Here is a 57,671-nt window from a genome sequence, read left to right on the forward strand (position 1 = left end):
ATCATGACCGGACTCCGCATTCACGGCATCCCGCAGCAAATGAGCCTTCAAGTACGCCCACTCGAACAGATAAATACCCATGGAAGCCAGATTGCTCTTCGGAGCCTTCGGTTTCTCGGCAAATTCGGAGATCTTGAAATCTTCATCCACGTTCATCACGCCGAAGCGGCTCGCTTCATCCCAAGGAACCTCCATAACCGATATCGTTGCCTTCGCAGACTTGGAGATGTGATAATCCAGCATTTTGCGGTAGTCCATGTGGTAGATATGGTCTCCTGACAGAATAAGTACATGCTCCGGGTTCTGACTGTCAATATATTCAATATTTTTATAAATAGCATCGGCGGTGCCTGTATAGCTGTCTCTGCCTTCAATCCCTGAAGGGAGCAGCCTTACACCCCGGTCACTGCGGCTGTGCAGCCCCCAGGGCTCGCCTTCACCGATATGCTGATGCAAGGACTCTGCTTCGTACTGAGTCAGTACTCCGATAGTATCAATCTTGGAATTCACACAGTTGCTGAGGGGAAAATCAATAATTCTGTACTGTCCGCCGAAAGGGACTGCTGGCTTAGCCATGCTGGAAGTCAACGGGGCCAATCTGCGGCCTTCTCCGCCTGCAAGAAGCATAGCGATACATTCTTTCTTACTCATGTGTTATCCCTCCCATTTTTTTGTCAATGCTTGTAATATACACGCAGAACAAGCGCTTGAAACGACATAGGTGAATTATATTGCTGCATATCTGCAAAAATTACATGTTTATTTTCAATATTCAGAAATTGCCCGGACTTCTCTCAAAATCATTTTCAAAATCTATATATTCGGGTAATGTAATAGGTGCATCATATATCCTAAGGTGGTGATGATTTGGCCGATTTACCAAAAACAGAAAACCTCCCGTCCGCTGAAGATATTTATCTGTTCCATGAGGGCACGAATTATCGCAGCTATACGATGCTTGGCGCGCACATTGCCGTCCAAGAAGGGCAGGCCGGCGTTCGCTTTACCGTGTGGGCTCCTCATGCGGCATATGTAGGACTGGCGGGAGATCATAACAGCTGGGATGGAACATCTGATCTTGATACGTTATATAAGATACCCGATTCAGGATTTTGGAGTCGTTTTTTTCCGGGAATGGAGCCGGGAACTTTTTACAAATACAGGATTACAGGAGCAGATGGTACAAGCTTCCTCAAAGCAGACCCATATGCCTTCCACGCGGAAGTTCGCCCGGCAACAGCATCCGTTGTAGCGAATCTGGACGGCTACAAATGGGGGGATGCTGCTTGGAGGCGGAAGAGCAAAGGTCCGTATCAGGCACCCATGAATATTTATGAAATGCATCTGGGCACCTGGCGGCAAAAGGAAGACGGCGAACTCTATACTTATCGGGAGATCAGCAGTCTGCTGATTCCTTACCTGAGCGAAATGAGCTATACCCATGTGGAGTTTATGCCGCTCGCTGAACATCCTTATGATCTGTCCTGGGGCTACCAGGGAACCGGTTATTTTGCGGCTACCAGCCGCTTCGGAGAGCCGCAGGATCTGATGTATCTGATCGATCAGTTGCATCAGGCCGGCATCGGGGTCATTCTGGACTGGGTTCCTGCCCATTTTGCCAAGGATGCTCATGGCCTGCGCCTGTTCGACGGTTCGCCGCTGTATGAGTATGCTGATCCGATGCTGGCGGAGAAGCCTGGCTGGGGCACCTTGTCCTTCGATTTCAGCAAGCCGGAAATCTCATCCTTCCTGATCTCCAATGCCTTGTTCTGGTTCGAGAAGTATCATATTGACGGCATGCGCGTGGACGCGGTTACGAGTATGCTGCGGCTTGATTTCGAAAAGGAACCCCATCAGTACCGGACGAATGAGCATGGCGGGCTGGAGAATCTGGAGGCCATCCGGTTCATTCAGCAGCTCAACCAGACGATCTTCCAGTATTATCCGAAGGCGCTCATGATGGCGGAAGAATCCAGTGCCTGGCCGGGTGTAACCTCTCCGGTGCATGAAGGGGGCCTGGGCTTCAACTACAAATGGAATATGGGCTGGATGAATGACACCTTGGGCTACATAGAACGGGATTTCGATTCGCGCCCTTATCATCATAATTTGTTGACCTTCCCGATATGCTATGCGTATGCCGAGAACTATACACTGCCGCTGTCGCATGACGAAGTGGTGCACGGCAAGAAGTCGCTGCTGGACAAAATGCCGGGGTCCTATGAGCAGAAATTCGCCGGTCTGCGCCAGCTTCTCGGATATCAAATCAGCCATCCGGGCAAGAAGCTGCTGTTCATGGGCGGAGAGTTCGGGCAATTCATTGAATGGAAGGATCAGGATCAGCTCGACTGGCTGCTGCTGGATTATGAGAGCCACCGGCGGATGCAGGCCTATACAGCTGCGCTGAATAAGCTATACCTTGCCGAAAAAGCACTGTGGGAGCTCGATCATGACATGACAGGCTACCAGTGGATCGATGCCGATGACAGCGGGCAGAGTGTCGTATCTTATATCCGCAGAGGCAAACGTCCGGTGGATACACTGCTGATTATCATCAACTTCCAGCCGGTGGAGCGCCACCATTACCGCATCGGCGTACCGCGCCCTGGCATATATGAGGAATTATTCAGCTCAGAGAGCAACGAATACGGCGGATCGGGCTTCCATAATGAGCCGCTGAAGAGCACCAAGACCGAGTGGCATAATCAGGTGAACAGTATAGAATTGACCCTGCCGCCACTTAGCTTCTTGGTGCTTAAGAAGTCAGGCCGCAAGACCGTTTAAGGGCAGGAAGTGTCCGAATAAGCCACTATATAAGGGGGAGATGGAATGAAAGTATTATTTGCCGCGGCGGAAGCCCATCCATTTATCAAAACAGGCGGACTGGCCGATGTCATCGGCGCTTTGCCAAAGGCCCTCAAGGCGGCCGGGGTCGATGTCCGGGTAATTTTGCCCAAATACAAAGGAATTCCTGAGAAGTATTCCGCTCAGATGGAGCATGTCGCTACTCTGGAGGTCCCGATTGGCTGGCGCAATCAGTATTGCGGGATCGAAAAGGTGGTATTTGAAGGGATTCCCGTCTATTTCATCGACAATGAGTACTACTTCGGCCGTGACGGAATCTATGGCTATATGGATGACGGCGAGCGGTTCGCGTACTTCAACCGGGCGGTGCTGGAATGCCTGCCGGCCATTAGCTTCCAGCCGGATGTAATCCATTGCCATGACTGGCATGCTGCGGTTGTACCGCTGCTGCTGCAGGCACATTACCGGCATAATCCGTTCTACAGTGAGATGCGTACGGTATTCACCATACATAATCTCCTGTATCAGGGAGTCTTCCCGTATACCGTGCTGGGTGAGCTGCTGGGTCTGGACGACAGTTATTTCCTGGGCGTGGAGTATTACGGGAATGTGAATTATATGAAGGGCGGGATTGTCTACAGTGACCATGTCACCACCGTCAGCCCGACTTATGCCGATGAGATCCGGACCCCGTACTACGGCTATGGTCTCGATGGTCTCCTGACTGCGCGCTCTGACGCGCTCAGCGGCATTGTGAACGGAATTGATACCAAGAGCTATAATCCGTCCAGTGATACGGCAATCTTCACCAAGTACCGCTCTAACCTGGCCAAAAAAGCCGAGAACAAGCTGGGACTCCAGCAGGAGCTTGGATTGCCGGTGGCCCCTTACATTCCAATGGTAGCTATGGTTACGCGTCTGGTGGATTCCAAGGGACTGGATCTGCTGACCCGTGTGCTGGATGAGCTGCTGTACTACGATGACATTCAGTTCGTGCTGCTGGGGACGGGGGATGAAGTCTACGAACGCTGGTTCCGCGAGGCCCAGTGGCGTTATCCGACCAAGCTGTCGTCACAGATTACCTTCAGTGATGCCTTGTCCCGCAAAATCTACGCCGCCAGCGACATCTTCCTGATGCCGTCCAAATTCGAGCCTTGCGGCATCAGCCAGCTCCTCGCGCTGCGTTACGGCAGCATTCCGGTGGTCCGTGAGACAGGCGGACTGAACGATACCGTGCAGGCGTACAACGAATATACCGGAGAGGGCAACGGCTTCACCTTCAAGGATTACAACGCCCATGATATGATGCATACGCTCCGCCGCGCCGTATCGTTCTACCACAAGCCCGAGCACTGGAAAAAAGTAGCCAAAAACGCATTCTCCGGCGACTACAGCTGGAACGTATCCGCTCAGCAGTATATTGATATTTATAACAAGATTACTGTAGCTTCGGAGGAATAGTATTATTGATTTTGCTTTAAAAAAAGGCACTCACCCGATCAGCTTGAACAGGGGAGTGCCTTTTGTGTTTATGTGTAAGCTCAAGCTCAGGTATAAGGATAAGTATGAGGAATTTTTGATTGGAATTCTTTTAGACTCACAATCTGGTTCCTGGGATTAAATTCAATTAAGGAGACTCCATCAAACGCATCGGTCACTGCATCATACTCACACTTAAAGTACCATTCAACCACAGCCATATGGCCTTGATGGATGAATTGCTTGATCGTCCAGTTCAATACCGTACCATGCGTATTCCAGTCCTCGAACCACAATAACAGGGTGTCAAATCCCCTATACTGAGGGCCGTAGCTTTCGGTGTAGACGATGTTCGGATCGAAGATGGTGCTTAATATAGAGTTATCCTTGTTGATCCATGAATCGAAATATTGTCTGATCCGCTGCTCACGTTCAATCATTAGATCCCACCTCCACAATATGCCGGAACAGAATCCGGTACTCGTACGGCTCCAGTGCCACATTCATCATCCCGCGTTCCGGGGCTACTGCTTCGGCGGTCAGCGCATCCAGCCAGTCACTGGTCTCCATCGGGTGGCTGAGCGTGCGGGGCTGCGGTGAATTGTTCATCCAGACCGTGAAATGGATCAGCTCATCTGCGCGCTCATAGACGATGCACGGGTCATGCTCGCAGGCCTGAAGAATCCGGAAGCGGCCTTCACGAAGCGCCTTATGCTCCTTGCGCAAACTAATCATCATCCGGTAAAAGTCATACAGCTCGCGGTCCTGCTTGCCCTGATCCCATTCCATACATTTGCGGCAATCCGGGTCCTCGTAGCCCGTCAGGCCAATCTCATCGCCGTAATAGATGCAGGGGGTGCCCATGAAGGTGAACAGGAAGACGACCGTCAGCTTCAGCTTCCGTTTGTCTTCACCAAGCACGGTGAGCAGGCGGGGGGTGTCATGGCTGCCAAGCAGATTGAAGACCACCTCGTTCGTCTGCTGCGGATAACGCATGAGCAGGCCGCCGATCCGGTGACCGAAGGTGATGCCGTCCATCCCGCCGTTGAAGAATTCCAGCACCGTCCCCGAGAAGGGATAGTTCATCACCGAATCGAACTGGTCGCCGAGCAGCCAGGTTAAGGAGTCGCTCCACACCTCGCCGACGATGTAGGCATCCGGGTTCGCCGCTTTGACCACCTTGCGGAAATCGCGCCAGAAGTGATGGTCCACCTCGTTGGCCACATCCAGCCGCCAGCCGTCCACCTTGATCTCCTTGATCCAGTATTCGGCCACCTCCAGCAGATAAGATTTTACTTCATGATTGGCGGTGTTGAACTTCGGCATATTGCCATAGAAGCCGAACGTGTCATAGGTGGGAATACCGTCCACAATCTCAGCCGGAAAAGAGTTCACATGGAACCAGTCCCGGTAGACGGAATACTCCCCTTTGGCCAGCACATCCTGGAAGGGCGGGAACTGGTCGCTGCAATGGTTGAACACCGCGTCAAGCATGACGCGCAGGCCCCGTCTGTGGCATTCCTCGACGACCTGCTTCAGCAGCTCATTATCGCCGAAATGCGGGTCAACTCTCCGGTAATCCACAATGTCATATTTATGGTTGGAAGGGGAGACGAACAGCGGCGTGAAGTAGAGGGCGTTGACGCCCAGCTCCTGCAGATCATCCAGATGGTCCAGCACGCCCTGAAGGTCGCCGCCGAAGAAATTATTCAGCTCGGGCTTGCCGCCCCAAGGCTGCGTGCCTTCCGGATTAATCAGGGGATTGCCATTCGCGAAACGCTCGGTCATGATCTGGTAGAATACGGCATCCTTTGCCCAAGGAGGAACCCGGAACAAGTCGATCCCGTGGATATAGGGGAATTCGTAGAAGTGATTCGGCGGCGGAGGACACTCAGAGCGAATACCGTTATCGAGCAGATAGACCGTCTCCATACCCTTACTTACGCGAAAAGTATAGCTAAGCCGCTTATATTTGGGCCGGACCGCCGCTTCCCAGTAGTCGAATTTGTCATCGGAGGCGGCCTTCTCCATAATAATGTCATAAGAGGTATGCTGCCAATCATACTTGTCGCCGGTGAGGGCGACTACGTAGTCCACATCATCACGTTTGGTGCGCACACGCAGATGAATCGTTTCAGCATCATAGGCATAAGCCCATTTGTCACGGGGAACATGGTACATCGCTTCAAGCAGCATAGTAGCACCTCCTGTAAGTTGGGTGGAAGCTGTAATGATTCGTGCGGCATTTGGAGATAATCTATAGTAGATAGTATTATATACCACCTTCATAGGATGTGCATTTTTTTGTCGCCGTAACAGGTTTTTGTCACAAAATCGTCTTTGCATATTCATGCGAAGTGATTTATAATAAGTCGGTCCATGGGACGGATAGAATAGAGAACATAAATAGAACAGGGAGACGAGACAAATGAACAAATGGGGTAAACTTTCTATGGGGCTGCTGCTGGCAGCAGGACTCTTGGCCGGATGCGGCTCCAATAATGATAAGAACAACACCGCAGCAAGCGGAAATGGCGGAGCAGCAAGCACAGAGGCTCCTGCCAAGAAGCTGATTATGGGTACAAGCGCAGACTTTCCTCCATATGAATTCCACAAGATGGTTGAAGGTACGGATACGATTGTTGGTTTCGATATCGAGATTGCCAAGGAGATCGCCGCTGATTTGGGCCAGGAGCTGGAGGTTAAGGATCTTCCGTTTGACTCTTTGCTGAATGAGCTGGCAAGCGGCCGGATCGATATGGTGATCTCGGGACTTAGCCCGACACCGGAACGCGCTGAAGCTGTAGGTCTTTCGGACATCTACTATAAGGCAGAGCAGGCTGTCGTAGTGCGTGAAGCCGACAAGGACAAATTCGCTACCATGGACGCACTGAAGGGCGCCAAGATCGGAATTCAGACCGGTTCCATCCAGGAGGGGATCGCCAAGGGTATCGAAGGCGCACAGCTGACCTCCCTCAGCAAAATCTCCGAAATCGTCCTGCAGCTGCAGTCGAACCGGGTGGATGCTTCCATCATGGAAGGACCTGTTGCCAAGTCCTTTGTGAAGAACGTCAAGGGCCTCGTGATCACGGACGCCAAGCCGGAGGTTGAAGATGACGGCTATGTCATCGGTGTGAAGAAGGGCAACACCGAGCTGCTCGATCAAGTGAATAAGACACTCGGACGGCTGAACTCCGAAGGCAAGATTGATGAATTCGTAGCGGCAGCAAGCGAGCTTGCTGAGAGCAAATAACACGCGAAGCCGCATATACGGTTAGCGGAGATCAAGATAGGCCCGCAGCTGGCTGCGGGATCATGCTCTACTATGCAGAAAATGGCGGTGATCCGCCGTTTTCTATTTTTTTGAGAAGAGGAGGGTTTGAGGCAATGAATATATTCGATATGGCTTATGAGTACCGCAATTTATTCTTATCCGGTCTGCAGTACACACTGCTGCTTGCGGTGCTGGGGGTATTCTTCGGTTTCGTACTAGGCATCCTGGTTTCGCTCCTGCGGATGTCCAAATGGAGAATTCTGCGCTTTATTGCCACCGCATGGGTGGAATTCTTACGCGGGACGCCGATGCTGGTGCAATTGTTTCTGATTCACTACGGCCTGCCGGAGTTTGGTATTTCGCTGTCCCCGATTCAGTCGGGTGCGATCACACTTACAATTAACAGCTCGGCATATCTGGCTGAGATTTTCCGTGCCGGAATTCAAGGGGTGGACCGCGGCCAGATGGAGGCGGCTCGTTCACTCGGAATGAAGCAGGGTATGACCATGCGTTACATCATTTTGCCGCAGGCATTGAAGAACGTATTGCCTGCCATCGGCAACGAATTCATTACAATTATTAAGGAGTCCTCTATCGTATCGATGATTGGTGTAGCGGATCTGCTGTTCCAAGCCAGAACAATAACCACCATTACTTATGAAGGACTTAGTCCGCTGCTTGTGATTGCGGTTATGTATTTCGTACTAACATTCACACTATCCAAGCTGCTGGGTATATTGGAACGGAGGCTGAACACGGATGATCGAGGTTAAGAACCTGCGGAAGAGCTTTGGAAAGCTGGAGATCCTGAAGGGCATTGATCTGAATATTCACAAGGGTGAGGTCGTTGTTGTCATCGGTCCCAGCGGATCGGGTAAAAGCACCTTCCTGCGCTGCCTGAACCTGCTGGAGCAGCCCACAGGCGGGGAGATCAGCTTCAAGGGTCAATCCATTACCGCGAAGCGGCATGACATCAACGTGACCCGCGAGAAAATGGGGATGGTGTTCCAGCAATTCAACCTGTTCCCGCACAAATCCGTGCTGCAGAACATTATGCTCGCTCCGCTCAAGGTGAAGAAGCAGCAGGCTGCTGAGGCCGAGAAGTACGCGATGGAGCTCCTGCGGACTGTAGGCCTTGAAGACAAGCGCGATGCTTATCCGGCGCAGCTCTCCGGCGGACAGAAGCAGCGGATCGCAATCGCCCGGGCGCTGGCTATGCAGCCGCATGTCATGCTGTTCGACGAGCCAACCTCGGCGCTGGACCCGGAGATGGTTGGTGAAGTGCTGGAGGTTATGAAGCAGTTGGCGGTGAACGGCATGACCATGGTGATTGTGACGCACGAGATGGGCTTCGCCCGTGAAGTAGGGGACCGGATCCTGTTCATGGACGGCGGAGTGATTGTGGAGCAGGGGACACCGGCAGAGGTGTTCGGTCATCCCAAGCATGCCCGCACGCGCGATTTTCTCAGCAAGGTATTATAGAAGGCTGGTTAAATAACCCCACCATATGGGGTTATTTTATTTTGGCGGAGTGCACAATGGGTGATATAGTATACAAATGATCAATCTACTTGAAAAGGAGTACATACAGATGAGAGATGATCTTTGCCGGATCGGCATTATTGATATTGGTTCCAACTCTATACGACTTGTAATTTATGACACGACGCAGGCAGGCGGCTACAAAATCATCAAGGAATGTAAGTACTCTGCCCGTTTGAGCGAGAAGATTACGAAGGAGGGCAGGCTGGAGAAGAAGGATATGGATACGATCATACCTGTTCTTCAGCAGTTCAAGGAGATTTGTGATGATTTTGAAGTAGAGAGAATCCGCGCAGGCGCCACCGCCGCCATTAGGAATGCAGCGAACTCAGCGGAGATCATCAGCTATCTCTCAGAGACTTCGTCGATTCCGATTGAGGTGGTCAGCGGATATCAGGAGGCGTATTTCGGCTTCCTTGGGGTGATTAATGCTTTTGACGTCCAGGATGGCTTCGTGATTGATATCGGCGGGGGCAGTACCGAGGTTACCTTATTCCGCGGACGGCGTTACCAGCAGAGTATCTCGTTCCCGTTCGGTGCGGTCAACACCAATCAGATGTTCAGCCAGGGTGGCAACTGGAATGCGGATCAGCTCCGCAAGCTGCAATTATACGTAACCGGCAGGCTGGTGGAGCATGACTGGCTATCGACGGGCACAGGACTTCCGCTATACGGGCTGGGAGGAACGCTTCGCTCACTGGCTAAGCTCGATCAGAGGAACCGCGATTATTCGCTGCCTAATTCCCATGGTTACGCGCTGGAGCACGAGACGATCGAACGGTTCATGGAGGTTCTGCCTGCTACTTCGTTTGAGAAGCGCAAGGACCTGGACGGGCTGTCCAAAAGCCGGGCGGATATCATCGTGTCCGGGCTGATTATTTTCCATACCGTCTATCATTACATTGGTGCCAGCCGGGCGCTGATCAGCGGCGAAGGCCTGCGTGAGGGCATGCTGCATGATCTGCTGGAGCCGGAGCAGCCGGTGCGTGACAGCGCGCTGGAGTACAGTCTGGATACGATTATCCGCTTCGATATCCGTACCTCCAAGCGGCATCTCGACCATATCAACAAGCTGGCGCTGAGCCTGCTGGAGGCCTTTGAGCGGGAAGGGGACCGGGAGGAGCAGGAGATGCTGGTCTATGTGGCGATTATGCTGCACCGGACAGGCTCCAACATTAACTATTATCAATCCAAGCGGCACACTCACTACTGGCTGATGAATTCACCCATCCGGGGACTGACGCACCGCCAGCTGATTCTGAGCGCGTACATCGCTTCCTACAGCACAAAAAGCCGGAAGCAGAAGCTGTCCCTGATGCATAAGGACATTTTGCTGCCTTCCGACGAGGAATGGATTCATAAGCTGGGTACATTAGTGCAGTTAAGCATTGCGCTGGACAGCACCGAGATCGGCATTGTCAGCGGGCTGAAGTCCCGTCTGCATAATCATACGCTGGATCTGGAGCTTCAGGGCGGACAAGTGCTTATCGGCCTGGAGGACATTGAGAATGCACTCAAAGCCTTCAGGAATGCTTGGTCGGTGAAGGTAAAGCTCGGCTTCCCTTCCAGCGGGTAACATCCATAGCGGCGAACTGGCTCCGGAGCGGGGCCTTTTTGTCGTCGATCCGTTCATAATATCCGTTGGGCTGAAGGAAGCTGGATTTGACATTGTCCATCAGCGACAGCTCCAGAATCTTGACAATCTGACCGCGGATACTGCTATCCTTCACCGGACACATCAGCTCGATCCGCCGGGTCAGGTTACGTGTCATCCAGTCGGCACTGGACAGGTAGACCTCGGGATCGCCGCCATTCTCGAAGTAATAGATGCGTGAATGCTCCAGGAAGCGGTCCACAATGCTGCGTACCGTAATGCGCTCACTGAGGCCTTCAATTCCCGGACGCAGACAGCAGACTCCCCGGACGATCAGGTCGATAGACACTCCCGCCTGGGCAGCGCTGTACAGATAATCAATAACCTCCTGGTTCGACAGAGAGTTCATCTTGGCGATAATCCGTGCAGGCCGGCCTGCGGCGGCATGCTCCGCCTCACGCAGAATCAGCTTCTGGAGCGACAGGCTCATGTTGGTCGGCGCTACGATGAAGGAGTTCCAATTGTAATTGGCAGAGTAGCCCGTCATTTGATTGAACAGCTCTGACGCATCCAGGCCAATCTCATGATTGGCGGTGAACAGGCTAAGGTCGGTATAGGCCTTGGCCGTGCTGTCATTGTAGTTGCCTGTCCCCACGTGGACATAGCGGCGCAGCTCTGAGCCTTCCTGGCGGACGATCAGCGTGACCTTGGCATGGGTTTTGAGACCCACTAGGCCGTAGACCACGTGACAGCCGGATTGCTCCAACTTGCGTGCCCAGGCAATATTGCGTTCTTCATCGAAACGGGCCTTCAGTTCCACCACAACGGTAACCTGTTTGCCTGACTCGGCAGCGTTGGCCAGCGCCGCAATCAGCGGAGACTTGCCGCTGACCCGGTACAGCGTCATCTTGATCGCCATGACCTGCTCATCCTCGGAAGCCTGGGTAATGAAATCCGCCATGGCATCGAAGGATTCATACGGATGATAGACCAGCACATCACGGGTGCTCAGCACCTCGAAGAAATCCTCATTCTCCTCGAATTCTGCCGGATACATCGGCTCGACAGGCGGGTTGAGCAGATAGCTGAAGCCCTTCAGACTGCCGGTGAAGCTGCGCAGGAAGCCGAGATCAAGCGGACCTTCAATTTCGAAGAGGAAGTCCTCCAGCTCAAATTCAGCCTGAAGCTGCTCCAGTGCATAGGGATGGATGCCTTTCTGAACCTCCAGACGGGCAGGCACACCACGGCGGCGTTTGCGGAGCTCCTTCTCAATCTCCTCCAGCAGATCCTCCGCACCTTCTTCATCTATCGTCAGGTCGGAGTTACGGGTCAGGCGGAATTCGCTGACAGCTACCGGATCATAACCGCTGAATAAGGTCTGAATATGATGGCGGATCACATCTTCAATGAATACGAATTGCCGTTTTTTGCTGTTCGAGCGGTGAGGCAAGGGAATGCAGCGCGGCAGATTGGACGGAATCTGCAGAATGGCGAAGTAAGGCTCATCCTCCTGGCTGTCCTTGCGTGTCAGCACGACAGCCAGATAGATGAATTGGCTGTGAACCAGCGGGAACGGACGGCTCTGGTCCACGGCCATCGGAGTCAGCACAGGGAAAATAATATCACGGTAGTATTCCTCAACCGACAGCTCCTGTGCCGGTGTCAAGTCTTCATAATCAACGAACACAATGCCCTCTTTGTGCAGGCTGCGTGAAATATCCTTAAAGGTGCGGTACTGGTCGGCGACGATCTTGGTCACCCGTTTGCTGAGGCGTTTATAGAGGCCGGAGGGCGTGTAGCCGGTAAAATCTTTTTTGGTATATCCCGCCCGGATCTGATCCTGGATGCCCGCTACCCGGACACTGATGAACTCATCCAGGTTACTGGACACAATGGCCAGGAATTTGGCCCGCTCAATCAGCGGGTTCTCCGGGTCCTGTGCCTCGCCGAGCACCCGGCGGTTGAACTCGATCCAACTGAGGTCACGGTTAAGATAGGCTGTTGCAGGACTGATATTGTTGATTTTTTTCTCATCTGTATTCACGTTCATGGACCCTCCAAGTTGCTTCAATGTCTAGTTAAGATATCGTATTCTTTCATTCTACTATTTGCTTAAGCGAGAAATGTTAAAACTGTGTAAAATTTTTGCGAATATTCAGGAAACATGGCATAATTCTGCAGAGTCTCTTCATAATGATTAAGAATATGTAATATTTGCATCCTTGATAACGCTTTATTAGGGCTAATTATTTCCAATATCCACAAAAACATAGCCAATGGTTACAAAGTTGTGATATATTCATTACTGTTAGTTTACAAACCGCGCGTCACCATTGAAGGAGGCAATTCATGAAACTCAAGATCAGAGCCATCACCGCCCTGGCGGCCGTACTGGGACTCGGCACCTTGCTTCACGCAGCTCCCGTTCAAGCCGACAGCGTACATATCGCTGGAGAGACTACAACCTATTATACTCTATCCAATCATTATGGCATAAGCGTAGAAGAGCTTATGAATGCGAACCCGCAGATTTCAGCGCTAAATATCTATCCCGGGCTGAAATTCACCATCCCGGGTGATGTTCAAGCCAAGACTGTGGCTGCAGCCAATACTGCAGCAGCTTCAGTAGAAGCTGTGGATGCTGCAGAAGTTCAAGCCTTGAGTGTGCAGCCGGCAACCAACACTGTTCAAGCCTGGGGCAAAGAATTCAATTATGCCAAAGTGCTGCAGGTCAAGGCTTCCGCCTATTCCTCAGCAGCCAGCGAGAATGGCAAGTGGGGCGCAGTCGATTATTTCGGCAATACGCTGAAGCTCGGAACCATCGCCGTTGACCCGAGCGTGATTCCGCTGGGAACGAAGGTGCTCGTAACCGGGTATACCCATCCGGGCCTTCCGAAGCAAGCCTTCGTAGCTACAGCCACGGATATGGGGAGCGCGATCAAGGGCAACCGGATCGATATCTTTATTCCGGGCAGCCAGAGCTTTGTAGCCGATTTCGGTTATCAGTATGTACATTTATATATTATTGAATAAACCGAAAATGATAAGTTGCACCACTGCAAGCATAACAGTTATTAATGAAAAGGAAACAAAACCAGGCAGCTTCGCCGGTTTTGTTTCCTTTTTTGTTACCCTGCTTATCAAGCGGTTATTTGCTTTTGCTGACCTGGAGCATCTGGGGAACGGTTACGAAGCTGTATCCGCGCTGGCGCAGATTGCTGATAATCTCGGGCAAGGCCTGCAATGTTCCCTGAAGATTACTGCCCCTGCCGCCGCCCCCGTGCTGTAGGATGATGGCCCCTCTGCCGGCCCGGGAGAGGATGTTATGCTTGACCTGATTTTTGGACAGCCCTCTCCAGTCGAGCGAGTCGACGTTCCAGTTCACCAGCTTATAGCCATGCGCTTTCGCCCATTTAAGCTGCGGCTCGTTGATATCGCCATACGGCGGGCGGATCAGCTTTGGCTTGTATCCGGCCAACAGCTGCAGAATATTCTCCGTCCGGATAATCTGGATGCGGAAGGCATTCATACTCAGCTTGCTGAACTGGGGGTGATTATAGGAGTGATTGCCGATAGCATGGCCTTCGCGGATCATCCGGGCTACCAGGGCGGGATGCTTCTCCGCACGGCTGCCGACCACGAAGAATGTAGCTTTGACTTTATATTTGCGCAGCACATCCAGGAGCTGCGGGGTGAAGCGCGGATCAGGCACATCATCGAAGGTGAGAGCGATCATTTTGCGGCGGGGACCCTGGGTCTTGAGGGTCTCCGGGTATTTGCGCAGCAGCTGGCTGAGGGAGAGGCCTTTGCTTTTTTTATGGCGCCTTACTGAAGACTGGGAGGCCGCTGATCCCGCCGGTACCGCCGTTTGCTCTTCAATAGAAGCTTGTGGCCGGCAAGATGGCAGGATCTCTTGTGCTGGCACTGGCGCAGGACTATCAGCCGCTGTAGCAGAGACAGACATAAGCTCCGCAGCCGGTGCAGGAGCAGACAGGGCCAGGGCAATGACGGTTATGAGCAGCACAATGCGGCGGAATATTACCAGTTTCATCGGAATGATGCCTCCTCCAACCACGGGTCCGGTTATTTTAGAATATAAGGGTTGTTATTTCCAAGCAGCCGTGAAATTATGCCGTACAGGCAGCAGAGCATTCAAAGATTTATCACATCCGCAAATCGTTGTATACTGAAATGGATCATAGATACGGGAAGGATGGAGACAAGAATGACCGATTTGTTCACACCTTATGAACTGAAGGCTCTGACCCTGAAGAACCGCGTGGTCATGCCTCCAATGTGCCAGTATGCGGTTGAGAAGCAGGACGGTATTCCGACGGATTGGCATCATGTGCATTATGTCAGCCGGGCTGTCGGCGGGAGCGGCTTCATTATTGTAGAGATGAGCGGAGTTCACCCCGATGGACGGATCACGAACCGGGACACCGGGATCTGGGAGGACGGGCAGATTCCGGCGTTCAAGCGGCTGACGGATGCCGTTCATGCCCATGGTGCTAAGGTTGCCATCCAGCTAGGACATGCCGGCCGCAAGGCCGTCGATGCCGCTCCGCCGGTTGCACCTTCGGCAATCCCGTTTGATGATACCTATGCTATGCCCAAGGCGCTTAGCCGTGAAGAGATTGCGGAGCTGATTATCGCCTTCCGGGAAGCGGCGCGGCGCGCGGTTGAAGCGGGATTCGATACCGTTGAGCTGCATGGAGCCCATGGATACCTCATTCACCAGTTCCTTTCCCCGCTATCCAATGTCCGGGATGATGAGTATGGCCAAGACCCCATCCTGTTCGGTGAACAGGTGGTAGAGGCGGTGCGTGAGGTGCTGCCGGCTGAGATGCCGCTAATCATGCGGGTGTCCGCCAAGGAATACGTCGAGGGCGGTTATGATGAAGCTTATGCGCTGGAATTCTGCCGCCGCTACAAGGATGCAGGCGTAGACCTGTTCCATGTATCCTCGGGCGGGGAGGGGCCGATTGGCTCGAATGGCGGCCCGAATGCCGGGCCGGCTTATCAGGTGGGCCTTGCTGAATACATACGCAGCGGATTACAGGTCCCTGTTATCGCTGTAGGGCGTCTGGAGTCATATGCGGAAGCGCAGGCGGTGATTACGGAGGCGAAGGCAGAGCTGGTAGCTATAGGCAGAGGTATGCTCAGCGATCCTTACTGGGTACTTCATGCTGCTGAGGCGCTGGGTGGAATTGATCCGTCCGAGCTGCCCGCACCTTATGTGCGCGGAATCTGGAACAATAAATAGAGGGTATCATTTGTGAATAATGTCACAGATTTTAAGTTCCTTCTCAGGCATGGTTAATAAGATTAAATTTGAAGGAGCTTGATAACGTGGCGACGGTAATTAGTAATGAGCGGCTGGCTGAAGGAGTGTACCACCTGGTAGTTGAAGGAGGAAACAGCGGGGAGATGGGTCAGTTCTACATGCTGCGGGCATGGGGAGCCTATCCGCTGCTGTCCAGACCGCTTAGCATACATCAGGTGAATGATAACGGTGTTGAATTCTTATATCACGTAGTGGGTGAAGGAACAGAGATCCTTGCCGGACTGAATCCGGGCGATCCGCTGGAGCTGGAGGGACCGTTCGGCACAGGCTTCCCGCAGGTGGAAGGCAGGGTAGCTTTAGTGGGCGGGGGGATCGGAATTGCTCCGCTTTATTATTGTGCGCAGAAGCTTCCAAAGAGCGATATCTATCTCGGCTTCAGCCGCGAGCCGTTCCGTACAGAAGCCTTCCGTCCTCTCGCTGCTGAGCTGACCGTCGATGTAGGCGGACTGATTCTGGACAGCGTGGATTTCTCGGCGTATGACCATATCTTCGTCTGCGGCCCGCATCCGATGCTGAAGGCTGCACAGCTCAAGGGCAGCACTCTAGATCCTGCGGGTAAGCGCCCTGACGTCTATCTGTCACTGGAGAACCGGATGGCCTGCGGAATCGGCGCTTGTCTGGTCTGCAGCGTCTCCTGCAAGGACGGGCAACGCAAAGCCTGCGCAGACGGTCCTGTCTTCCTGGCTGAGGAGGTATTATTCCATGATTAATACAACTGCAACGATTGCCGGTGTGTCCTTCAAGAACCCGATTGTAATGGCTTCGGGTACCTTCGGCTTCGGCCGTGAGTATGGCCGGTTATATGATGTGTCCCTGCTGGGCGGAATCTCCGGCAAGGGGCTTACGCTTCATGCCAAAGCCGGTAATCCCGGAATCCGCGTCTATGAGACCCCTTCCGGGATGCTGAACAGCGTAGGGCTTGAGAATCCGGGAGTAGAGGCCTTTCTGGCCAAAGAGCTGCCGTATTGGGAGACACTGGATACCGCACGTATCGTGAATCTGGGCGGTAACACGCTGGCGGATTACGTGCTGGGTGCTGAGCTGATCCAGCGGGATGCGGATGCCCGTCTTCTGGCCGGAAAGCCGGCCGTGGATATGATTGAGCTGAATATCTCCTGCCCGAACGTGAAGGAGGGCGGAATTGCTTTTGGCGTGAAGACTCCGGCAGCGCAGGAAGTGGTTCGTGCGGTACGGGCGGCTACAAGTCTGCCGCTGGCCGTGAAGCTGTCGCCCAATGCCGAGGATATTGCGGAGATGGCTGTGATGTGTGAAGCAGAGGGGGCGGACGCCGTCTCTCTGATCAACACGATCTCCGGGATGAAGATCGACGTCCGCCGCCGCAGCAGTGTGTTCAATAACCTCTATGCGGGACTATCCGGACCAGCGATTAAGCCGGTGGCTCTGCGTATGGTGCATCAGGTAGCCCGCCGGGTAACCATTCCGGTAATCGGCATGGGCGGCATCACTTCAGCCACGGATATTATTGAATTTATTATGGCGGGAGCGACTGTAATACAGGTTGGAACCTACAATTTCATGAATTTGCGGGCGGGCAGCACACTTGTAGAAGAATTGCAGCAGTTTATGAAGGAAGAGAATATTTCCTCACTGGATGAGATCCGTGGTATTGTATAGGCAGCAAGCCGGTTTGCAATGATCTTTTTGCCGCAGAATGAGAGATCTCTACAGCCTATGGTTAATATAAAGGGAGGGGAGTTCTGCTTGACAACGAATCTGGTGCATCCTGACGATATTGTGCTGTCCGAGACCGAGGTGGGCCGTGATCTGCTGCTGCTGATTACCGGGGGAGTGCGCCATATCGGTGCAGCAAGCACGGCGTACATGGACGGAGAATTCGCACGGGTGATGACCTCTGCCGTTCCCCATCATAAGGAGCATACGATCAGTGAAGCCATTGCGCTGAAGGCTGCTGCCGCATTGAACCGGACAGTCACGGTTGTGATGGGCATTCACTATGACGATCTGAGCAAAGAGGGCATCCTTGCGGTCGTAAATATTGTGAATGATAAGGTGGAGCAATATTTAGTACAGAAGGCCGGAACAAATTTTTGAAACGATCCCCTTCTCCCTGCGTAAAAGATACCATTGAACAACTAACTTTTATTTTGGAGGAATGAACGATGTCTATATTTAAAAGATTGCGTGATCTGACCATGTCCAATGTGAATGCGATTATCGATAAAGCTGAAGATCCGGTTAAAATGACCGACCAGTACATTCGTGACATGACGGAGGATCTGGAGGATGCTGAGAAAGCGGTAGCTGCCCAGATCGCTATTGAGAAGAAATTCAAACAGTTGTACGAAGAGCAGGAAGCGCTGGTGAACAAGCGCAATCAGCAAGCACATGCAGCCGCTCAAGCCGGTAACGCCGATCTGGCCCGCCGTGCTCTTGAAGAGAAGAAATCGGCAGAAGCCAAGCTTGTAGAGTACAAGGCCAGCTTCGACCAGAACAAGGCTTCCGCCGACAACCTGCGCGGCAAGCTTGATGAAATGCGCAAACAGCTTACCCAGATGAAGAACAAGCGGGAGACACTCGTTGCCCGTTACAACGCTGCGAAGGCACAGACCGAAATTAACAAAGCGATGAGCGGCTTCAGCTCCGACTCTGCTTCTGCCGGACTCAAACGGATGGAAGACAAGATGCTGCAGGCCGAAGCACAGGCAGAAGCCAGCAACGAGATGAGCTCGGGCAACAAGTCGCTCGATGATGAGTTCGAGAAGCTGGGCAAAGACCAGGCGGTTGAAGATGAGCTGGCTGCGCTGATGAAGCAATACGAGAAACAATAACATATTGGCATAAGCCGGACTTTAGGCAATTGTCCACAGGCGAAGGGGAGACAGAACCAGCGGTTTCTCCTTCGCTTTATGTTTGTCTTACCTGTTGTGAAATATGAACAAGCGGGGGCTGGAGTAATGGATTTCGATACCCTGGTGTCCATGGTAGTATGGACGGTCAGCGGCGCAGTACTGCTGTGTGTGCTGATGCTCGTGGATTCGCTGTTTACCCGTTATAATGATATGGAAGAGCTGAAGGCAGGGAATATGGCCGTGACTACCCGGCTGGTGTTGAAGCTGCTGTCACAAGGCTATATTTTATCGGCATCCATTGCTGCGGCGAACCGGCTCGGGACCGCCCTGATCGTCTCGATTGTCTCTTTTATCCTGTTATTCGTGCTGGAGAAGACGGTAGAGCAGCTGCTCAGCCGGTGGGGGAACCTTGAACTGGATCATGGCACTCAGCTTGGCAAGGTCGGCTATGGCCTGATGGCAGGATCGCTGCATGTGACGGGAGCATTGATTATAGCGGCCTTTATTCGCGGATAAGAAGAAGGATTAGCGTACCAATCTGTAGGAGGATGATGGCTTTGGGTCTTTGGAAAAGAATCGGCAATCTGTTCTCGAAGCCGGAGGCGCCTAAAGCGCCCGCAAGCATGCTGACCCTGTCTCCCGGAGATATCTGTGAGGTCTCCCTGGTCACTTATGAAGTGACAGGCCGGACGAAGACAAGCGGCCGTAATGCAGTTGTACTGACGCTGCGTGACGGGAGCCGGATCGCTTATCTGTATATAGAAGAGCGGGAAGAGCTGCAATACAGATTGTATCACCCGATAGACGGGCGTCTGGACAGTCCCTCCGAGGTTCCGGCTACCCTTGAGCTGGATGACCGGACCTTTTATCTGGAGGAAGAATATGAAGGATATGCCGCCGTTACCGGGCAGACACCTTATATGAACGGCGGGGAGCAGCATGTCTGGCAATACCAGGCGGATGATTCGCGGCTGCTGCGCGTGGAATGGCAGAATGGACGGTTCATGCTCTATGAGGGTGAAAGTGTCCTTTCGGCTGATGTAAGAGTGATCCGCGCATCTTAAGCTGAACTGAAGCAGGGCTGCGGCTGCGCTGCTGACATCGGAATAGAATCGGAATGGAATAAGGGATGCATGCGCTTGTTACAGGCCTGTGCATCCCTTTTGCCATGCCTTCATGTTAGAATAGGGCGTAATTGGTTTAATGAGCAGCAATCTACCGGAGAAGCAGAAGGAGTGAATTCAACAGTGACTAACCGAGAGAATCATAACAAGGAATATAACAAGGATTCTAACAACGAATACAGTAATGATTATAGTAATGATAAATTTCAGCGGTCAGCGCTTCAGGTTGCAGAAGCTCAAAGCAGGCTGAAGCCGTATGCTGCGCTGCTTGCGCCGGAAGCTGTACCCCTGCATCTCAGCAGCGGGCGTTATCTGGCTGAGCCGGTTGCTGCACCACATCCCTTTCCGGCATTTGACCGCTCCAGTATGGACGGCTTCGCCGTGATTGCGGCAGATACTTTGGCGGCAGGAGAGCCTGACACGGTGTGGCTTGAAGTCGTCGATGTCATACCCTGCGGCGCAATAGCCTCCAGAGAGATTACGGCTGGCACTGCTGCGCGCATAATGACGGGAGCGCAGATTCCAGACGGCGCAGATACAGTGATTATGATGGAAGCCACGGAGAGCCGGATGGAAGCTGGAGTCACTTATGTCGGTATCCGCAAGCCGCAAGAGCGGGGGCAGCATATTACCCCTTGCGGGCTGGAGCTTAGTACAGGTGATCCAGTGCTTCCTGAAGGGACTCTAATCGGCGCTGGCGAAATTGCTGTTCTGGCAGCGCTTGGAGTGCCGGAGGTTCCTGTACGCCGCAGGCCCAAGGTGGCGGTCTTCGCTACCGGAACTGAGCTGCTGGAGGTGGACGAGCCGTTAGTCCCGGGCAAAATCCGCAACAGCAACTCCCCCATGCTGGAGGCGCTAATCCGGGAAGCGGGCGGGGAGCCCGTGATGCTTGGTGCGATTATCGATGATCTGGAGCTGGCCCGGAGTAAGGTGCAGATGGCACTGGAGAGCTATGATCTGGTGATTACTACCGGAGGCGTATCCGTAGGGGATTATGATATTATGGGGGATCTGGTCCGTGAGCAGAGCGGAGAGATGCTGTTCAATAAAATAGCCATGCGCCCCGGCAGTGTCACTACAGCTGCTGTTCGCGGCGGGAGCATCCTGCTTGCCTTATCCGGCAATCCGGGCGCCTGCTTCGTAGGATTCCAACTGTTTGCCCGTCCGGTCATCGGGCTGATGCAGGGTGCAGTACAGCCTTATCTGCCGGAGTGGACAGCGATGCTGGGTGAAGATTATAAGCGGGCCAACAGCTTCACCCGCTATGTCCGCGCCCGTCTGGAGATCCGCGAAGCAGTTCTCTATGTTTATCCAGCCGCCGTGGACGAGTCATCCGTCACAGTTACGATCAAAGACAGCGATTGCCTGATCGTCATCCCGCCGGACAGCGGACAATTATCCGCTGGTGACAAAGTAACTGTGCTGAAGCTGCCGGGTGAGATTCGAGGGGAGCAGCACGGCAAGGCTTAGTATTTCTAGTAGCGACCGGCCGGCAAACCAGTCAAATGAATAACCAACTAAATACTTATTATTAAATTTCAACATATGAAAAATACACAATAGAAGAAGCAACAACAAAACAACAATAACAGTTAACAAAAATCAACGATTAGAAGATCAAAGGATAACCTGATAACGGGATAGCAGGACCTCGGGATAGCTCAATAACTCATAGAAAATTAACCGACCATATTTGTTGAATTCCAAAAATTCATCATATGAAAAATTCACAATAGTAAGTTCAAAACCTAACCCCAAAACACTGACCAGCAGCCAACAAGCAGGACCATCCAATTGCACGGCAGCATCCAACGCCGTAACCGCAAAACCCGGTCATAAAGGTAAAAAACAAAACCCTCCCGTTCTCTAATTGGGGTCAGTTCCTAGACAGAAACGGGAGGGTTTGTAGGGTTCGTAAGTGGTCAACTTGATCTAGCCTATATGTGTTAACGTTCAACTTCAATGATTACTGGGCCGTTAAAATCAGCGGTCCATCTGCGGTGATGGCAATGGTGTGCTCATACTGCGCGGACAGCTTGCCGTCAGCCGTTCTCGCTGTCCATTCATCATCGTCAATGGTGATGTGGTACGTGCCTTCGTTGATCATGGGCTCAATCGTAAATACCATGCCTTCTTTGAGACGGATGCCTTTGCCGGCGGTGCCGATGTGCACGTAGCTCGGCTCCTCATGCAGGCTTCGTCCGATGCCGTGCGCCAGCAGATCGCGCACGACCGAATAACCGTGTGCTTCGGCATGCTGTTGTATGGCCGATGTGATGTCACCCAGCCGTCCTCCCGGAACAGCCCGGGCAATCCCCAGATCCAGGCACTCCTTCGTTACCTGCATTAATCTCTGTGCCTCCGGCCCGATCTCACCGACAGCGTAGCTCACGCACGAATCTCCGAACCAACCCCCGTATTGCGCCACAATGTCCAGCTTCAGCAAGTCGCCTTCCTTCACGACCCGTCTGCTGGATGGAATCCCATGGGCAACCACATCATTAATGGATATGCAGGTCTCGGCAGGGAATCCGTTGTAGCCTTTGGTGAACTGCTTGCCGCCTAGCTTGGTGATATGTTTTGCCACAAAGTCATTAATTTCAAGCGTAGTGATTCCGGGTACAATCCGCTTGGACACCTCACGGTAGCAGTCGGCCACAATTTGGCTGGCTTGCTTCATCTCTTCAATTTCTCTGGGGGATTTAAGAATAATCATGCTGTGTGTATCCGCTCCTTCATCCTTTAATAGTTTCAATCTTTTATAGTTTAAGAACCCTGACGATCTCCGGTGCCTCTTCATTCAGCTGTCCCCGCCGGAGGGACAAAGCAGCACAGCCAACCAGAGCGGCTAACAGCATCTCTGTATATTGTAATCCAGACGGCGCATCGACTACTGTCCCTCCAGGAGAAAGTGATTCCTCCGTAAGTCCAGTGCCAAGCATCATGGACAGCGGGGTCAGCACCTCCCGCCGGAACTCGGCAGTGAGCGGGGAAGAGCGGGCTTCAGGCAGGGAAGGGAATCCCTCACCAGCCTGCTTACACAGCAGATAGATAGCGTGATCCTCCGCCCATAGCTGCAATAGCCGCACCCCGGCGGCAGAACCCTCCAGCGGGCTCTTTAGCGGTAGCCCGGGCTCTGCCATAGGCGGGAACTTCAGCCATTCCCCGGCCCGGTCGAGCGCATCCCATAACAAGTCGTGAAGCAAATCACCCTTATTGCTGTAATAATGATAGACCGTACCATAACCGAGACCGGCCTCCGCAGCCACATCCCGGATTTCTAATAAAGGCCCTTTATTCAAAAATACGTCCGCAGCTGCTTTTCGGATCTGCACCAGCCGCCGCAGCCGGATATCTTCGTTCTGTTCCTTCGTGCGGGGAGTCATCTTATCCGTTCACCTCATTTATTTTAGACCTGCTGTCATGTCAATATAAAACATCGGCAGGCAAATGGCAAGGGAAAATCGTTGAACCAACCAGCTGGACGACACAAAAAAACCGGATAGAACATCATCCGGTTTCTTCTCCTCAAGCCCAGTGCTCCGGATGCCTTAAGGATTCCGGCAGCTTGGTGGACGGGCTGCCTTGCGCAGCTTGCAGCTGCGCCTGGGTCAGGAAGAGGCTGCCCCGCAGATCGGCTCCGCGCAGATTCGTGTCGCGGAAGTCCGCGCCAATCAGATCGGCGAACCGCAGGTCAGCGCCGCTGAGATCCGCAGCGATCAGATACGCGCCCCGTAAGCTGAGGCAGCGGAGGTCGGCCCCGCGCAGCTTGGCCCCGATCAGATCGGCCCCGCGCCCATAGTTCTTCTGGCGCTTCGGGGCCGGAGAGAGCTGCTTGCGGGCAGCGGTGCGCGTAAGCTCGCTGGCACGCAGCAGCAGCTCGTTGACTTCAGCGCGGTGCAGGGGCACTTCGAGCTGAAGCAGCTTGTCCGGGCTGAGCAGAGTGAGGGCCTGCGTCTGCTCCAGCATTTTGATAAGCGAATCGTGCAGGGTCTCGGCCCCGCGCAGTGTGAGTGCCTCGTGCAGATACCATAGCAGCTCATGCAGTTGGCGCATTACAGGAAGAACCTCGAACATCTGTCCCGCAGTCTCTGGAGCCTGACGCCAGTCGCGTCCGCCATAGGTCAGATTGGAGATTTTCTGCCCGGCCCCGAAGCAGTCGTATACTGTACAGCCCCGGAAGCCGCGTTCTCGTAGCTCAGTATGAATGCCGCAGAGGAAGTCTTCCCGCAGATTGGGACAGGGCTGTCCGGCAGGCTTGTCTATGGCGAAGTCTGAGGATGTAGAGAAATGAAGCGCTGCGCAGCATAGCCCGAAGCAGTTCAGGCAATCCGATTGCAGCTCCGGCAGTCCGGGATTCGTAGGGAATTCAGTAGATGAATGATTGTCTAACAAACGTATTCCTCCAAAAAATAAATGAGATTAACATAGCGGTCAGGCAGCTTACTGCGGCGGTTCATTGTTCATACGGCGTTCGATCGCCTCGGACATCGTTTTATCTGTGAGATGAGCATAGATCTCGGTAGTCTCCGTAGAAGCATGGCCCAATTGTTCCTTCGTCCGGTAGATGTCATTCTGCAGGTAATAATCGGTGGCAAAAGAGTGCCGCAGCTTATGCACCGTCAGATAAGGCTTGCCGAACCGTTTGGCGTATTTGATGATCATCTCCTGGATGGCCCGTTTGGTCATCCGTTTGCCTTCTTTGCTGCCGTTGGGCAGGGCAATGAAGAGCGCTTTTTCCCGTTTCGGCGTCTTGTACCTGCTCTGGCGGAGGCTTAGATACAAGCTGAGATCATCCTTCGACTGTTCCCGGAAATAGACCGGGGTCTTGAAGGTCTCGTCGTTATGACCCTTGCGGAAGACATAGAGCAGCTTATTGTTGACATCCAGATCATCCACGTTGAGATTGACCACCTCGGAGACGCGGAGGCCGGAATTGAGGATCAGACTGGCAATACAGGCATCCCGTTCACGGTTATGCTGCCAAGAATAATAAGCCTGCTTATTGGCTTCCACAGCTGTGCCATATCCTTCATAGATGTAGCCAACGAACTCCAGCAGCTCCTCGTCCTCCAGAATTTTACCTTTGAGCTTGGCGGCGGTGTCCTTCGGTTTGTGAATGCGTTTGATCTCAACCTTCGCCATAATGTTACGCTTCAGCAGCGGGTAGAAGTTCTCATCCTCGGCAATCTGGCTCAGATAATGGAACAGCGAGCGCAGCGCAGACAGCTTACGGGATACGGTCACCCGCGAATTGGCATTCTCAGCCCGGGTGGTCAAGTGCAGACGGTAGCCGACAATGCTGTCCATATGCAGCGTCTCCAGCTCAAGCAGGGTGATGTCAGCATTGCTGGCCGCAACAGAGAGACCTTCACCCCGCAGCCAGCCGAAAAAGGATTCATAGTCCCGGATATACTCCAGCAGCGTGGAGGGGGACAAATCCGGCCGTTTATAGTCGATAAACTGCTGGACAAACCAGGGCATCTGCGGCAGCCGCTGATCCAGGTTTGCCCGGTCGGTCGCTTTTTGAATACTGATGAGCTTCACCTTCTTTATAGTTTCCCCAAGGGGGAGGGCTGTCCTTCTATATTACCATGTTTCTGGCAAACCTTGCTCCTGATGAGACAAAGTTATATGATGGGTAGTAAACAAAAACGGTTGAGGTGAACCTGAATGGAACTTGGAATCGAGCTGGTTCCTAAAGAGCAGAAGCAGATTATCAGCAGATTAATGCAGTTCTACTTGTATGACTTTACCCGCTATCTGGAGCTGCAGGTCGACCGTGAAGGGTTGTTCCCGTCCTATCCGGGACTTGAGGCTTACTGGAACAGCGGTAAAAATAAATTTGTCTACCTGTTCACCGTAGACGGCAATGTCGCAGGCTTTGCCCTGATCGACCGTCTGCTGCGCGACCCGGAGGGCGAGTTCTATATGACGGAGTTTTTTGTAATGCAGCGCTACCGGCGCAGCGGGGTAGGAACCTGGGCCGCACACCGGCTGTTCGATATGTTCCCCGGCAACTGGAAGGTGTCACAGATTCGTGCCAACACTCCAGCACGGGATTTCTGGCACCGGGTCATCGGAGCTTACACCGGCGGTGATTTCCAGGAGCGGTTCAACTCCCGCCAAGGCAATCCGAGTCAATACTTCAGTACATTAAATTCTAATAGGATAAAAAAATAAATCTGTTCCCTCTGCCTGTACTTGCCGGCGTTCACCGCAACTATTGCCTGTTTCCAGCGTCTGGTAACTGAGGTGATTAGATTGTCCAAGCGAATGAGCTTATGGGGAGCGGGCTGTATAGCGGTTACAATAGCAATCAGCACAGGCTGCAGCAATGGGGCGGATCAGGGCTCTTCGGGTGCAGAGCGTACGGATCAGCCGTCAGCAACGCCCGCGGCCGCTACGGCTACAATAGCTGCTCTTGCGACCGCGGTTCCTACTCCGGCTGCAACAGCTGCGCCTGCTGTTAAATCCGTGTCGCTGATTCCCGAAGTACGGGACTATTCAGGGAGCGGCAGGGGCTACGAGCTGGATGGCGTCAATGTTCAAGCGGATTACTCCGCAGACCAGACTTTACCGCTCGGGGTGTTTTTGCCGGAGACGATGATCCGTTTTGAACAGGACGGAAGAACGGCATGGGGGACTGCGGACAAGTATAATTATATTACGTTGATTAAGCTAAGCTCTGAGAATGGTACAAAAGGCGGGAAGTTCGAACCCGGTACAGACCCGGGACTGCTGAAGTTCAAGGAATATGAAGGGAGCAGGGTGGAGGGGGACCGGAGGGTTGAGGCATTTATTTTCTCAGCCTATAAGGATACTTACCGGGCCGAGATCCATATTCAGGACGAACAACGGGATGCGCTGCTTCCACTCTTCATATCCATGCTGAGTGGTATGGAGTACATGGAGAAGCAACCGCCGATTAAGCCGGGAGTCTTCTTCAAGGTCCCTGATGTAGGCTCCAGTCCGGGCAACAAGCAAGCGCTCCAGGAGACACTGGACTGTATTGCAGCCTGGGCCGCCGGAGACAAAGAGAAGTTCGCTGCCACGATGTATTCACCGCTGCTTAATGACAACTTACAGTACTTGCTGGATCATAAGAATGTTTACCGTTTCCATAAACTGACCGTAGTCGGAATTCCTGTCGAGGGAGCCAAACGGGCGGCCTTCTATGTGGAGTTTACGCAGATGACCTCTGAGGGCTATATTACTGAGGGTAATTACGAGATTTCATTGCTGCCGAATAAGCAGGGGGAGTGGAAGATTGCCAATATTGATTAGGCGGAGCATCTGCCGAAGCTCGAAAGCTTGAGACACCTGCGGGGTTTCAGGCTTTTTTGCCGTAATGTATAAATGATCACAACCTTTCCAAGTACCGGCGTCTATAATCTAAGTTGAACGATGTTCAATAACATTACAGTGTTCAATCCAGCGGAACAGCAACACTCTGACAGAAGGAGTCTAACGATCATGGGCAAAGCAGAGAGACAAGAGCAGGAGCGCGAAGCGATGCGTAATCTGATTCTCACTACGGCTGGCGAGCTGCTAGCAGAGAAGGGGATCAGGCAGCTGTCGATCCGCAAAATCGCGGAACGGATGGAGTATTCGGCCGGCATTATTTATCACTATTTTCAAGGAAAAGAGGAGATTGTGGAACAGCTTCTTCAGCGGGGCTACCGGGAGCTAATGGGCGGACTGATTGCCGGATCGGAGGCCTCGCCGGATGAAGAATCTCCAGAAGAGCGCTTAAGACGCACGCTGAGACAGTTCATTAAGGTCACAACCGTTGAAGGCTCACAGTACCGGAGTATGATGCTGAATGATTCGCCGTCCGTGCTTAGCCACACCGGAGTTTTGCATCAGGGAGCAGCCCTGGAACGCAGCGGGATCGCGGGTCTCTGTGATACGCTCCGTCAATTCAGCGGGATGGCCTCCTGTGAGCAGAGGGAGCTTGAACTCACCGCCCAAATCATCTGGAGCGCAGCCTTCGGGCTGATAATGAGACTGATGGTGGAGGGGAATCTGCCTGAGGGGCAGAAGGAGGCTCTGATTAACCGGCACATAGAAGCCATGGTGCATATTGCACAAGGATCGGAGGATTAAGATGAGACATAGACGAGCCATTACCTTTTTAACGTGGATGGTGATCATGCTCGGTGTTGTTGCGTCAGGCATCGGGCTATTTTCAGGGGAAGGATCTGAGAATGAGGGGAGCCATCCCATCTTCACCTCCATCCGGGGAGAACAGATTGAATTGTACGGAAGCGGAATCTACAAGAATGATTCTTTGTCCGCAGCAGCACAGGCGATTGCTCAAGATGGCGTTACCTTAGTGGTCGGCATTCCATTGCTGCTGATTTCCTTGCTTTTGAGTCTCAGCAGACGAATCAGAGGGCGGCTGCTGCTTGCCGGGACACTCGGATATTTCACATATACGTACGCATCCTACTCTTTCCTGGCGATGTATAATCCTCTGTTTCTGGTCTATGTCATGTTGTTTTCGGCGGGGTTGTATGCGTTTATATTAGTTTTTCGCTCGCTGGAGCGGGACGGGATATCCTTCAACTCGAAGCTTCCGGCCCGAAGCATCGGCTTTATTCTCCTGATGATTGCCTTCCTGATTATCATGTTATGGCTCGGCCGGATTGCAGGCGCCTGGCAGGAGGGGAGCACGCCTGAAGGGCTGGAGCATTACACTACGCTAGTAATTCAAGCCCTGGATTTAGGCATTTTGCTTCCGCTTATGGTGGTTACAGGGGCAATGCTCATCCGCAGACAGCCATACGGTAATCTTCTTGCTTCGGTTGTTCTGGTAAAAGCCGCAACCCTGCTGACCTCCATCTCCTCCATGATAATTGGGATGCTGAGGGCAGGGGTTCATGTCTCCATGGTAGAGTTAATCCTGTTCCCGATCTTCAATCTGGCAGTCATCTGGTGTCTCATTCTTGTACTTCGCAACGCACAGGAAACCGCACCACCTGCAAGCCCATTACCTATAGAATAGAGGCGGACTTAAATGAGCAATCGGATCTTGATCGTGTATGCAAGCAAATACGGATGTACGGAAAAAGCCGCATTACTGCTGCAAGCCAGGCTTGACGGGGGAGAGGTAGTGAATCTGCGGTATGCCAAGGTGCCGGACTTGAAGGCTTATGACACAGTAATTCTAGGCGGCTCCATCTACTATGGCAGAATCCGGAAGGAGATGGCTGCATTCACAGCCCAGCACAAGCAGGAGCTTTTAACCAAACGGCTGGGATTGTTCATCTGTGCAGGAATGACAGGGGAGAAGGGGGAGCAGGAGCTTAAGCAGGCTTATCCCGAGATTATCTACAACAAGGCGCTTGCCAGGGAAGTGATGGGGGATGAGATCTACCCGGAGCGGATATCTGCGCTGGATAAGTGGGTTATACGTATGGTTAAAGGCAAGGAGCACAAGACAGGAGGCGGGCTGTCCATGGATAAGCTGGAACGCTTCGCGCATACGATGTCAGCAGGCGAGTAAGGTTGAGGGGAAATGAGGATTGGCGAAGATGAAGGGAAGCGGCAGGGTTTTGAAGCGATAAAGCGTGGAATCTAAATAACATCAAAGAAACATAATTATTATTATGTTAACTTATAATCGAACACATAACACCTAACATCTTCATTACTCCTAATAACAATATTTCAACATATGAAAAATTCACAATAATAAGAACAACAATATCATCTAATCACTACACACCATCTCAAACTTCAACTGGACTTAACTACTAACACAGGGAAAAAGAGATCCAACCCCTACCAAAACTAGCCTTCGCTGTCAACCTGACCGGGCAGGATACGTATGGAAACACGTGGAAAAATGTATCTTGTTTTACCCTTATCCGATGGATTTCCTAAAGCAATTGGAAAAACAGCAACTACTGGAGGCGATTTCGCGTATTTGCCGAGAATGTCTCTAAAGAAGTGCCATTTTTCCATCTGTTACCACATCAGGGGCGATTCGTTCATCAGCAAGTGTACAAAATCCAACTGTTACTGCTCACTAAACTTCGCGTTGTACTGGGCATGCTCGATAGTCTGCGCTAGTCTGTATTAGCCAGCCTCTGACCGTTAAGGTCAGAATTAGGCTGTACTCTATGTAAGCATATCCGTCAGCTTAGAAGCCATGTCTGCTGACTTCAGTGCAGATTGCAGCGACAGGCCGGAGTCCGTCCCGTCCCGGAGAGACAATAGGGCATGGCGCAGGCTTTTCTCATAAGGATTGTTCGGGATTACCGGGATCGCCGTCTTGCCCTCAGAAGTATAGCTGGTTAGGCTGGCTTCAACCTCTCCGTTCGCAGCATTGGTCTCTTGGAATACCAGCTTGCCGCGCTCGAAATAAGCTTCGTAACCAACCGTGAACGGGTACACTTCCGGCATCTGTGAAGAGACGGTTATGTGCGCGCTAACACCAGTGTTAGTGAAAGAAGCATGAACCAGCGCCTGACCGTCCACACCTCCAGAGGTCCCACAGACGGAAGAGGGTACAGGGGTGTCCAGCAGCCACGCGATAGCATCCAGATCATGAATCATCAGATTGGCAGCGATCGCGGACAAGCCCAGATCCCCCCACACCGGGGCGGTCTCCCTGCGGAAGCTGACATGCAGCAGTTGGCCGTAGGTGGATTCACGGGCGGACTGTTCCAGGTATTCATAGGCATAATCGAATTTGATGAATTGATTGACGAGGATTCTGCGGCCATACCGCTGTTCGGCGTCCAGCAGCTCCCGCCCTTCTTCCGGCTCCAGAACAACCGGCGTCTCGCAAAAAACATGTTTGCCCCGTCTCATCGCCTCTACCGCATAGGTCTTATGTAGTGCAGACGGCAGGCAGATATCCACTACGTCAATCGAGGGATCAGACAGAATGTCCTCAGCATTCATCGTAATCTCTACCCCCAGCTCTTCCTTCAGCTTCAGCAGCTTGTCCTCATCTCTCCCGAAGACCACGATCCTGTTCACGAACTCCATTTGCTTCAGCAGAGAGGCGTGATACGCCCCGAATCCAGTTCCCAATAGGCCAATATTCATTTGCAGCAGCTCCTTGATTTTGATACATTCATCTTAACGCAGTATTGTTGACAACAGAGTGGCAAGAATAGATGACGAATAAGAAGGTTTGGGGGAGAAGCATGCGGCTGCACCGATTGATTGCTATACTTTTACTGCTTGAATCCCGGGGCCGGATGAAGGCGAACGAGCTGTCCATCGCCCTCGAAACGTCCGTCCGCTCCATTTACAGAGATATCGATGTGTTGGCGGAGTCTGGAATCCCGCTGGTCACCACCACCGGGCCGAACGGCGGGATTTCGCTCATGGAAGGCTATACGGTGAATCTGCGGAGACTGCATGGGGAAGAGGTGGTACAGCTCTTTTTGACCGGGATGGGAATGCCGGCGGGCGGTTCAGGAGAGACCAGTCTGCTGCTCAAAAATGCGCTCCTGAAGCTGGAAGCAAGCTTGCCTGCTCCGTATCAAGAGGATATTCGTACCGCGCAGCGCCGGTTTCTGTTCGATGATACGCCGTGGTGGAGCGGTCAGGCAGCGGTGCCGTATCTTGAGATTCTGCGCACTGCGGTGTGGCGGGGACGGAAGATTGCGGCAGAGTACCTTAAGGTGAATGGGGAGAGCTCGCAGCGGAAGCTGCAGCCTTATGGACTCATCGTGAAGCAGGGGGAATGGTATCTTGCCGCCTACTGCGAGAGCGCCGGGGATCTGCGGACATTCAAGTGCGAACGGTTCACAGCCGTTACTTTATTGGAGGAGACCTATGCCATCCCTGAGCATTTCTCCCTCCAAGCATACTGGAGTCAAGCAGAGCAAGCCTTCGTTCAGACCAGCAGAGCGCGGGAGTTCTATCCGGTGGTCATCCGTACCCGTGTTAAGAATGAACAGATGTTGCAGGGGCTGGAGGTTATGAATACCGGATCTGATGGAGATGCCTGGCTGTTTACTGTGAATATGTATGATTATAGCTCGGCCTGTGCGAGGGTGCTGCCGCTATTGGTTCATGCTGAAATTGTGGGGCCGCCAGAGCTGAGAGAGTATGTCAGCAATCAAGTGCGAATGTGGGATAAAATGTATAATTGCAGTAAGGCGACATAATCAATATTATGTTAACTAATTCTACAATCGAAGAGTGAAAATAATAAACCCCAGACCTTGCTTTTCAGCAGGTTTGGGGTTTATTGACTTTGTTGAACCGTACCTTTTCCAAACATAAGAGGATAGAATTCAAATACGGAACATTATACGATAAACTGTATAGAGGTTTGGATGTCAGATAACTTGACAAAAGGAGGACATGAGATGCTGCGGAGGCTGATCCTACGGTTGAGAAGAAGTAAAATGCGTACCAGACTGCTGCTCTTGTTCACCATGCTTACGCTGCTGCCGTTAAGTGTGCAGGGGATGGTGACGTACCGTCATTTCTCCTCCACCTTAAACGAGAAAACAAAGCAATATACGGTGGATGTCGCCGGACAGGCCAACGCCAATCTGGACAGGCTGCTGAAGGATCTGGAGCGGTTGTCGCTGATGCCTCTGTATGACGAGCAGGTGTTATCTATTCTGGCTAAATACGATGGTCCTATGGGCTCAGGCACATGGGCGCTGTCTGATGATTATCAGAAAATGAAGCTATATACCTCCGCACAGGCGTACGACCGCCCGGAAATCCGGGGCATTCACCTGCTGAGCAACAGCGGAACCCTGTTCTCCAACGTGGAGCCGCTGGCGGTCAACACCTCATGGGACGGCAGGCATGACGAATGGTTCAGCGCCTTGGAGCAGTCGGACGGCGAGTGGATCATTCTTCCTCCGCATCATCCCTCTTATTATGCCGGAACCGACCCCTCAGCCTATATTTCGGTAGCCAGGGTGATCAAGGAACCCAGAACACTGAGGCGTCTGGGTTACATACTCATCGACGCTAAGCAGTCAGCCTTCGGCTCCGTCTTCTCTAAGCTGAAGATTGAAGAGTCTACGAACCTGATGATCATCGACGGAGACCAGCGCTTGCTGTATGAGCAAAAGCCGGATAACGGGCAGTCGGCCTACGGCGAGCTTATGGGCTCCGGGCGGATCAAGGACCTGCATGGCGGGGAGCGGGAGAGGCTGGGAGGCACAGATTATTTGTTTGTCAGCCATAAGTCCCCATATTCGGGCTTGTCCGTCATCGGTCTGACCCCCATTGGAGTCATGCTGAAGGAATCGCGTGCGATGATGATTTTCACGTTATGGCTTGCTCTCTTTTGCCTGGTGACGGTGCTGCTGCTCGCTTATGCGGTATCGTACCGGATTACCCTCCCTCTGGTAGAGCTCAAGAGCAATATGTCCAGGGTGGAGCGGGGTGATTTCAACATGCGGGTCAGTCCGCTGGGGGGAGATGAATTCGGGCAGCTCGGGCGCGGATTTAACAAGATGATGGACGAAATCAACCGCCTGTTTCATGAGGTGCTCGTTATTGGACTCCGGGAGAAGGAGGCTGAGCTGTCCGCCCTGCAGAGTCAGATTAACCCGCATTTTATCTATAATACGCTGGAATCGATCAATATGATGGCCGTCCAGCACAGGCATGATGAGGTATCGGATATGGTATCCGCACTGGGCAAGCTGCTTCGCTATACGATTGACAAGGCCGGCCGGCTCGTGTCGCTGGGAGAGGAAATCGCGTTCGTAGACTCTTACGTCCGTATCCAGCAAATTCGTTTCGGCGGTAAGCTGACGGTGCATAACGAGATTGAAGAGGAAGTGCAGCATCTACGCATTCCGAAGCTCACCATTCAGCCGCTGGTGGAGAATGCCATCGATCACGGGATCGCCGGACGCGAAGAAGGCACGATCTGGGTGTCAGCGCTGCGTTTTGACAACGAGCTATTGATTACGGTGCGTGACGACGGGAACGGCTTAGAGGAGGAGGAACTCACGGCGCTGAACCGGGAGATCGAACAAGATCCTTCCATGGATTCGCTCCGGCGCAGCGAGGAGGAGAGTCTGGGGCTGCGCAATATCGGCCAGCGGATCAAGCTGCTGTACGGAGAAGGAGGGAGCCTCACGGTTGACGGAAGTCCGGGACAAGGGCTGGCCGTGACTATTACGATAACGATACCGGAATCAGGGGGAGAAGAGGATGTATAAAGTGCTGCTCGTAGAGGACGAGATCGTGATTAGACAAGGGATGCGCGAGCTAATTAGCAGGTCGGCACCCTTTTTCGAGGTGACCGCTGAAATGCCGGGCGGACGGGAGGCGCTCCTGTACTTAAAGTCCGAGCTGCCGGACGTAATGATTACCGATATCCGTATGAAGGAAATGGACGGACTGGCGCTGGCCGAAAAGGTGAAGTCGATGTATCCCGGGCTGCTGGTCATTATTGTGAGCGGATACGGCGAATTTGAATATGCTCAAAAAGCCATAGAATACGGAGTTCTTCATTACCTGCTAAAGCCCGTAGAACGCCATGAGCTGGTTAGCGTGATGGAAAAAGCACGGCTGCTGCTCGATAAGCGTCATGGCATAACTTCTCTGGAACAGACGCCAGGCCCGCTGCGGGTGGAGAGCGGAGGAGATACACGCAAGATTATACGGGATGTTAAGGAATATGTCAGACTGCATATTGACGGTGATCTGCGGCTGCAGACGGTAGCTTCCCATGTCAATCTGAACGCTACGTATTTGAGCCAGCTGTTCAAGGGAGAGGCGGGCTGCAATTATTCAGACTATGTAACCGATTCCCGGATGGAACGTGCGAAATGGCTGCTCAGCCATACCCAGCTCAAAATATATGATGTCGCCCGGTTATCCGGCCATCAAAGCCCAAAGCATTTCATGCTGGTATTCAAGCAGCAGACGGGGATGACGGGTGGAGAATACCGCAATCAATTTAATAGTCATGAATGAAATGTTAGTTATTCTAACGTAAAACATAAATATAACGAACCATTCCTGTATTTTGGATGATTTCTACACCGAATACGTCTCCTTTATACTAAAAGAGTCATTAAAACTAACATATCAAAGGGGGATATTCATGAAAAAAGCAGGAGCAGTGCTTCTTTCAGCCATGCTGCTGGGCTTGACGGCAGGTTGTGCCAAGCCCGCAGCAAGCGGAAATGCCGAGAGTCCCGGGAAACAGGAAGATGTGGAGTTAAAGTTTCTAATGTGGGGCAATCAAGGGCATATGGATGTGTACAACAAGCTGATCAGCCAATTCGAAGCAGACAATCCGGGCATTAAGGTGACTATGGATTCGGTGCCATTCACGGATTATCAGCAGAAAATATCGGTGCTGGCCGCAGGGAAATCCCTTCCGGATATCGCCTGGGTATCGGAGCGGATGATCCCGCAGTTCAAGGCTAACGGTATTCTGGCGGATGTCTCCTCCTTCAAAGACGATGCTTCCTTTAACCTGGACGATTATATTCCGAGCACACTAGACTTGTTCCGGGACGGGGATCAATTGCTGGGCCTGCCGTTCTCAACACCGCCGGTGGTCATGTTCTACAACAAGACATTGTTCGACAAGGCGAACCTGACAGACCCGAATACGCTGGCCTCCGAAGGGAAATGGACCTGGAAGACCTTTGAGGAATCGGCCAAAGCAATTGCTGTCAAAGACGCTGGGGGCCGGGTATATGGCGCGAATTTCTTCCGTGACTGGAAGACCTGGGCGATTCTATCTTCGTACGCGTGGTCTTATGGAAGCGGCCCGTTCAATGAGGATCTGACCGCGTTCACCTGGAATGACCAGTACGGCGTGGAGACCATGGAGCTGCTGGAGCGGATGATGTATGAGGACGAATCCCACCCGAAAGCAGGCGAGCAGATCAGCTTCGACGCAGGGAATCTGGGCATGTTCTTCGACAACTACAGCTATGTCTCGAAAGCGCGTGACATTAAAGGGTTTGAATGGAGCATTGCTCCGATGCCGTCCGGCTCCGCAGGCAGTGTTCCGATGCTGGGCCAAGCAGGCTATACGCTGTTCAAGGACAGCAAGCATCCAGAGGAAGCCAAAAAGCTGCTCAAGCTGTTCGCCAGCCAGTCAGGCATTGAGGCGACCTCCACCTATTTCGTACCTCCGCGCACATCTGTGCTGAGTTCCGATGCGTTCCTGAAACAGCCGAACAACCCGCCAGCTGAGCACATCGTGCAAGCGGTTATCGATGAAATGCCGAAGGCGCGCATCATTCCGGGCCACATCCGCTGGCAGGATATCGACAATGCGGTGCTGCAAGGCTTTGACCGCCTGTTCGGCAGGTCCGCGTCCGCCAAGGACAACATGAAGCAGATGCAGACCGATGTCGAGGCCATTTTGAAATAAGACTCCGGGCAAGGGCCGTCAACCGGTGTGCGGGACCATGGAGCATCCCGCTTGACGGACCGCCCGGCAAGGGAGCGAAAACCATGGGTAAATTGAAGCAAAGATTGGAGCAAAGCGGCCTGTCCTTGTTCGTCAGCCTTCCTGCCAACGATGTGAGATTGGCGAAGGCAGCGCTTGAGGAAGGCGCGGATGCTCTGAAGGTTCATTTTAATGTCGGCCACCGGGCCAGTGGTACGCATTTCGGTCCGCTTGAGGGCTATGAAGACATTTTTAGCGAGATCCGCTCTTCCTTTGACGGTCCCTTGGGGGTAGTGCCCTCAGGCAGCTTAGAAGGTGTGGCGGAAGAAGAGATTAGGCGGCTTGCTCCGCTCGGGTTCGATTTCTATTCGATCTATGCCCATCATCTGCCGTCCTTTATGCTGGAGGACCATGGATTGGACCGGACCTTTGCCATTAATGACACCTATGATCTTAGTCAGGTTCAGGCAGGGGCGCAATTCGGGATCACGGCGCTTGAAGCTTCAATTGTGCCCGGCAGTGAATACGGTACGGGTCTTAGCTTCGCAGATCTGCTGAAATACCGGTATCTGGCTGACCATTCCGGTCTTCCCGTGCTGGTGCCTTCCCAACGCAAACTGGTCACTGGAGATATACCGTCCTTGCAGCACGCGGGAGTGAAAGCGATCATGTTAGGTGCGGTGGTGACGGGCAAGACAGAAGATGAGCTGCGGCGTGCGGTTAGCTGGTTCCGTGGTGCAATAGACAAATTGAGCTAGGGGGCGGTGAATTCCGGCATGAACAGAAAGGTCAAGAGACGAAACAAGGGTCCGCTTGCCCGCGAGGCACAGGTGACCGGATGGCTTTTTATATCGCCAATGCTGCTTGGTTTCACGTTATTATTGTTATTTCCGATGGGGAAAGCGCTCTATATGAGCCTAAATGACTGGCCGCTGCTTGGCGAGCACCGGTTTGTCGGTCTGGATAATTACAAGGATATTGCGGTGGACCCGCTGTTCTGGAAGGTCTTCGGCAACACAGCTTATTTCACGCTGGGACTGGTGCCGTTTAACATTGTGCTGGCTCTGATGCTGGCGCTGCTGTTATCCCGGAGCTTAAAGGGCATCGGCATCTTCCGTACCGCGATCTTCGTTCCCGTAATGACTTCGCTAATCGTCTGGTCCATCGTCTGGAAGTACATGTTCGCCACCGATTCCGGGCTGATCAATCAGCTGCTGATGTTGTTCAACATTAAAGGAGCCGCCTGGCTGTATGATGAGAGACTGGCGATGCCAGCCGTTATTGTGACAAGTGTACTGAAGAACGTGGGCCTAAATATGGTGCTCTTCATCGCTGCGATCCAGCAGGTATCGCGTTCGTTATATGAGGCGGCTGAGCTGGACGGGGCGGGCAAGACCAAAACCTTTTTCAACGTGACCCTGCCTATGATTACGCCCACCGTATTTCTGACTGTAGTGATGACCGTAATCGGCTCGCTAAAGGTGTTCGGCCAGATCTACGTCATGACCCAGGGCGGACCGAGTAACAGCACCAAGGTACTGGTCTACTACATTTGGGAAAAAGCGTTCAAGCTGTTCCAAATGGGCTACGCTTCGGCGCTGGCATTTGTGTTGTTCTTTGTCGTGTTGATCTTGACTCTGCTGCAGTGGCAGCTGCGAAAGAGGTGGGTATTCAATGAAGGCGACGCCTAACACCAGCAAAAGGCTGTCTGTAGCAGGAGTGTATGCTGCATTAACGGCGGTATCGCTGATTATGCTTGTTCCGTTTCTGTGGATGCTGTCCACTTCCTTCAAACGGCCGCAGGATATTTTCACCTACCCGCCGCAGCTGATTCCGCCGGTATTCCAGTTTCAGAATTATGTGGATGTCTTTACACTGATCCCGTTTCACCGCTTCTATTTTAACAGTGTCTATATCTCGTTTGTCGTCGTGGCGGGAACGGTATTTTTCGCTTCGCTGGCCGGTTATGCGTTTGCCAAAATTCCCTTCACAGGCAGAAATGCCGTGTTTCTGGTGCTGCTCAGCGCGATGATGATCCCGCATGAAGTGACGGCGATCCCGATGTTTCTGTTCATGCGCGACCTGGGCTGGATTGACACGCATCTGCCGCTGATTCTGCTGCCGATCTTCGGCGCAAGCGGCGTGTTCGGAATCTTCGTCATGCGGCAATTCTTCATTACTGTACCTACGGAGCTTGAGGAGGCGGCGATGATTGACGGCTGCAGCCGGTTCCGCATTTACTGGACAATTATGCTGCCGATTGCCCGTCCCGGCATGGCGACACTGACGATCTTCACGTTCGTGTCCATCTGGAATGAGTTCTTCGACCCGCTTATTTTCATTAATACCCGTGAGCTGATGACCTTGCCGCTGGGATTATCGTTGTTTACAGATGAAGTGGGCACTTCCTGGCATTATCTGATGAGCGCTACCGTCATGGCAACCGTGCCGCTGCTGATCGTCTTCTTCCTGGCGCAGAAGCGGTTCATCGAGGGCGTAGCCATGACAGGGCTGAAGGAATAGCACACATAAAGGAGTGGATGATATGAATCCTGCAATAGAGGCAGATGTCGTTGTCGTGGGGGGCGGCCCGGCAGGAATCACGGCGGCCATCGCCGCCGGACGGCTGGGTGCACAGACCGTGCTCATTGAACGTTACGGGTTCGTGGGCGGGATGTCCACCGCTGCTATGGTCTATCCTTGGATGACCTTTCACACCGATAGCGGCGAGCAGGTGATCAAGGGCATCGCTCAGGAAATTGTAGACCGGCTGCAGGCAAACGGCGGTTCGCCGGGCCATCTCCGGGATACGGTAGGCTTCGTGCATACGTTGACGCCGTACCATCCTGAGATTTATCAAGTGGTAGCTACAGATATGCTGCATGAAGCTGGGGTGAAGCTGCTTCTGCACAGCTTTGTGGATGAGGTGCTGGTCAGTGACGGCGCGATTGAACATGTCGTGGTGACCAATAAATCCGGGCGTACGCCTGTAACGGGGCGTATCTTCGTGGATTGCAGCGGAGATGCCGACGTAGCGAAGCTGTCCGGGGCTGAAACGCTGCAAGGCCGGGAGGGGGATAACCGTTCCCAGCCGATGACGATGAAGTTCAGAATGCGCGGCGTTGATTTGCACAAGGTCAAAGCGTATATGATCAGCCATCCCGAAGAGTTCTACAGCAAAACACCGATCGCTGAACTGCCGGACCTGCCGCTCACCGGAGTAAGCGGATTCTACTCGCAATGGAAGCGGGCAGAGGTGCCGATTAACCGCGATCAGGTCTTGTTCTTTGCCGGTCCGGCAGACGATGAGGTGCTGATCAACTGCACCCGTGTCCAGGGGCTGGACGCAACGAATGCGGAAGATCTGACCTTGGCGGAACAGGAGGGCCGCAAGCAGGTGCTGCTCATGGCCGAGTTTCTGAAGCGCGATGTTCCGGGCTTCGAACGGGCCTCAATCTCAGCGGTTGCGCCGCAGATCGGCATCCGCGAATCGCGGCGGATCAAAGGGCATTACCTGCTAACCCAAGAAGATGTCGTAGAAGGCCGGAAGTTCAGTGATGTCATTGCCCGCAGCGGCTACCCGATCGACATTCACGATCCGTCCGGCAAGGGGGTAACGGCTTCCTTCATCGCCGGAGACGGCGCTTACGATATTCCGTACGGCTGTCTGCTATCCGCCAATGTGTCCAATCTGCTGGCTGCAGGCAGATGCATCTCGACCTCGCACGAAGCGCTGGCCACGACCCGGCTGACGCCAAGCTGCATGGCCACGGGCCAGGCGGCCGGAACAGCTGCGGCGCTCGCGGCGGCCGCAGGGGTGAAGCCGCAGGCGCTCGATATCCTTCAGCTGCAGGAGCAGCTGAAGCGGGATGGGGTAGTATTATAGAGCTGCGGAGCGGGAAGGTAGTCGAAAAACCGATTACATTGGGCACTGGGAGGGTTCGTGGGCGCTTTAGTTGCAGTATAATTATCATTTCACGACATAACAAATGTTATGTTAACCAATTGACTATTAGAGACGATCAAAAAATCTAAAAACAATGATAAGTATACACTAATAAACCCCAAACCCGCTTTACAGCAGGTCTGGGGTTTATTTTCGTCTCAAATAGCTCAAGCACCAAGCTCACGCTGCGCACTTACTTCAGCAAGCTCGCGGATGCGGAGTCTTTTATGCGCGGTAATCAGGAAAGGAAGGCCGAGCGCCGTGGACAGCGCAAGCGGTACGAACACAGCGGGCCCGTTCAGAGCGCCGAACTGATCCAGCAGCAGTCCTCCAAGAATAGGCGCCATGACGCTGCCTATATTATTGAAGCCAATCGTGCCGAAATAGGTGCCTTTCCATTCCGGCTTGGCGATCCGGTCGATCAGCATATCCATCATCGTGAAGAGCAGGACCTCCCCGACAGTGAACAGGACCACGCTGAACATCAGCAGGGGCACCCCTCCGGGCATCCCGAACAGTAGCAGACTAAGCGCTACAAAGACATTGCCCAGAATCAGCGGAATCAGCGGCGGGAATTTTCTGGCTATGCGCACTATCGGATACTGCACGACCAGCACTGTTACGGCATTTAGCGACAACATGTAAGAGAAGACCTGTGCGCCATTGCTGAAGTGTGGATTCATCGCCAGATACTGAGCCAGCGTTGAGCCAAAGTGGCCGTACCCAAGGACGCAGAAGATGGTTCCCAGCAGAACGGGCAGAAATACCTTATCTCTTCCGGTAACCGCGAGCGCATCAAGCAGCTTCGGGGTCTGGGCTTTTCCATGAACAGGCAGGCTGGCACGGTGCACCGAGAATTGCAGGAACAGAACAAGTCCATAGGCGATATAGACGATCCCTGCGATCACGAACGGGAAGGTGGACTTGGCGGAGCCGAGCTGGAGGCCGATAATCGGTCCGAAGACCACGCCCAGATTGATCGCAGCATACCGCAGGTTGTAGACCAGTAATTTTTGATCTGGAGGGGTGATATCCGACAACAATGCCCGTGAAGTTGGTTCAAATACGGCGCGGCACAGTCCGTTGAGCGTGTTCACCAAGAAAAACACCCATAAATGCTGTGCTGCGGCGAAGCCGAAGAATACGCAGGCCCAGCCGAACACGGAGACCAGCATGACGATCCGGCGCCCGATCACATCCGAGATATAACCGCCGTAGAAGCTGATCATTACCCCTGCCAGCGAGCTGACGGCCACAGTGAACCCGGTCTGGGTAGCGGATGCGCCAAGCACCTGCGTGAGATAAATAGAGAGAAAAGGAATGCTCATTGAAGTAACCAGCCGTCCGAACATCGTTCCGATGATGATGGTCCAGGCCAGCGGGTGAATATGGCGCAGATGTTGTTTCATTTGAATCCCTGTCTCCTAATCAATAGTTTGAATTTGAAGCATGCTTCTTATCGAATGATTATGTATAATTGTATAGAACAAAGGGGGAAATAAAAGTGTAAGAATCATATGCCACTTTTCACCTTTTAAAAGGAGCTTGATCATATGGACACCAGCAGCACGCATTATCTCTGTTTGGCCGCAGCCTTGGCTCCGGCATATAACCTCCAGCAGCCGGTTCCAGTGACGATTGAGCAGTTGACCGGTATCCTGTGCTGCACACCGCGCAATGTGAAGTTTATTCTGCGGAAGCTGGAGGAGCAGCAGCTAATTGCCTGGATACCCGGAAGAGGGAGAGGAAATCGCTCGCAGATGACTTTTTTGCGTCATATAGATGAGGTACTGGAGGAGAGATTTCAGGAGCTGGTCAGCAAAGGCCGGATTAAGCCTGCCATCGAATTGATTGGTCAATACCCGGTTAACGAGCCGCTCAAAGAACGCCTGCTGGCGGTTCTCGATAAGCAAATGGGCTTCTGGAGCGAACCCGGCTCCACATCCGGGCAGGAGGTGCTCCGAATCTCCCGTAACCGTGCGATGGAGAAGCTGGACCCGGCCACCGTATACACCGCTTTTGAGACCTATTTGCTGGGGCATATTTGCAGTACCCTGATTACCTATGATGCACAGAACGAGATTTTCCTGCCGGGGCTGGCCCACACGTGGGAGGCGAACGAGAGCAGTACAAGCTACCTGTTCTATCTGCGCAAGGGGGTGCGATTCCACCACGGCCGCATGATGACTTCCCGGGATGTAAAAGAAACCCTGCAGCGTCTGATCGGGCTTAAAAGTCCGGCGATCTGTCATTTTGAGGATATCATTCATGTGGAGCTGGAGGGGGACTACGTTATACGGTTCGATCTGGTGCAGCCTAATTTCTTCTTCCTTCATCTGTTCAGCTCGATCTATATGTCGATTGTTCCGTATGATATGGATTTCGCAGCGAATCCGGTCGGCACGGGGCCCTATCAGGTAGTGGATCTGAGCCAGGATGTGCTTGTGCTCAGCGCTTACGATCTCTACTATGGAATACGCCCTTTGCTGGACCGGGTCGAGATCTGGTACCTACCGCATTTGGCCTCGGGGGTACGTCAATATCAGCTGACCCATGCCAGTACCAGCCTGAACAGCTTACCGGCAGCGGAGGACGGGAGGAGTCACAATATCGATTATCCGGCTGTCGGGTGCAGATACATTCTGTTTAATTTTAGAAAAGAAGGCATACACCATCATCCCGCGCTCCGGCAGGCCATGCGTATCCTCTATAATCAGCTTGCTCTGATCCGTGAGCTGGGAGGCAACCGGATTATGCCGGCAGACAGCTTCCTTCCCTGGCAGAGTAGTAAGCGGGAGTTCGAAGAGCCGCTATTGGAGGAAGCACGGGCACTGCTTGAGGCAGACGGATACAAAGGAGAGGCGGTGAAGCTGGCCTACCGCACCCACCAAGAGGAGCGGGATGAGGCTTTATGGCTGCAGGAGCGCTGCAGGAAGATTGGGCTACTGCTTGAGCTGTGCCCCGTATCCGAATATGACCTGCCGGACCTGATAAACCAAGCGGATCTTGTGATCTGCGAAGAAGTACTGGAGGATGACTGGCAGTGGGGGATGATTAATTATTTTCGCAATGAGTCGAATTATCTGCATCACCTCTTGCTGGACAGCCAGAAATCTGAGCTCACAGAGGTGCTGAAGCCTTTCGCCCGGCAGGCCGCCGGGGAGAGGGCAGAGGTACTGGAACTGGCCGAAGGCAAGCTGAGAGCTAACGGTTGGGTCCTGTATGGCTGTCACATGAATAAAAAAGCGCAATTAAGTCAGAATTTGTTCGGACTGGAGCCTGGCTCCTTCGGATTTTTGGATATCTCCAAGCTGTGGGTGAAATCGGGGTTTGAGTAGGCACAAAGAAACGGTCGCTCTCCTGAAGGGGGGAGCAGGCCGTTTTTTTGTGCAATAACCTTACAACTTAATTCAGACCGCTTGCTGCTGCTTGCCGTCACATTTCTTGCAGACCGTCAGCTTCTCACCCTCCGGGCCTTTACCGAAATACAAAAGCTTGATCCGGGTGCTCCCGCAGATCGGACAGGTGCCCCTGGCCCGGGAGGGGGTAGTGTAAAGTGCTTTACCGCGCTTATTCTTGGACATGTATATTCCCACTTTCATCTGTAATACTCTATCCTATGCCCGGGTGGCAGCGGCGATTCGACGGAGGCATATATTCCTTAATAACAAACAAAATCGCCTCCAAAAAACAGCGTATAACATAAATTATACGCTGTTTCGCGTCATATCGATTTCTAAATCACTTCCCGCACTAGTTGTCACCTTAAATATAGTGATTTTAGTAGAATAATATATTAATAATGGAATTAATGCCCATGTGGAGAGCGTTGCAGAGAATGTGTCTGTTCTTTCAACTCTTCGGATTGCGGAACCCATGCTATACTATTTAAAAAAACATACGCTGGAGGGAGTCCATTGATTAATAGCAGCAAGCAGCATAAATGGAGGTCAGACAAGCTGGCTCATCTGGGATCATCGATCTTTGCCGAGGTGGCTGCCTGGAAGTCAGAAGCCCGGCAAGCGGGAGTGGAGATTATCGATCTTGGAATTGGCAGTCCGGACCGGGCGCCTCTGCCGGAGATCCGTCAGGCATTAAGTCAAGCAGTACTGCGGGAGGACAGCTATGCCTATCCGTCATCCAAAGGGAGTACAGCGCTGCGCAATCAGGCGGCGAGATGGATGCAGTGGCGATTTGGCGCGGAGGTAGACCCGGAGGAGGAAATGGTGTCCCTGATGGGTTCGCAGGACGGGCTGGCGCATCTGGCCCTGGCCATCTGCAATCCCGGTGATCTGGCGATTGTGCCGGACCCCGGTTATCCCATTTATTCAGGGGCGCTCGCAATTGCAGGGGTTAAGTCTTGGCCGCTGCCACTCCTGGAGGAGAATGCGTTCCGGCCGGATCTGGAGCGAATTCCTGATGAGGTCTGGCGCGAAGCATCTTTTATCCTGCTCAGCTTTCCCGGCAATCCGATTTCGGTTACTGTGGATCTGGCTTATATGGAGCGGCTCGTGGAGCTTGCCCGTAAGTGGGAGGTGCTGGTCGTGCATGATCTGGCGTATTCAGAGATGGGCTTCGATGGATACCGGCCGATCAGCATTCTCCAGGTACCTGGGGCGCGGGACACCGCCGTTGAATTTCATTCCTTCTCCAAAAGCTTCAACATGGCCGGCTGCCGCATCGGCTTCATGACGGGCAATGCTCAGGCCGTCGGGGCGCTGCGGGAGCTGAAAAGCAATGTCGATTACGGCGTCTTCGAGCCGATTCAAGAAGCGGCGGTTGTGGCGCTGGAGCAAGCGATGATCTCCGGGCCGGACCAAGGGGTGGCTGAGCTGTATGAGCGGCGGCGGAATCTTGTGGTAGAGGCGCTGCATCTTGAAGGGTGGGCGGTGCCCTCGCCGGAAGCTACTATGTTTATTTGGGCGAGGCTACCAGTTGCCTATGGAAGTACAGGAGAGGCCGGAAGTTCACGCCGCTTCGCGCATGACCTACTGCTGAGAACCGGTGTAGCGGTCATTCCGGGAGATGCTTTTGGCAGCCAGGGGGAAGGGTATGTGCGAATTGCACTGGTAGAGGAGGAAGAACGTCTGCTGGAAGCTGCCCGGAGGATCGGGAAGTTTCTGCGTTCGGGGAGATGAGGATGTAAGATGTGAGAAGTGCCATTGAGCAACATAATTAACATTATGTCAACCAATGTAATTCGCTGATCTGAATTCGGGGTAATAAGGATCAACTACAGATTTTCAGGAGGTTGACCTTATGGGATTTAACATTGGAGGATTAGGCGATAAAATACAAGGAGTAGTCGGTTCCCTCAAAGAAGGCCGTGCCTACGAGCTGCTGCAGAAATTACCGCTAGACAAGCTGCCTGTCGAGCAACTGCTGCAGAAGCTGCCGCTGGAGCAACTGCTATCTAGTTCTTTTCTGCAAAAGTTCACTCCGTTCGAGTCCTTGAAGGATCTGCTGCAAAAAGGGGGTTTCTCTGCCGGATCAGCAGAGGAGATAAAATCGCTCCCGTCGGATCAGCTTGATGAGCATGTAGCGAAGACTACTTCCTTCGGTTCACTGAAGGATATGCTGATCAAAGCAGCGGAGTTCTATTCCCAGCGGAAATAGATGGACCGCAGGTTGGTTTGAGGCAGGTAGTCTAAACCGCACTGCTGCCGGTTCCGGCAACCTCATATATGTAAGCAAGCCCGCACTGGAATTCTCCGGTACGGGCTTGCTTTATTTTTACATAGTTATATTCCAGGGACTTAGTGCTTCAACCAAGCCGTTGCCAGCAGCAAAGCTCCTTGGTTAGCCTTAGTGTCTGCCAGCGCGTTAAGCATCACGAAATCGTGGATAATGCCCTGGAAGCGTACAGCCGTAACGGGAACGCCTGCTTCGCGAAGCTTATTCGCATAGGCCTCTCCTTCATCACGAAGCACATCGGCTTCACCTGTGATAATCAGGGCTTCCGGCAGACCGCTAAGCTGGTCCAGACTGGCGCGCAGCGGAGAGGCCGTAATCTGTGCCCGCTCCTCAGGATCGGTGGTATATTGATCCCAGAACCATTTCATGCCTTCGCGCTGGAGGAAATATCCTTCTGCGAACTGATGATACGATTCGGTATCGAAGGAAGCATCTGTAACCGGATAGAAAAGTAATTGCTTAGAGATGGCCGGACCGCTGCGTTCTTTGGCCATTAGGGTGATGGCAGCAGTCATGTTACCGCCGACACTGTCCCCGGCGACACTCATCCTGGATGCATCCAGTCCGTACGTGGAGCCTTCACTAGCAATCCATTCCAGGACTGCGTAGATTTCTTCAATGGCCGTAGGATATTTGGCTTCCGGGGACAGGCTGTATTCCGGGAATACCACCGCGGCGCCCGTACCCACAGTCAGCTCGCGGATGAGCCGGTCATGCGTGTGACTGTTGCCGAATACCCAGCCTGCTCCATGAATGTAGAGAATGACCGGCAAGGAAGTGCCGGAGGTGCCTACCGGACGGACAATGCGGACCTTCACTTCACCGCCGGGGCCGCCTGCTACGGTCAGATCCTGAAGATCTGCCTCGGGTTTTTCGATATCGCCAGCCTGAACGGTGTTGACCGTTTCGCGGCCTTTTTCCGGACCCAGATCGGGCAGGAAGGGAGGCTTGGCATTATCATCGGCGAATTTCTGAGCTGCTGGTTCAAGAATAACTCTTTTATGATCAGACATAGGTTACAGTCTCCTTCTTCTAGCAGATTAGGTCAAGCTCTCCTCATCCATAACCGCCTGACAAGTTTCTGAAACGTAAATCGAACGGATGGCCCGGTTCAAAGCGTATATCCAGTAAGAAAGGGAGGGAAGCGAGCGTGAAGGATTATCCCATCACAGAACAGCAGGCCAAGGATATGTTTGAAGCACACTCTGCTTATATTTATGGCATTGCGCTTATGATGACCAAGCAGCGGGTGCTGGCCGATGATATTACCCAGGAGACTTTTCTGCGTGCCTTTGCAAAATATCATTTGTACGATCCCTCCAGGCCGCTTCGGCCTTGGCTGTACCGGATTGCCGTCAATACGTCCCGTAATCTGTTACGCAGGAAGACCTGGATACAACTCCTGGCAGGCGTCACTATAGAGGGAAAAGAGCACTCCGCCGAGAGCTTTGCCCTGCATAGTGAGAATCAGCTGGAATTATGGCAGGCGGTCAGCCGTCTGTCCGCGAAGCTGCGCGAAGTAATCACCCTGCACTATTATGCGGGATTATCGCTGCCAGAGACCGCAGAGGTATTGAGCATTCCGCTGGGAACCTGCAAATCCAGGCTTCATGCGGCACTGCGCAAGCTGAGAGAATGCGGCGAGCTTGACCCCGGTGTGCTGATGATGAAGGAGGGACTTAAATGACGACAGCTAAGGACAGGCTGGATGTTGAATCCGGAGCAGTAACCGCACAATTACAAAAGGAAGCTGAACACATGATACACAGTATGCCTTCTTCTGTTGATTTTGATGAATTGTGGCAGCTACATACTGGAGGAGTAGGGAAAGCCCCAAGAGACAGACACCGGTTATCATCGTACAGGAAGTGGGTCATCGGCGCCACAGCTGCACTGGCTGTTACAGTCGGATCCATTACCGGGATCGGATTCATCTCGCCCCAGGTTGCAGAGGCGCTGCGCGTCATTCCGTTCTTCGATTATTTGTATGCTAAAGGTGGGGATCGAGAGGGATTGAAGTCCATTGAAGAGAAGCATCTAAGCAGTCCGACAGGTGCGGTCATTGCAGATCAAGGAATAACCTTCCATCTGGTAGAGGAATATTACGATGGTATATCATTGGTGCTAAATTATGAGGTAACCTATCCGTCAACGTCAGAGCCTATTACCGGCAAAGAAGCGGCAGTCTTCTATAAGCTTAATTTTGTAGGGCATCATCCACAAACGATATCAACCCATGACTTCACAATTACAGGAGACCATACCTTCGTAGGTACAACCCGTCTAAGCTTCGGGGATAAGGATCTGCCTGATCAGCTAAGATTAAATATGAGTATCGACTGCATAGGGACGACGAGGGGGAACTGGGATTTATCTGTCCTGCTAGATAGGGCTAAGAGTAACGCGCTGAGCACTACCGTCTATCCCAAAAATCTGGATTTCATATACGATAAATCACTTTACACTGTAGACAAGCTGACCCTGGGTCCTGTAACTTCGCAAGTTATTGTGATGAACAGGTATCCTGATACATGGCTTAATGTAATGCTCGAAGATGATATTGGAACCTTATATATGAATCAAGGTGGAGATGGGGCGACTGCTGATTACTATTATTTCAATTTCTCGCCGCTGACCGAGCTGAACCCCAAGCCGGAATATATGACACTGATCGTCTCTGGGAGACTAGGGAATTCGCAAATTAAATTACATGAAGATCGCCAGAGTCTGAATGGATCATATCCTCTAACTTTGAGAGGAATTCAGGGAGGAACGGTTACAGTTACGGCTGTTGATTATGAGGAGAAGCAGACGGTTGTATACTATGAGGCCAGTCAGGTGATGAGCCAGTTAACCGAGCTAACCTTACGGCAAGGACAAAATCAGCCAATCACACAAACAGGACAGCCGGTGCGGATTAGCCGGGATAAACTGGCATTTAAGCTGGTTTTCCCGCCCGTACAGCCCTCCGATAAGCTTGAGATTATGGCCCGGTACTTCTCATATCCAGAGGATATACAACAATTCCGTCTGGGGATTCCGGTTCAGTGGACCAAATAGCTGCTGAAATTCAACGCTTATAAAAGAAAGGCCGCGCCGTCCTGTTATGGATGGCGTGGCCTGTTTGCGGTTGTAGAAGAATTTTACGAACACATTGGGCAGTGCGGAGGCGTGCAGGCCAAATGTAGGCGAAAAACCGAACACATTGGGTAGTGCGGAGGCGGGCAGGCCAAATATAGGCGAAAAACCGAACACAATATGCAAGCTTCCAGGTACAAGGGCTGGAAGCACAGACCACAGGTGACTTTGTTTAATGCACTTAAGAAATTAACGAAAAGCAAAAAGAAGTGGAGGGGAAATTTGGAACTGGAGGAGCGATAGCGTCCTCCTGAAAGCTTTCCGCAGGAAAGCTCGCATCGTAAGCATAAGCTTGGTTTGGATTTCTACCGCGAGGAGCGGTTATAATCAGGAAATCCAAATACAACAGTGGCCGGAGGGCCAAATGTTCACCGCAGCGACGACCAAGCCTCGAGTGCGATCCCCTTATGTGAATTCTTATGAAGGAGTAATGTAGCACTAAAGTCCCCCTCACCGCTTCCCCACACGCCTTGCCCCGGATCTCCAATAATCCACTCCGGCAAACAACACTGTAATCAGCAGCGGGTAGAGAATTGCCCAGCCTGTGAACGGGAACACGGCCAGTGTGGCGGCAAAAGAAATCCAACTGATCGTTACGCCTGCACGGCTGCCGCGCAGAAGGCGGATTCCGGCGGCACAACCCCCAATATAGGTAAGAATGAAGGTAGCGTTGGGGAAGGTGATCAGTGTGGTTATCGAGAGCGCCCCGCTGCCGTAGAGCGATAATATCAAGGTGAAGCAGAGCGCCAGGAAGCCGATGGCCCCCACAGGCGTCTGATAACGATTGGATACAAGGCCCATCCAGCCCGGAGCATAACCTTGCCGGGACAAGGCATAAGCCACGCGTGAAGCCGCACCTGCATAGGCAATGATCGTCGCCGTGCAGATGAAGAGACCGGTGAGTCCGGCGATGAAGCCGCCCCATGCCCCCAGCGGCTGGCTGATGATCCATAGCAGGGAGCTATCTGCCCCGCCGTGCAGATAGCTCTGCGTACCTACGGTAGCAAGTGCCGAGAGGAAATACAGGACACCAACAATGATGGCCGCGATGGTCACACCCTTAACCGCAGCCCGTTCAGGTTCCTTGAACTCTTCCGACAGATGCGAGACGGCTTCCCAGCCGATGAAGCACCAGAAGAGGATTGCTGCCGCCTGCCCGACACTCATCCAGCCATGCGGCGCAAACGGAGTGAAGTGAGCACGCTCCATCCTTGGAAGCGCAGCGGCAAAAGAGAAGACCAGTACGGCAACAATAGCGATCACCACAGCAATTTGCACTTTACCGGCGACCTGCATGCCGATCCAGTTCGTTAGGAGTCCAATGACCAGCATCCCGGCGGCAAGGGCGATTCTGGCCGGATCGCCCCAGCCCATCGCTGCGGTCATGTATCCTGCACCGGTCAATGCGGCGACTGGCGCACCGATCGGAACAGACAGCAGGAAGAACCAGCCGACAAGGGCCCCAGCCTTCGGCCCGAAGGCTAGAGTAACGAAGTGGGAGACGCCCCCGGCGTTAGGGAACTTGGCAGAGAGCAGGCCCATGGATAAGGCAAGCGGAAGAATGAGCAGGGTCATGAAGCCCCAGGCCAGCAGCGAAGCCGGGCCAGCCATCTCGGCTGCCAGTCCGGGGACAATTAATACCCCCGAACCGAGGACAGCCCCGATGTATAAGGCAACGGCCTGAGGCATGCCGATAGTACGTTGTAACGAGATGTGTTTCTTCATATGTATAATCCCGCTTTCCTTGTATTTAGTTCTAGAGTATCAGATAATAGATCCATTGGAAAAACGGAATTATCAAATAACATCCATTCAAAAAACCGATGGATCAAAGGAAGGTCTGCTATGGAATCGAAGCATCTGTTCACCTTTCTCGTTGTGGTAGAGACGGGCAGCTTCACCCGCGCTGCGCAGAAGCTGGATTATGCCCAGTCCAGCATTACCGCACAGATTCAGGCTCTGGAAGCAGAGCTGGGGCAGCCCCTGTTCGACCGGATCAGCAAAAAGATTATGCTTACCGATGCAGGCCGCCGCCTGCTGCCGTATGCCCAGGAAATCTCCAAGATGCACACGATGGCTGAGAATGCCCTCCGGTCTGAGACCGAAATCGCCGGTTCACTGCGGATTGGCGCACCGGAATCCCTGGCGGCTTTCCGGCTTCCCGGAATAATCAAGGATTTCCGCAGCCGTTATCCGCAGGTGCAGATTACCCTTAAGCCGGGGGCCTGCTGGGAGCTGACCGAGTTCATCCGCTCCGGGGAGCTGGATCTGGCCTTCCTGCTGCAGCCGGAAACAGAGTATAAGGATATGCACTGTGAGACGCTGATCCATGAAGCCATGGCTCTGGTGGCTCCGCTGGATCACCCGCTGCTGGAGCTTGCTGAAGTGGAGCCGCATCAGCTGAAGAACGTAACGATTCTGCATACCGAAGCGGGCTGCACCTACCGCACCTTGTTTGAACGTCATTTGAACAGCCACGGTGTCTTTCCTGATCCGAATCTGGAGTTCTGGAGCATTGAAGCGATCAAGCAGTGCGTGATGGCCGGACTCGGTCTCTCTTTTCTGCCGCAGATTACGGTGAAGCGCGAGCTGGCGGAAGGCAAGCTGGGCCGGCTGAACTGGAATGACCAGTCGCAGCGGGTGGCCACCCAGATCGCTTACCATAACAAGAAATGGAAGTCTCCTGCGCTCAGCGAATTCCTCAGAATGGTAGAGAAGCATGCTGCCGGATGGAGGGAAGCTACTGCGGAGGAATGATATAATAGTTGTACTTAAGAGGGAGGGGGACAGATCATGAATGAGCTGGAACGAACATACGAAGAAGAGCTGGAGGCCTTCCTGATCTGGATGAAGGATGCCGGTTATACAGCACATACCCAGAAATCCTACCTTGCGGATGTGCGGGAATTCCTGGACCATCTGAACGGCAAGGAGCTGGGAACGGTTAAGAAGCTGCATGTGGTGTCCTATCTGACCTCGGTCCGTGAGCGGGGAGTCAGCGATGCCACCCGTAACCGCAAGCATGCCTCGGTTAACTGTCTGTTCAAGGCACTGTCCGAGCTGGAGCTGTTATCTATTAACCCGGCGGCAGGGATCAAGAAATCCAAAACTGACAAAAACCGTGAGCCGGTCTATCTGGAGGAGCAAGAGCTGGAGCGGTTCCTCTCGGCGGTGGACGGCAAGTATAGAAGCCGCAATCTGGCGGTCTTCCTGCTTATGTCCTATATGGGGCTGCGGGTAGGGGAAGTACATACGCTGAATCTGAGTGATTATAATGTAGACCGGCGTACGCTGCGGGTCTTCGGCAAAGGGCGCAAATGGCGGGGCATACCGGTTCCCGAGGATGTAGCCCCGTATCTCGATCAGGCGATTACGGACCGGCTGGTTCCTTGGCGCAGCAAAGAAGAGGCCATGTTCATCTCGCAGAAGGGTCGCAGACTGTCGATCCGGGGAATTCAGGGCATTGCTGCGGATACCTTCAGCCGCTTCCAGAGTGAGCTGCCCTCTTCCCAGCAGCGTGCCTATTCGAGCCATAAGCTGCGGCATTCGTTCGCCACTATGCTGCTGCGCAAGGGCGCGGATCTGCGGACGGTGCAGGAGCTGCTGGGTCACTCTTCCATTCAGACAACTACAGTCTATACCCATATCACGAGCCGGGAGAAGGAAGAGGCGATGTCCCGACTGCAAATCAGCAGTGCTGATAAGCTGAGCGGCAGCCTGTAATCGGCCTGTCTAGTATTCATATCAATTGAACTATGAACTTTTGTTCATACCCTAACGCATAAATTACATGGAATGTGCTTTTTTAGGATGACAACTTGTCTATGAATTGCTACCATGAGAAAGGGAAAAATGGAGATGAGAAATCAACCGCAACATTCGCTTTAGCCGCTTAACGCGTCTTCGCGGCTTGTAAATGCTTGGATGCTTAGATTTCAAAAAAAGGCCGCCAATCCCTGCGGATTGGCGGCCGGCTCGTTCCGGCTGGAATTATAGCTCCAGCTTGGTAATTTCACTCTTGAGCTTGTCAGCGGACTGCTGGAATAAGCTCTGTTCTTCTTCGCTGAGCGGAAGATCAAGCACCTCACGCACACCGGAGCGGTCCACAACACACGGAGCGCCGAGGAACACATCGGAGACGCCGTTGTAGTTGTTCAGTAGTGTAGATACATTCAGAACGGAGCCTTCATTGTTCAGGATGGACGCTACAATGCGGTCCAGTGCAAGCGCGATGGCGTAGGAGGTCGATCCCTTGGCATCGATAATCTCGTAAGCGGCATTCTTCGTATCCTCGAAGATTTCTTTGCGTTCGGCTTCATCGAAGCCCAGATCAATCCCGGCGACATTGGCGAGACTCCAGACCGGCAGCTCGGAATCGCCATGCTCCCCGATGATCTGTCCATGGATGCTGCGCGGGTCAATCTCCTTGTGTTTCCCGATCAGGTAACGGAAGCGGGCGCTGTCCAGTACCGTTCCTGAGCCGATAACCCGTCTGCGGTCGAAGCCGCTGATCTTCAGGGTGGCGTACGCCAGGATATCGACCGGATTGGTCGCAATCAGCAGGATCGCGTGCTGGTTGTATTTCGTGATTTTCTGGATGATATCTTTGAAGATCGAGATGTTCTTGCGGAGCAGGTCGATCCGGGTTTCACCAGGCTTCTGGGAGGCTCCGGCAGTGACGATAATAATGTCGGCTTCGCGGCAATCCTCATAGGTACCGGCCCAAAGCTTCACGCCTCCTACAAAAGGCATACCATGGTTCATATCCAGCGCTTCACCAAGCGCCTTCTGGTGGTTCACATCGATCAGTACAAGCTCGGGCATGCGCTTACGCAGCAGCAGCGTATAGGCTGTAGTGGTTCCGACTGCACCGGTACCGATGACTACAACACGATTGGGCTTAAATGGGGCCATGTTAAATCTCCTCCAGCATTTGTATTTTGGTAGTATAAGGAAGGCAGAGCCATTCCACTTGCTGTCCAATCTTATCCATCATAATCGCTAGGAATAGTGTTTTCAAGCTATCCGTTTTTCATCCATTACCCGAAATAGGGTAAGCTAACAACGATTTTTCTGTTATCCACTCAACCACTTGACAGGAGCGAACTGAAGTATGGATTTATTCCGCAAAAAACCGCTGGCCATTCCCCAGAATGCCGGAGCGGAGAAGCTTAGCAAGACACTGGGCGCACTCGATTTGACTATGCTCGGTGTTGGTGCCATAATCGGCACCGGGATCTTTGTAATGACGGGTGTGGCTGCTGCGGAGCATGCCGGACCGGGACTGGTGCTGTCCTTCATCATCGCGGGGATTGCCTGTGTGCTGTCCGCCTTGTGCTACTCCGAATTTGCATCCACCCTGCCTGTATCCGGCAGTGCCTATGCCTACAGCTATGTAGCATTTGGCGAATTGCTCGCCTGGGTTCTCGGCTGGGACCTTGTCCTGGAATACGGGGTTGCCGCAGCAGCGGTAAGCAGCGGGTGGTCCGGATATTTCCAGGGTCTGCTGGAGGGCTTCGGGATACATTTGCCCACAGCTTTGTCTGGAGCGTATAATGCGGATAAGGGAACATTCATCAATCTGCCCGCCGTCATCATTATCCTGCTGATCTCCTATCTGCTGACACGCGGAGTTAAGGAGACTGCCCGCTTCAACGCAGTGATGGTTGCCATTAAGCTCTGTGTGGTGCTGTTGTTTATTATCACAGGCATATTCTATGTGAAGCCCGAGAACTGGACTCCGTTCCTGCCGTTTGGGATTCATGGCGTGATGAATGGCGCGGCCACTGTATTTTTTGCCTATATCGGCTTTGATGCCATCTCGACAGCCGCAGAAGAGGTGAAGCGTCCTCAGCGTGACCTACCGATTGGGATTATCTCATCCCTGGCTATTTGTACGGTCCTCTATATCGCAGTTTCCCTGGTTCTGACTGGCATTGTGCCTTATCATAGCTTGAATGTCAGTGATCCGGTGTCCTTTGCTCTGCGTTTCGTTGGCCAGAATATGATTGCCGGACTGATCTCTATCGGGGCTATTGCAGGGATGACTACCGTACTGCTGGTCATGCTGTTCGGTCAGACCCGGCTGCTGTTCGCCATCTCGCGTGACGGGCTGCTGCCGCAGAGCTTGTCCAAGGTTAGCCCCAAGACGCATACACCGGTGCGCAGCACTTGGATGGTCGGCAGCCTTATTGCAGTACTTACCGGCTTCGTCCCACTGGACCGGCTGGCTAATCTGACCAGTATCGGCACCTTATTTGCCTTCCTGGTTGTGTCTCTCGGGGTCATTATGCTTCGCCGTACGAAGACAGATCTCAGAAGAGGATTCCGCGTTCCCTGGGTTCCTCTGATTCCACTCCTAAGTGCGGCAGCCTGCGGGTACTTAATGTATAATCTGGGTCAGGAGACTTGGATAGGCTTCGCAATCTGGGTTGCAATAGGACTGGTAATCTACGCACTGTACGGATACAAGCGAAGTAATCTGAATACGAAGAAATAATCTTTTAATTACTCATTAATGTAGAAAAGGAGAGAGAGCATTGTCAGCCAAAGCTTCATGTTCCAAGGTTCTAAGAGTGGCGTTGATGCTTCTTATGACTCTGCTGATTCTCTCGGCTTGCTCGTCCGCCCCTCCGCCGGAGGCTACCCGGCCTCCTCAGCCGACTGAAGCGCCGGAAGAAGGGCAGATGATTACAGTCATTACCCCGGATAACAAGAATGTCGAACCCGAAAATGCAAAGAAATATCAGATTCAGACGCGGCTGACCGATTTCCGGCTGCTCAACCCCTCAGCAGGACTAGCCTGGGGGGTAACGCGCAACGAGCTTCGAATGTACATGACGCTGAATAACGGCAAGACCTGGGCGAATATCTCTCCAGCTACGAATGTACAATTTCTAAGCAATCCGGTCTACGGCAAAGAGATTTTTTTCACCGACCCCGAGCATGGCTGGATCATCCGCAGCTCGTTCGGCTCCACCGAGACCGTGGTGCTGCGTACCACAGACGGTGGACACAGCTGGCAGATCTCAGCGTTCCCCGATTCCAACAAGCTGTCCTCCATCTATTTCAGCTCTAGCCGCAGCGGCTGGCTGATGACCAAGTGGGATGCAAGTGCAACCAAAGAGAGCAAAGCCTTGTATGCTACCAAGGATGGCGGAGCCACCTGGAATCTGGTGATGCAGAATGAGCAGTATAATCCGAATCTGCCGACTAGTTCCATACCGCATGCGGGGGTAACGACCGGGATGATCTTTAATGACGAGAGCCGGGGGTTTGTTATGCTGCAGACCGGCGCTCTGCCCAAGATTTATATGACCAGGGACGGAGGAGCGACCTGGGTATCGGGTTCGGAATTCCTGGTCAATGACAGCTTTGCCGGATGTGACCGGGTGGTTACAGGTGTCCCTGAATTCTTCGGAGAACATGCAGCGGGGGGCTGGATGCCGGTCGGCTGTCAGAAGGAAAAGGAAGGCAGCATGACCTTTAACGGCTATTTTACCGCCAATGGGGGAGAGAACTGGAAATTCACCACATTCGGGCGGCCGGCGCTATCCGGCATGAACCGGAATGTGGCCCCCGACTTCCTGAATGCCATGACAGGCTGGTCGCTGGAAGGCAATCTGCTCTATAAGACGGTGAATCAAGGAGTGACCTGGACGGCCCTCCCGGCCAGCACGGTGCTTCAATCCAAGCTCCTGGAGTATCCGGAGGTAGTGAAGCTGCAGTTCATTTCAAGTGACGTCGGCTGGCTGCTGATCTCGAAGGAGGAGGACCGCAAGTCGATCCTGCTTCAGACCACTAACGGCGGCGAGAGCTGGCGTGTAATGTAATACTGTACAAGAGGTTGTCCGTTCTGACGGACAGCCTCTTTTTTCACATTAAATCCGCTTAAAGGCCTCTACAATATAAGGAAAAATCTTATTTAAAATTTTCTTTAAAAATGTGAAAAAAATCACATGACAAACTTTGAATCCTGTGATATATTTAACACATAGAGAACAAGTTACTTTTTTCACAAACTTTCAAACAAACTTCCAACCCGAAGAGGAGAGATTACAATGACAACTTTTGAAACGGATTATATGACTAGAAACCTGATGCAACTGTGCTACAACTGCGATGACGCTCACCTGTGCCAGACTGAAGAACAATGCAAAGCCTGCTGGGCAGAGAACGGCATGATGCCGGAAGAAACGAACGAAACCAGACAACTGTTAGACCTCGTACATGCTTAATCTAACCGCCACTCGGGTATTATAGAAGGCCATTTGAGCTCCCGCAGTACCGGAGCCTGAATGGTCTTTTTGCCGTTTCTACCGGTGCTGTCTTGCAGACAAGAGGCATATACATGTAGAGAAGCCTATAGGGCAGGTGTGCTAACTACTTGGGAATAAGGGGGAAGAGACAATGGGAACGGGGAGTGATCCATCCTGGCTGTTCGATTTTACAGGAACGGTATTGCCGGTCTTTCTCGCTCTGGTCGTGGGGATCATCGCTGTGTCTGCTGGCCGGGGATTGCTTCAGTG

Annotated in this window: 54 protein-coding genes (2 of these 54 only partly in view); 39 read left to right on the forward strand and 15 right to left on the reverse strand. The window is 52.8% G+C overall.

The window, feature by feature from the left end:
- Positions 1-651 carry the 5' portion of a glucose-1-phosphate adenylyltransferase gene (locus tag MHH78_RS18500; RefSeq protein ID WP_341168356.1) on the reverse strand. The gene continues 573 nt to the left of window position 1, outside the view, so only the first 651 of its 1,224 coding nucleotides appear in the window; the start codon lies at positions 649-651; the stop codon falls past the left edge of the window.
- A 216-nt stretch (positions 652-867) separates the two neighbouring features.
- Between MHH78_RS18500 and glgB the strand changes: the two genes are divergently transcribed.
- Both glgB and glgA read left to right on the forward strand, forming a co-directional pair.
- On the forward strand, positions 868-2,784 hold the full coding sequence (gene glgB / locus MHH78_RS18505) for a 1,4-alpha-glucan branching protein GlgB (protein WP_339248869.1): 1,917 nt from the start codon (positions 868-870) through the stop codon (positions 2,782-2,784).
- A gap of 45 nt (positions 2,785-2,829) precedes the next feature.
- On the forward strand, positions 2,830-4,266 hold the full coding sequence (gene glgA, locus MHH78_RS18510; protein WP_341168357.1) for a glycogen synthase GlgA: 1,437 nt from the start codon (positions 2,830-2,832) through the stop codon (positions 4,264-4,266).
- Between the two features lie 86 nt (positions 4,267-4,352).
- On the opposite strand, the gene MHH78_RS18515 is transcribed toward glgA, so the two are convergent.
- A complete protein-coding gene (locus MHH78_RS18515; protein ID WP_339248867.1) occupies positions 4,353-4,724 on the reverse strand; it encodes a nuclear transport factor 2 family protein in 372 nt (123 codons plus the stop codon).
- On the reverse strand, positions 4,717-6,480 hold the full coding sequence (locus MHH78_RS18520) for an alpha-glycosidase (protein WP_341168358.1): 1,764 nt from the start codon (positions 6,478-6,480) through the stop codon (positions 4,717-4,719). Before MHH78_RS18520 ends, MHH78_RS18515 begins: the two co-directional genes overlap by 8 nt.
- Before the next feature lie 232 nt (positions 6,481-6,712).
- On the opposite strand from MHH78_RS18520, the gene MHH78_RS18525 reads away from it, so the two are divergent.
- The 4 genes from MHH78_RS18525 to MHH78_RS18540 all read left to right on the forward strand — a co-directional run bounded on the left by MHH78_RS18525 (position 6,713) and on the right by MHH78_RS18540 (position 10,676).
- Positions 6,713-7,537: a transporter substrate-binding domain-containing protein gene (locus MHH78_RS18525; protein ID WP_076079314.1), complete on the forward strand. Its 825-nt coding sequence runs from the start codon at positions 6,713-6,715 to the stop codon at positions 7,535-7,537.
- Positions 7,538-7,671: 134 nt separating this feature from the next.
- Complete coding sequence (locus MHH78_RS18530) at positions 7,672-8,331, forward strand: amino acid ABC transporter permease (protein ID WP_076079313.1); 660 nt, start codon at positions 7,672-7,674, stop codon at positions 8,329-8,331.
- Positions 8,318-9,040: an amino acid ABC transporter ATP-binding protein gene (locus MHH78_RS18535; RefSeq protein ID WP_341168359.1), complete on the forward strand. Its 723-nt coding sequence runs from the start codon at positions 8,318-8,320 to the stop codon at positions 9,038-9,040. The genes MHH78_RS18530 and MHH78_RS18535 overlap by 14 nt, the downstream gene beginning before the upstream one ends.
- Before the next feature lie 109 nt (positions 9,041-9,149).
- Entirely contained in the window at positions 9,150-10,676 is a 1,527-nt protein-coding gene (locus MHH78_RS18540; protein WP_341168360.1) for a Ppx/GppA phosphatase family protein, read from the forward strand.
- Here MHH78_RS18540 and ppk1 read toward each other — a convergent pair.
- Positions 10,624-12,744: a polyphosphate kinase 1 gene (ppk1, locus tag MHH78_RS18545; RefSeq protein ID WP_076079311.1), complete on the reverse strand. Its 2,121-nt coding sequence runs from the start codon at positions 12,742-12,744 to the stop codon at positions 10,624-10,626. The genes MHH78_RS18540 and ppk1 overlap by 53 nt on opposite strands.
- Before the next feature lie 299 nt (positions 12,745-13,043).
- Between ppk1 and MHH78_RS18550 the strand changes: the two genes are divergently transcribed.
- Positions 13,044-13,727, forward strand: coding sequence for a 3D domain-containing protein (locus MHH78_RS18550; protein WP_340753370.1), 684 nt, complete (start codon positions 13,044-13,046; stop codon positions 13,725-13,727).
- 115 nt (positions 13,728-13,842) lie between these two features.
- Here MHH78_RS18550 and MHH78_RS18555 read toward each other — a convergent pair whose 3' ends face one another.
- Complete coding sequence (locus MHH78_RS18555; RefSeq protein ID WP_341168361.1) at positions 13,843-14,745, reverse strand: polysaccharide deacetylase family protein; 903 nt, start codon at positions 14,743-14,745, stop codon at positions 13,843-13,845.
- A gap of 174 nt (positions 14,746-14,919) precedes the next feature.
- Here MHH78_RS18555 and MHH78_RS18560 point away from each other — a divergent pair, with 174 nt between their 5' ends.
- The 8 genes from MHH78_RS18560 (at position 14,920) to MHH78_RS18595 (ending at position 21,466) form a co-directional block, all read left to right on the forward strand.
- A complete protein-coding gene (locus MHH78_RS18560) occupies positions 14,920-15,960 on the forward strand; it encodes an NADH:flavin oxidoreductase/NADH oxidase (protein WP_341168362.1) in 1,041 nt (346 codons plus the stop codon).
- A gap of 86 nt (positions 15,961-16,046) precedes the next feature.
- A complete protein-coding gene (locus tag MHH78_RS18565) occupies positions 16,047-16,751 on the forward strand; it encodes a dihydroorotate dehydrogenase electron transfer subunit (RefSeq protein ID WP_341168363.1) in 705 nt (234 codons plus the stop codon).
- On the forward strand, positions 16,744-17,676 hold the full coding sequence (locus MHH78_RS18570; protein WP_341168364.1) for a dihydroorotate dehydrogenase: 933 nt from the start codon (positions 16,744-16,746) through the stop codon (positions 17,674-17,676). The genes MHH78_RS18565 and MHH78_RS18570 overlap by 8 nt, the downstream gene beginning before the upstream one ends.
- An 87-nt stretch (positions 17,677-17,763) precedes the next feature.
- On the forward strand, positions 17,764-18,114 hold the full coding sequence (lpdD, locus tag MHH78_RS18575; protein ID WP_339248860.1) for a prenylated flavin chaperone LpdD: 351 nt from the start codon (positions 17,764-17,766) through the stop codon (positions 18,112-18,114).
- 68 nt (positions 18,115-18,182) lie between these two features.
- On the forward strand, positions 18,183-18,851 hold the full coding sequence (locus tag MHH78_RS18580) for a PspA/IM30 family protein (RefSeq protein WP_036695416.1): 669 nt from the start codon (positions 18,183-18,185) through the stop codon (positions 18,849-18,851).
- Between the two features lie 126 nt (positions 18,852-18,977).
- A complete protein-coding gene (locus MHH78_RS18585; protein WP_036726501.1) occupies positions 18,978-19,388 on the forward strand; it encodes a DUF350 domain-containing protein in 411 nt (136 codons plus the stop codon).
- Positions 19,389-19,429: 41 nt separating this feature from the next.
- Positions 19,430-19,936 (forward strand): DUF4178 domain-containing protein, encoded by a 507-nt coding sequence (locus MHH78_RS18590; protein ID WP_036726503.1) that lies wholly within the window; start codon positions 19,430-19,432, stop codon positions 19,934-19,936.
- Between the two features lie 183 nt (positions 19,937-20,119).
- The gene (locus MHH78_RS18595; RefSeq protein WP_341168365.1) at positions 20,120-21,466 is read left to right on the forward strand and encodes a molybdopterin molybdotransferase MoeA; all 1,347 of its coding nucleotides are present in this window, start codon (positions 20,120-20,122) and stop codon (positions 21,464-21,466) included.
- A gap of 496 nt (positions 21,467-21,962) precedes the next feature.
- Here the strand turns inward: MHH78_RS18595 and map are convergent, their stop codons facing one another.
- From map to xerS, 4 genes are all read right to left on the reverse strand, one after another.
- Complete coding sequence (gene map, locus MHH78_RS18600; RefSeq protein ID WP_341168366.1) at positions 21,963-22,712, reverse strand: type I methionyl aminopeptidase; 750 nt, start codon at positions 22,710-22,712, stop codon at positions 21,963-21,965.
- Positions 22,713-22,755: 43 nt separating this feature from the next.
- The gene (locus MHH78_RS18605; RefSeq protein ID WP_341168367.1) at positions 22,756-23,382 is read right to left on the reverse strand and encodes a TetR/AcrR family transcriptional regulator; all 627 of its coding nucleotides are present in this window, start codon (positions 23,380-23,382) and stop codon (positions 22,756-22,758) included.
- Between the two features lie 142 nt (positions 23,383-23,524).
- Positions 23,525-24,391 (reverse strand): pentapeptide repeat-containing protein, encoded by an 867-nt coding sequence (locus tag MHH78_RS18610; RefSeq protein WP_341168368.1) that lies wholly within the window; start codon positions 24,389-24,391, stop codon positions 23,525-23,527.
- A 48-nt stretch (positions 24,392-24,439) separates the two neighbouring features.
- Entirely contained in the window at positions 24,440-25,534 is a 1,095-nt protein-coding gene (gene xerS, locus MHH78_RS18615) for a tyrosine recombinase XerS (RefSeq protein ID WP_341170342.1), read from the reverse strand.
- 135 nt (positions 25,535-25,669) lie between these two features.
- Here xerS and MHH78_RS18620 point away from each other — a divergent pair, with 135 nt between their 5' ends.
- From MHH78_RS18620 to MHH78_RS18640, 5 genes are all read left to right on the forward strand, one after another.
- Complete coding sequence (locus tag MHH78_RS18620) at positions 25,670-26,179, forward strand: GNAT family N-acetyltransferase (protein WP_341168369.1); 510 nt, start codon at positions 25,670-25,672, stop codon at positions 26,177-26,179.
- Positions 26,180-26,260: 81 nt separating this feature from the next.
- A complete protein-coding gene (locus MHH78_RS18625; RefSeq protein ID WP_341168370.1) occupies positions 26,261-27,283 on the forward strand; it encodes a hypothetical protein in 1,023 nt (340 codons plus the stop codon).
- A 189-nt stretch (positions 27,284-27,472) separates the two neighbouring features.
- On the forward strand, positions 27,473-28,105 hold the full coding sequence (locus MHH78_RS18630) for a TetR/AcrR family transcriptional regulator (protein WP_341168371.1): 633 nt from the start codon (positions 27,473-27,475) through the stop codon (positions 28,103-28,105).
- 1 nt (position 28,106) lies between these two features.
- A complete protein-coding gene (locus MHH78_RS18635; RefSeq protein ID WP_341168372.1) occupies positions 28,107-29,006 on the forward strand; it encodes a hypothetical protein in 900 nt (299 codons plus the stop codon).
- Between the two features lie 12 nt (positions 29,007-29,018).
- The gene (locus tag MHH78_RS18640; RefSeq protein WP_341168373.1) at positions 29,019-29,507 is read left to right on the forward strand and encodes a flavodoxin domain-containing protein; all 489 of its coding nucleotides are present in this window, start codon (positions 29,019-29,021) and stop codon (positions 29,505-29,507) included.
- Positions 29,508-30,124: 617 nt separating this feature from the next.
- Here the strand turns inward: MHH78_RS18640 and MHH78_RS18645 are convergent.
- Complete coding sequence (locus tag MHH78_RS18645) at positions 30,125-31,060, reverse strand: Gfo/Idh/MocA family protein (protein ID WP_341168374.1); 936 nt, start codon at positions 31,058-31,060, stop codon at positions 30,125-30,127.
- Positions 31,061-31,161: 101 nt separating this feature from the next.
- Between MHH78_RS18645 and MHH78_RS18650 the strand changes: the two genes are divergently transcribed.
- The 8 genes from MHH78_RS18650 (at position 31,162) to MHH78_RS18685 (ending at position 40,251) form a co-directional block, all read left to right on the forward strand.
- The gene (locus MHH78_RS18650) at positions 31,162-32,133 is read left to right on the forward strand and encodes a helix-turn-helix transcriptional regulator (protein ID WP_341168375.1); all 972 of its coding nucleotides are present in this window, start codon (positions 31,162-31,164) and stop codon (positions 32,131-32,133) included.
- A 228-nt stretch (positions 32,134-32,361) separates the two neighbouring features.
- Positions 32,362-34,167 carry a cache domain-containing sensor histidine kinase gene (locus MHH78_RS18655; protein ID WP_341168376.1) on the forward strand — a complete coding sequence of 602 codons (1,806 nt, stop codon included), beginning with the start codon at positions 32,362-32,364 and terminating at the stop codon, positions 34,165-34,167.
- Positions 34,160-34,927 (forward strand): response regulator transcription factor, encoded by a 768-nt coding sequence (locus MHH78_RS18660; protein WP_341168377.1) that lies wholly within the window; start codon positions 34,160-34,162, stop codon positions 34,925-34,927. The genes MHH78_RS18655 and MHH78_RS18660 overlap by 8 nt, the downstream gene beginning before the upstream one ends.
- Positions 34,928-35,057: 130 nt before the next feature.
- Positions 35,058-36,347 (forward strand): ABC transporter substrate-binding protein, encoded by a 1,290-nt coding sequence (locus tag MHH78_RS18665; RefSeq protein ID WP_341168378.1) that lies wholly within the window; start codon positions 35,058-35,060, stop codon positions 36,345-36,347.
- 83 nt (positions 36,348-36,430) lie between these two features.
- Entirely contained in the window at positions 36,431-37,123 is a 693-nt protein-coding gene (locus tag MHH78_RS18670; protein ID WP_341168379.1) for a hypothetical protein, read from the forward strand.
- Between the two features lie 18 nt (positions 37,124-37,141).
- On the forward strand, positions 37,142-38,056 hold the full coding sequence (locus MHH78_RS18675) for a carbohydrate ABC transporter permease (protein ID WP_076079292.1): 915 nt from the start codon (positions 37,142-37,144) through the stop codon (positions 38,054-38,056).
- Positions 38,040-38,888, forward strand: a complete 849-nt coding sequence (locus tag MHH78_RS18680; RefSeq protein ID WP_209873783.1) for a carbohydrate ABC transporter permease — start codon at positions 38,040-38,042, stop codon at positions 38,886-38,888. Before MHH78_RS18675 ends, MHH78_RS18680 begins: the two co-directional genes overlap by 17 nt.
- A gap of 13 nt (positions 38,889-38,901) precedes the next feature.
- Positions 38,902-40,251: an FAD-dependent oxidoreductase gene (locus MHH78_RS18685; protein ID WP_341168380.1), complete on the forward strand. Its 1,350-nt coding sequence runs from the start codon at positions 38,902-38,904 to the stop codon at positions 40,249-40,251.
- Positions 40,252-40,478: 227 nt separating this feature from the next.
- On the opposite strand, the gene MHH78_RS18690 is transcribed toward MHH78_RS18685, so the two are convergent.
- On the reverse strand, positions 40,479-41,720 hold the full coding sequence (locus MHH78_RS18690) for an MDR family MFS transporter (RefSeq protein WP_076079289.1): 1,242 nt from the start codon (positions 41,718-41,720) through the stop codon (positions 40,479-40,481).
- Between the two features lie 144 nt (positions 41,721-41,864).
- On the opposite strand from MHH78_RS18690, the gene MHH78_RS18695 reads away from it, so the two are divergent.
- Positions 41,865-43,649 (forward strand): ABC transporter substrate-binding protein, encoded by a 1,785-nt coding sequence (locus MHH78_RS18695; protein ID WP_341168381.1) that lies wholly within the window; start codon positions 41,865-41,867, stop codon positions 43,647-43,649.
- A gap of 72 nt (positions 43,650-43,721) precedes the next feature.
- On the opposite strand, the gene MHH78_RS18700 is transcribed toward MHH78_RS18695, so the two are convergent.
- Positions 43,722-43,895, reverse strand: a complete 174-nt coding sequence (locus tag MHH78_RS18700; RefSeq protein ID WP_200869554.1) for a hypothetical protein — start codon at positions 43,893-43,895, stop codon at positions 43,722-43,724.
- Positions 43,896-44,228: 333 nt separating this feature from the next.
- On the opposite strand from MHH78_RS18700, the gene MHH78_RS18705 reads away from it, so the two are divergent.
- Together MHH78_RS18705 and MHH78_RS18710 are read left to right on the forward strand one after the other, a co-directional pair.
- Positions 44,229-45,449: an aminotransferase class I/II-fold pyridoxal phosphate-dependent enzyme gene (locus MHH78_RS18705; RefSeq protein ID WP_341168382.1), complete on the forward strand. Its 1,221-nt coding sequence runs from the start codon at positions 44,229-44,231 to the stop codon at positions 45,447-45,449.
- Positions 45,450-45,570: 121 nt separating this feature from the next.
- The gene (locus tag MHH78_RS18710) at positions 45,571-45,927 is read left to right on the forward strand and encodes a hypothetical protein (protein ID WP_051478104.1); all 357 of its coding nucleotides are present in this window, start codon (positions 45,571-45,573) and stop codon (positions 45,925-45,927) included.
- A 140-nt stretch (positions 45,928-46,067) separates the two neighbouring features.
- On the opposite strand, the gene MHH78_RS18715 is transcribed toward MHH78_RS18710, so the two are convergent.
- Entirely contained in the window at positions 46,068-47,018 is a 951-nt protein-coding gene (locus tag MHH78_RS18715; RefSeq protein ID WP_341168383.1) for an alpha/beta hydrolase, read from the reverse strand.
- A 137-nt stretch (positions 47,019-47,155) separates the two neighbouring features.
- Here MHH78_RS18715 and MHH78_RS18720 point away from each other — a divergent pair, with 137 nt between their 5' ends.
- Complete coding sequence (locus tag MHH78_RS18720; protein WP_341168384.1) at positions 47,156-47,692, forward strand: RNA polymerase sigma factor; 537 nt, start codon at positions 47,156-47,158, stop codon at positions 47,690-47,692.
- Positions 47,689-49,065, forward strand: coding sequence for a DUF4179 domain-containing protein (locus tag MHH78_RS18725; protein WP_341168385.1), 1,377 nt, complete (start codon positions 47,689-47,691; stop codon positions 49,063-49,065). The genes MHH78_RS18720 and MHH78_RS18725 overlap by 4 nt, the downstream gene beginning before the upstream one ends.
- A gap of 528 nt (positions 49,066-49,593) precedes the next feature.
- On the opposite strand, the gene MHH78_RS18730 is transcribed toward MHH78_RS18725, so the two are convergent.
- A complete protein-coding gene (locus MHH78_RS18730) occupies positions 49,594-50,868 on the reverse strand; it encodes an APC family permease (protein WP_341168386.1) in 1,275 nt (424 codons plus the stop codon).
- Between the two features lie 120 nt (positions 50,869-50,988).
- Between MHH78_RS18730 and MHH78_RS18735 the strand changes: the two genes are divergently transcribed.
- Together MHH78_RS18735 and MHH78_RS18740 are read left to right on the forward strand one after the other, a co-directional pair.
- On the forward strand, positions 50,989-51,900 hold the full coding sequence (locus tag MHH78_RS18735; RefSeq protein ID WP_076079283.1) for a LysR family transcriptional regulator: 912 nt from the start codon (positions 50,989-50,991) through the stop codon (positions 51,898-51,900).
- 36 nt (positions 51,901-51,936) lie between these two features.
- The gene (locus MHH78_RS18740; RefSeq protein ID WP_341168387.1) at positions 51,937-52,866 is read left to right on the forward strand and encodes a tyrosine-type recombinase/integrase; all 930 of its coding nucleotides are present in this window, start codon (positions 51,937-51,939) and stop codon (positions 52,864-52,866) included.
- Between the two features lie 267 nt (positions 52,867-53,133).
- Here MHH78_RS18740 and MHH78_RS18745 read toward each other — a convergent pair whose 3' ends face one another.
- Positions 53,134-54,057, reverse strand: a complete 924-nt coding sequence (locus tag MHH78_RS18745) for an L-lactate dehydrogenase (RefSeq protein WP_036726543.1) — start codon at positions 54,055-54,057, stop codon at positions 53,134-53,136.
- A 199-nt stretch (positions 54,058-54,256) separates the two neighbouring features.
- On the opposite strand from MHH78_RS18745, the gene MHH78_RS18750 reads away from it, so the two are divergent.
- The 4 genes from MHH78_RS18750 to MHH78_RS18765 form a co-directional block, all read left to right on the forward strand.
- Positions 54,257-55,642 carry an APC family permease gene (locus MHH78_RS18750; RefSeq protein ID WP_341168388.1) on the forward strand — a complete coding sequence of 462 codons (1,386 nt, stop codon included), beginning with the start codon at positions 54,257-54,259 and terminating at the stop codon, positions 55,640-55,642.
- Positions 55,643-55,727: 85 nt separating this feature from the next.
- Complete coding sequence (locus MHH78_RS18755) at positions 55,728-56,975, forward strand: WD40/YVTN/BNR-like repeat-containing protein (protein WP_341168389.1); 1,248 nt, start codon at positions 55,728-55,730, stop codon at positions 56,973-56,975.
- A gap of 228 nt (positions 56,976-57,203) precedes the next feature.
- Positions 57,204-57,380 (forward strand): hypothetical protein, encoded by a 177-nt coding sequence (locus MHH78_RS18760; RefSeq protein WP_179090460.1) that lies wholly within the window; start codon positions 57,204-57,206, stop codon positions 57,378-57,380.
- Between the two features lie 172 nt (positions 57,381-57,552).
- Positions 57,553-57,671 carry the 5' end (the start) of a DUF2500 domain-containing protein gene (locus MHH78_RS18765; RefSeq protein WP_076079279.1) on the forward strand. 280 nt of this gene lie beyond the right edge of the window, so only the first 119 of its 399 coding nucleotides appear in the window; its start codon is at positions 57,553-57,555; the stop codon falls past the right edge of the window.

This window comes from Paenibacillus sp. FSL H3-0333 (assembly GCF_038002805.1).
Lineage (GTDB): Bacteria > Bacillota > Bacilli > Paenibacillales > Paenibacillaceae > Paenibacillus_AQ > Paenibacillus_AQ silagei.

What these genes read in the sequence shown, in the direction of transcription:
- glgA (WP_341168357.1), top strand. Translation starts at nt 2,830, where the DNA reads ATGAAAGTATTATTTGCCGCGGCGGAAGCCCATCCATTTATCAAAACA.
- MHH78_RS18515 (WP_339248867.1), bottom strand. Translation starts at nt 4,724, where the DNA reads ATGATTGAACGTGAGCAGCGGATCAGACAATATTTCGATTCATGGATC.
- MHH78_RS18520 (WP_341168358.1), bottom strand. Translation starts at nt 6,480, where the DNA reads ATGCTGCTTGAAGCGATGTACCATGTTCCCCGTGACAAATGGGCTTAT.
- MHH78_RS18525 (WP_076079314.1), top strand. Translation starts at nt 6,713, where the DNA reads ATGAACAAATGGGGTAAACTTTCTATGGGGCTGCTGCTGGCAGCAGGA.
- MHH78_RS18530 (WP_076079313.1), top strand. Translation starts at nt 7,672, where the DNA reads ATGAATATATTCGATATGGCTTATGAGTACCGCAATTTATTCTTATCC.
- MHH78_RS18535 (WP_341168359.1), top strand. Translation starts at nt 8,318, where the DNA reads ATGATCGAGGTTAAGAACCTGCGGAAGAGCTTTGGAAAGCTGGAGATC.
- MHH78_RS18540 (WP_341168360.1), top strand. Translation starts at nt 9,150, where the DNA reads ATGAGAGATGATCTTTGCCGGATCGGCATTATTGATATTGGTTCCAAC.
- ppk1 (WP_076079311.1), bottom strand. Translation starts at nt 12,744, where the DNA reads ATGAACGTGAATACAGATGAGAAAAAAATCAACAATATCAGTCCTGCA.
- MHH78_RS18550 (WP_340753370.1), top strand. Translation starts at nt 13,044, where the DNA reads ATGAAACTCAAGATCAGAGCCATCACCGCCCTGGCGGCCGTACTGGGA.
- MHH78_RS18555 (WP_341168361.1), bottom strand. Translation starts at nt 14,745, where the DNA reads ATGAAACTGGTAATATTCCGCCGCATTGTGCTGCTCATAACCGTCATT.
- MHH78_RS18560 (WP_341168362.1), top strand. Translation starts at nt 14,920, where the DNA reads ATGACCGATTTGTTCACACCTTATGAACTGAAGGCTCTGACCCTGAAG.
- MHH78_RS18570 (WP_341168364.1), top strand. Translation starts at nt 16,744, where the DNA reads ATGATTAATACAACTGCAACGATTGCCGGTGTGTCCTTCAAGAACCCG.
- MHH78_RS18580 (WP_036695416.1), top strand. Translation starts at nt 18,183, where the DNA reads ATGTCTATATTTAAAAGATTGCGTGATCTGACCATGTCCAATGTGAAT.
- MHH78_RS18585 (WP_036726501.1), top strand. Translation starts at nt 18,978, where the DNA reads ATGGATTTCGATACCCTGGTGTCCATGGTAGTATGGACGGTCAGCGGC.
- map (WP_341168366.1), bottom strand. Translation starts at nt 22,712, where the DNA reads ATGATTATTCTTAAATCCCCCAGAGAAATTGAAGAGATGAAGCAAGCC.
- MHH78_RS18605 (WP_341168367.1), bottom strand. Translation starts at nt 23,382, where the DNA reads ATGACTCCCCGCACGAAGGAACAGAACGAAGATATCCGGCTGCGGCGG.
- MHH78_RS18620 (WP_341168369.1), top strand. Translation starts at nt 25,670, where the DNA reads ATGGAACTTGGAATCGAGCTGGTTCCTAAAGAGCAGAAGCAGATTATC.
- MHH78_RS18630 (WP_341168371.1), top strand. Translation starts at nt 27,473, where the DNA reads ATGGGCAAAGCAGAGAGACAAGAGCAGGAGCGCGAAGCGATGCGTAAT.
- MHH78_RS18635 (WP_341168372.1), top strand. Translation starts at nt 28,107, where the DNA reads ATGAGACATAGACGAGCCATTACCTTTTTAACGTGGATGGTGATCATG.
- MHH78_RS18640 (WP_341168373.1), top strand. Translation starts at nt 29,019, where the DNA reads ATGAGCAATCGGATCTTGATCGTGTATGCAAGCAAATACGGATGTACG.
- MHH78_RS18645 (WP_341168374.1), bottom strand. Translation starts at nt 31,060, where the DNA reads ATGAATATTGGCCTATTGGGAACTGGATTCGGGGCGTATCACGCCTCT.
- MHH78_RS18650 (WP_341168375.1), top strand. Translation starts at nt 31,162, where the DNA reads ATGCGGCTGCACCGATTGATTGCTATACTTTTACTGCTTGAATCCCGG.
- MHH78_RS18660 (WP_341168377.1), top strand. Translation starts at nt 34,160, where the DNA reads ATGTATAAAGTGCTGCTCGTAGAGGACGAGATCGTGATTAGACAAGGG.
- MHH78_RS18665 (WP_341168378.1), top strand. Translation starts at nt 35,058, where the DNA reads ATGAAAAAAGCAGGAGCAGTGCTTCTTTCAGCCATGCTGCTGGGCTTG.
- MHH78_RS18670 (WP_341168379.1), top strand. Translation starts at nt 36,431, where the DNA reads ATGGGTAAATTGAAGCAAAGATTGGAGCAAAGCGGCCTGTCCTTGTTC.
- MHH78_RS18675 (WP_076079292.1), top strand. Translation starts at nt 37,142, where the DNA reads ATGAACAGAAAGGTCAAGAGACGAAACAAGGGTCCGCTTGCCCGCGAG.
- MHH78_RS18680 (WP_209873783.1), top strand. Translation starts at nt 38,040, where the DNA reads ATGAAGGCGACGCCTAACACCAGCAAAAGGCTGTCTGTAGCAGGAGTG.
- MHH78_RS18690 (WP_076079289.1), bottom strand. Translation starts at nt 41,720, where the DNA reads ATGAAACAACATCTGCGCCATATTCACCCGCTGGCCTGGACCATCATC.
- MHH78_RS18695 (WP_341168381.1), top strand. Translation starts at nt 41,865, where the DNA reads ATGGACACCAGCAGCACGCATTATCTCTGTTTGGCCGCAGCCTTGGCT.
- MHH78_RS18700 (WP_200869554.1), bottom strand. Translation starts at nt 43,895, where the DNA reads ATGTCCAAGAATAAGCGCGGTAAAGCACTTTACACTACCCCCTCCCGG.
- MHH78_RS18710 (WP_051478104.1), top strand. Translation starts at nt 45,571, where the DNA reads ATGGGATTTAACATTGGAGGATTAGGCGATAAAATACAAGGAGTAGTC.
- MHH78_RS18715 (WP_341168383.1), bottom strand. Translation starts at nt 47,018, where the DNA reads ATGTCTGATCATAAAAGAGTTATTCTTGAACCAGCAGCTCAGAAATTC.
- MHH78_RS18725 (WP_341168385.1), top strand. Translation starts at nt 47,689, where the DNA reads ATGACGACAGCTAAGGACAGGCTGGATGTTGAATCCGGAGCAGTAACC.
- MHH78_RS18730 (WP_341168386.1), bottom strand. Translation starts at nt 50,868, where the DNA reads ATGAAGAAACACATCTCGTTACAACGTACTATCGGCATGCCTCAGGCC.
- MHH78_RS18735 (WP_076079283.1), top strand. Translation starts at nt 50,989, where the DNA reads ATGGAATCGAAGCATCTGTTCACCTTTCTCGTTGTGGTAGAGACGGGC.
- MHH78_RS18740 (WP_341168387.1), top strand. Translation starts at nt 51,937, where the DNA reads ATGAATGAGCTGGAACGAACATACGAAGAAGAGCTGGAGGCCTTCCTG.
- MHH78_RS18745 (WP_036726543.1), bottom strand. Translation starts at nt 54,057, where the DNA reads ATGGCCCCATTTAAGCCCAATCGTGTTGTAGTCATCGGTACCGGTGCA.
- MHH78_RS18750 (WP_341168388.1), top strand. Translation starts at nt 54,257, where the DNA reads ATGGATTTATTCCGCAAAAAACCGCTGGCCATTCCCCAGAATGCCGGA.
- MHH78_RS18755 (WP_341168389.1), top strand. Translation starts at nt 55,728, where the DNA reads ATGCTTCTTATGACTCTGCTGATTCTCTCGGCTTGCTCGTCCGCCCCT.
- MHH78_RS18760 (WP_179090460.1), top strand. Translation starts at nt 57,204, where the DNA reads ATGACAACTTTTGAAACGGATTATATGACTAGAAACCTGATGCAACTG.